Here is a 42,638-nt window from a genome sequence, read left to right on the forward strand (position 1 = left end):
GATCCGCGCATTGAAACGGTCGCCATAAATGGCGACCCTACGTTGTAGGGGGCGCATTTATGCGCACCGGATGCACCTCACCCCTGCAAATTATCCAGCGCCATATTGAGTCGCAGCACGTTCACTGTCTCTTCGCCGATAAACGGCAGCAGCGGACGCACGGTGTTGCGCGCAATCAGCGCCTCAACGTCTTTCAGCGTCATGTTGCGCGCTGCCGCAATGCGCGGCGCCTGCCAGCGCGCTGCCGCAGGTGAGATATCGGGGTCGAGCCCGCTGCCTGAAGCGGTGACCAGCTCAACCGGCACTGCCGCCGGCGCCTGCGGATTCGCCGCCCGCAGCGCGGCCACGCGCGCAGCGACGGCGCTGTCCAGCGCCGGGTTACTCCCGGCCAGGTTGCTGCCGCCGGAGGCCTGTGCGTTATAAGGCCGCTCCGCCGTGGCCGATGGCCGACCCTGAAAATAGCCAGGCTGAGTGAACAGCTGCCCAATCAGCGCCGAGCCGCGCACGCTGCCCGCCTGCCCCAGCAGCGAACCGCTCGCCTGCTGCGGAAACCACCACTGTGCCAGCCCGGTGGTCAGCAGCGGATAGAGAGCACCGGTAAACAGCATCAGCACTATAAACAATACAACAGCCGGACGTAACTGACTCATCTCTCTTCTCCTTAGACCAGGCCTGACAGCGTGAGCAGCAGGTCAATCGCTTTAATACCGATAAAAGGCACCACCAGCCCGCCCGCACCGTAAATCCACAGATTGCGCCGCAGCAGCGCTGCCGCGCTCACCGGCCGGTAGCTCACCCCTTTCAGCGCCAGCGGAATAAGAAACACAATTACCAGTGCGTTGAAGATCACCGCCGACAGGATCGCCGAGGCGGGAGAGTGCAGCGCCATGATATTAAGCATGCTGAGCTGCGGGTAGGTCACGGCAAACGCCGCCGGAATGATGGCAAAATATTTCGCCACGTCGTTGGCGATGCTGAAGGTGGTCAGCGACCCCCGCGTCATCAGCATCTGTTTACCGATATGCACCACCTCCAGCAGCTTGGTCGGATTTGAGTCGAGATCGACCATGTTCCCCGCCTCTTTCGCCGCCTGGGTGCCGGAATTCATCGCCACCGCGACATCCGCCTGCGCCAGCGCAGGCGCATCGTTGGTGCCGTCGCCGGTCATCGCGACCAGCCGGCCTTCTGACTGATACTGACGGATCAGCGCCAGCTTAGCCTCCGGCGTCGCCTCTGACAGAAAGTCATCCACGCCCGCCTCCGCGGCGATAGCCGCCGCGGTCAGCGGGTTGTCGCCGGTGATCATCACGGTTTTAATGCCCATCCGGCGCAGTTCAGCAAAACGCTCTTTGATGCCGCCTTTGACAATATCTTTCAGCGCCACCACGCCCAGAACCTGCGCGCCTTCCGCCACCACCAGCGGCGTGCCGCCCGCGCGCGCGACCTCTTCAACCCGGGCGTTGACCTCCGCCGGAAAGCGTCCATTGCCGGCGTCGATATAGCGGCGTACGGCGTCCACGGCGCCTTTGCGGATCAGCCGATCCTGTACGTTCACGCCGCTCATGCGGGTCTGAGCGGAAAAAGGGATAAAGCTGGCGCCCATTGCGCTGAGATCGCGTTCGCGCAGGTTAAACCGCTGCTTCGCCAGCACCACAATACTGCGTCCTTCCGGTGTTTCATCTGCCAGTGACGCGAGCTGTGCCGCATCCGCCAGCTGCTCTTCGCTGACGCCCGGCGCGGGCAGAAACTGCGTCGCCTGGCGATTGCCAAGCGTGATGGTGCCGGTTTTATCCAGCAGCAGCACGTCAACGTCCCCTGCCGCCTCCACCGCGCGTCCGCTGGTGGCGATTACGTTTGCTCCCAGCATGCGGCTCATGCCCGCCACGCCAATGGCCGACAGCAGGCCACCAATCGTGGTGGGAATGAGGCAGACCAGCAGCGCCACCAGCACCGTAACGCTCACCGGCGTACCGCCGTACGCGGAAAATGGCCACAGCGTGGCGGTCGCCAGCAGAAATACGATGGTCAGTGAAACCAGCAGAATGGTCAGCGCGACCTCATTCGGGGTTTTACGACGTTTTGCGCCCTCCACCATAGCGATCATCCGATCGAGAAAGGTTTCGCCTGGATTGACGCTGCACCGGATCACCAGCCAGTCAGAGAGAATGCGCGTGCCGCCGGTAACAGAAGCAAAATCGCCGCCGGACTCGCGTATTACCGGCGCCGATTCGCCGGTAATGGCGCTCTCATCCACCGACGCGCCGCCCTCCATTACATCGCCGTCGCACGGGATCACATCGCCCGCCTCAACCAGGACCACGTCACCTCTGCGCAGCGTATCCGCAGAGACTGGCTGCCATGCAGCACCATAGTGCGGCGCCGCAAGCTTCTTCGCCTCGCTGGTTTTCTTAATACCTTTCAGGCTGTTGGCCTGCGCCTTGCTGCGCCCTTCCGCCAGCGCTTCCGCAAAGCTGGCGAACAGCACGGTTATCCAGAGCCAGAAAGCAATGGCACCGGTAAAGCCGGCGCTGCCGCTCAGCCAGCCCGCCAGCATGCCACCGGCCAGCAGCGACGTCAGCACGCTGCCCAGCCATACCAGAAACATCACCGGGTTGCGAAACTGCACGCGCGGATCGAGTTTTTTAACCGCATCCAGCAGCGCGGTGCGGGTCAGCTGCGCATCAAACAGCGCCAGTTGTTGACGACTCATGATTGCGTTATTCCTGAATCAGTTGCAGATGTTCCGCGACCGGCCCAAGCGCCAGTGCGGGAATAAAGGTCAGCGCACCCACCAGCAGCACGGTGCCTGTAAGCAGGCCGATAAACAGCGGGCCGTGCGTCGGCAGCGTACCGTTACCCGCGGGCTGAACGTTTTTCGCCGCCAGCGATCCGGCAATCGCCATCACCGGAATAATGATGCCGAAGCGGCCAGCCAGCATGCAGACGCCGAGCAGCAGGTTCCAGAACGGCGTGCTGGCGCTGAGTCCGGCAAAAGCGCTGCCGTTGTTATTTGCCGCAGATGAGACCGCATAGAGTATTTCGCTGAATCCGTGAATGCCGGGGTTGGCCATCGCCGCGCGACCGGCATCGGTCATCAGCGCCAGTGCGGTACCCAGCAGCACCAGCGCGGGCGTGACCAGAATCGCCAGCGCGGTCATTTTCATCTCCCATACGTCGATTTTTTTACCGCGATACTCCGGCGTGCGTCCGATCATCAGCCCGGCGATAAACACCGCCAGCAGAACGAACAGCAGCATGCCGTACAGCCCTGCGCCCACGCCGCCGAATACCACTTCGCCCAGCTGCATCAGCCACATCGGCACCATGCCGCCCAGCGCGGTAAAGGAGTCATGCATCGCATTGACCGCGCCGCAGGAGGCTGCCGTGGTAATTACCGCGAACAGGCCCGAGTTGAGTATGCCGAAGCGCGTCTCCTTGCCCTCCATGTTGAGCGCGCTGTCAGCGCCCAGCGCCAGGAAATGCGGGTTGCCCCGTACCTCTGCCCATATCACCGCCGAGGCCGCGAGGACAAACAGAATGCTCATGCTCCACAGCAGCATATGGCCCTGCCGGCGATCGTTCAGGTGCTGCCCGAACGTAAAGCAGAGCGCCGCCGGGATCAGGAAAATGCTCAGCATCTGAACAAAGTTGGTCAGGGCGGTCGGATTCTCAAACGGGTGGGCAGAGTTCGCGTTAAAGAACCCGCCGCCGTTGGTGCCGAGCATCTTGATAGCTTCCTGCGAGGCTACCGGACCGAGCGGCAGCGTCTGCTGTGCGCCCTCCAGCGTGGTGAGGGTGTGATACGCCGCAAAGCTCTGGATGGTGCCCTGGCTGACATAAAACAGCGCAATCACCAGGCTGAGCGGCAGCAGAACATAGAGCGTGATGCGCGTCAGGTCACGCCAGGCGTTGCCGAGCGTCGCCAGCGAACGGTTAGCAAACCCGCGCATCAGGGCAAACGCCACGGCGATCCCGGTTGCCGCAGAGAGAAAGTTTTGTACCGTCAGCCCCGCCATCTGGCTGAAGTAGCTCAGGCTGCTCTCACCGCCATACGCCTGCCAGTTGGTATTGGTGACAAAGCTTACCGCGGTGTTAAACGCCAGATCCCAGCTCAGGCCCGGCATCTGCTGCGGATTAAGCGGCAGCGCCCCCTGCAGCATCAGTATCGCCAGCAGCACCACGAAGCCCACGGCGTTAAACAGCAGCAGCGCCAGCAGATAGTGCTGCCAGCGCATCGCCGCTGCGCCGCTGCCCGTCAGCTGCCACAGCAGACGTTCGGTGCGCGGCAGCAGCGGTTTATCCGCCACCAGCCGCGCCAGAAACCGACCCAGCGGCTGCGCCAGCGCCATCAGCACCAGCAGAAACAGCGCGATCAGTAAGAATGCATTCGCCGCCATTAGAATGCCTCCGCATTAAGCAGGGCATAAACCAGATAGCCCAGCAACAAAATCAGCAGCACAATGCCCGCTATTACGCCCACGCTCACAGCAACCTCCGGAGTAGTCAGTAGTGCGACAAGCATGCGCGGCGCGGCATAAAGAAGAGATAAAAAGGCGGAGGGCGGGCGTAAAGAAAGTATAAATATGGCGTAAATTTAAGCGCTTTCCAGCGCCCAGACGCGGTTAAGATCGATGTTCTGCCACAGCGAACCCTCTTCAGCACCGGTAATGCTGTCGGTACAGAAGCTGTCGCCTAAATCGACAATTTCCGGTTTGACTTCGCGCCGGGCATGCAGCGACCAGAAGACGTGCAGTTTAGGCTTCAGCAGCGATTTTTCGCCTGCCTGCACCACCAGCGCGACCCGCCCCGACGCCAGACGCACCAGCGATCCGACCGGATAGATGCCAATCGACCGTACAAAACTGTGCAGCAGCGCAGGATCGAAATGGCCGCGCCAGCTCAGCATGTTGTGCATCGCTTCTGCAGGCGTCCAGCCTTTACGGTAGGGACGATGTGAGGTGAGTGCGTCATAGACATCGCAGACGGAGGCCATGCGGGCATAGAGCGTGATCTCCTCGCCGCGCAGGCCGTGCGGATAGCCGCTGCCGTCAAATTTTTCGTGATGGTGCAGCGCCACATCCAGCAGATCGTAGCCGGCGTCCGCCTCCATCAGCATCTGCGCGCCAACAATCGGATGTTCACGCATGACCGCGAACTCATCGTCGCTCAGCTTGCCGGGCTTATTGAGGATCGCCAGCGGCACGGCCGCTTTGCCGACGTCGTGCAGCAGGCCAGCCATGCCTGCGCGACGCAGCTGGTCGGCCTCCAGGCCCAGTTTCTTACCGAGCGAGATCATCAGCCCGCACACCGCCATGGAGTGCAGATAGGTGTAGTCATCGTGATTTTTCAGGCGCGCCACGCTGAGCAGCGCTGAAGGCTCACGCGCAATCGATCCTGCTATCTGATCAACCAGATCGAGCGTGAAGCTGAGATCGAGGCGCTGCCCCATACGAGCCTCATTAAACATCGCCAGCACGCGCGGCTTGCCCTGGGCGAAAATCTGCTGCGCCTGATCCAGCTCGCGGAAAAAGGCACTCTCCGCAACCGGCGCTCTGACGGGCTGGCTGCGCGGGATCGGCACCGACTTATCAAGATCGATCCAGACCTGGCGGATCCCTTCACTGCGGATCATGGCGATCTGGCGGCGATCGGTGATCAGCATAAGGTTGCGAATGCGCCGATCTTTCAGCCACCAGACCTCAAGTTTGTGGATAAACATGCCCTCTTGCAGTTCGTCCACGGAAATCAGCTTTATCACACATACTCTCCTGACTCGCTGTGGATGGTCAGGAGGGATATCGGCAGCTGATCAAAAAATCTTCAGAGGCGTTTTGTGCGGCTGTGAGCCCGCCGGTAAAGCGCACATTTTCCCGCTGGTGCCCTTTACCGGTGGCGGTGAACAGACTACCGGCTCAGAGCACCTTCGCCCTGCTCACGGTGCGGCGTGCGCGTCTGGCTCGCAGGCGTCTGGCTCTCTGCGCGCTGAATCGGTCCCATTACCAGCAGAAACAGCAGGGCCGCGATAATACAGTGCGCGCCAACAAACAGCAGGCCGACGCTGTAGCTGCCGGTCAGGCCAACGATAATGCCAAACAGCAGCGGCGTAATGAAGCCAGCCATATTACCGATACCGTTGAAGATAGCACCCGCCAGCCCCACCGCCTCTTTTGGCGCGGTGTCGCTGACAATGGTCCAGGTGCCCGCCCCCGCCGCCACGCCCTTGCCGAAGAACGCGAAAGACATGATAGCGATAATACCGGCGTTGCTCGGGATCACCGCGGCCAGCGTCAGCGAAGCCGCCATCACCATACCGGCGATAAACGGCCCCTTACGTGCCCAGGAGAGGCTCCAGCCGCGCGCCAGCAGCTTGTCAGAGAGAAAACCGCCGCTGATGCCGCCGAGAAATCCAAACAGCGCCGGCGCAATGGTGGCAAAACCGGCATCCATGATATTCATGCCGCGCGCCTGAACCAGATAGATAGGGAACCAGGTAATGAAGAAGTAGCTGAGTGCAATCGTACAGTACTGCCCCAGATAGGCGCACCACAGCATGCGGCTGCTGAGCAGAAGTTTAAACATGCGTTTATCGACCGGAGGACGGGCTTTCAGCGTCTCTGCGGCGTCTATATCCACCAGCGCACCGCCCTGCTCAATGTACTCCAGCTCGCTTTTTGTCACGCGCGGATGCTGACGCGGCGTGTGCATCCACGCCATCCAGCCAAACACGGCCAGAATGCCGATGGTGCCCAGTACAAAGAACGGCCACTCCCAGCCAAACCGCATGACCAGCCAGCCTGAGATGGGCGAAAAAATGGCGACGGCAAAATATTGCGCCGAAGCAAACAGCGATGAGGCACGGCCGCGTTCGGCTCCGGGAAACCACATAATGACCGCGCGGGCGTTAGCGGGAAAGCTTGGTGCTTCGATCAGCCCCAGCGCAAAACGCAGCGCGAACATCAGCGTCAGCGTCATGGTGACGCCGGTGGAGAACTCACCGACAAAGCCCATCAGCAGCGTGGAGACCGACCAGAGCACCAGTGTCGCGCCATAAACTTTTTTGGTGCCGAAGCGGTCGAGCAGCAGGCCGCCGGGGATCTGACCAATCACGTAAGCCCAGCTGAAGGCGGAGAGGATCAGGCCAAGCTGGATCGCCGAAAGGCCAAACTCCTCTTTGATCGCGGAACCGGAGATCGACAGGATCGAACGGTCAGCATAGGCCACCACCGACAGAAACAGGATCAGGCACAGGATCCAGAGGCGCACACGGCTGGTTTCACTGCGGGTTTGACGTTGCAACATAGGCTCAGTTCCTTGAAAGGGGAAGCGTCCTGTCGCGATGCGACAGGGATCAGCAATACCGCGCAATCTTTACTGTTCAGCAACTATAGAAAGCGGGCTGGTGCGCGGTCATTGTGCGGTTGCAGGGATCGGCAGGTTAAAAACGCCCCCGCTTTCAGCGTTTGGCACAATGCAGCGTGCTGTGCCGCACAGATTGCCGATCTTTCTCCGGTGACCGCCGCAGAGTGTGCGCCAGGCGAAAGAAAAGGCGGCTGGCGCTGGCTATGTGGGAGCCGATCTGTGCTCCCGGCAGCAAAACGCGCACCGGCAGATTGTCAGGCTGATGCGTCGATCGTAGTCTCAAATGGTTATAAATGGTCATTTTTATCGATAATGGAATTTTTGTTCCACACCCTCTTCTCTTATGCTCTGGAGTATGTGATGAAAACAGTAAAAGCGGTGCTGCTGGTGGGATTGCTTTCGGTTTCTGCGTCGTCGCTGGCGGATAAAATCGGCGTGTCGATGGCCTACTTTGATCAGAACTTTTTAACCATTATCCGCCAGTCGATCGATAAAGAGGCGAAAGCGCGCGGGCTGGCGGTGCAGTTTGAAGATGCACGCGGCGATGTCGGCCGCCAGACCGATCAGGTACAGAGTTTTATCGGCGCAGGTGTGGATGCCATCATTGTCGATCCGGTGGACNTTATCCGCCAGTCGATCGATAAAGAGGCGAAAGCGCGCGGGCTGGCGGTGCAGTTTGAAGATGCACGCGGCGATGTCGGCCGCCAGACCGATCAGGTACAGAGTTTTATCGGCGCAGGTGTGGATGCCATCATTGTCGATCCGGTGGACTCGGCCAGCACGCCGCAGCTGACCCGTCTGGCGCAGCAGGCAAAGATTCCGCTGGTGTATGTAAACCGTACGCCGGGCGACAAAACGCTGCCGCCGGGAGTGGTGTTTGTTGGCTCGGATGAGCGTGAGTCAGGCACGCTGCAGATGGAAGCGCTGGCTAAAATGGCTAATTACAAAGGCAATGTGGCGATTATGATCGGCAATCTCACTGATGCCGGCGCCCTGCAGCGTACGAAAGATGTGGAGCAGGTGGTAGCGAAATATCCCGGCATGAAAGTGGTGCAGAAACAGCCGGCTAATTATGCGCGCAACGAAGGCATGGATTTAATGCTTAACTGGCTTGGCAACGGCGAGGCGATTGATATTGTCGCGGCGAACAACGATGAGATGGCGATTGGCGCGGCCATGGCGCTGGCAAAAAGCAACAAAAAGCTGCTGATTGGCGGCATTGACGCCACGCCGGATGGTCTGCAGGCGCTGGCGCAGGATAAAATTCAGGTCACCGTATTTCAGGACGCCATCGGCCAGGGCAAAACGTCCGTTGAGGTCGCGCAAAAGCTGATTGCCGGTGAGAAAGTCGCTTCTCACGTCTGGATCCCGTTCGAACTGGTTACCAAAGAGAATATGCAGAACTACGTTAAAAAGAGCCAGTAGCCCCGCCTGAGAACGCAGCAGAGCCGCACGGTGCGGCGGCTCTGCTGTCAGCTCTTATTTTCGCGCATTTCAGAAAGCGCGCGCAGCGTCACTGACGGTCGCGCAGTTTCGCCATCACCACAATATCGTGATAGTCGCCATCGCGCAGGCACGCTTTACGCTTGACGCCCTCATGCTCAAAGCCCAGACGCGTATAGAGGCGCAGCGCGCGCGCGTTGTCATGAAACGCTTCCAGCTCCACGCGGATAATCCCCATCCAGTTAAAGGCGTAGTCGAGCCCGGTGCGGATTAGCTGCTCGCCGATGCCGCGTCCGGCAAACGCCGGATCAACGCTGATGCCAAAGCTCAGGCTGTGGCGGGTGCGCAGCCGCTGTTCGGTAAACAGCGTCAGTTCGCCCACCAGCTGCCCATCGAGCTCAGCGACAAACGCGATATAGCCCTCAGCGTCCATGCGCTCAAATTTTTTCTCCCACGTCGCCACGCTGGGAAAGGGCAGCTGCGTGGTCCAGCGATATACCTCTGGCTGACTGTAGAGACGCTGGTAAGCCGCGGCGTCACGCGGTTCGCGGCCGCGAATCTTTATCTCCATATCCGTGATCTCCGTCTGATTGCACTAAGCTGTTAACTCTGACCTTCCGGAAAGAGTGACCCTATGTTGTTTCGCCGTTTTGAACGTTTTATCAATATTTTTCAGGATGCACCAACGGATTCTCCCCCCGCCACCCTCGGCGCGTTCTATCGCTACTATCTGCGTCAGGTATGGCCAGGTTTCGCCGCGCTGCTGGTGGTGGGCCTGGCGCAGGCGCTGATTGAAGTGGCGCTGTTCAGCTATCTCAGCCGTATTATCGACCTCGTCAACCATGCCACGCCCGCAACGCTGTTCAGTGAACACTGGCCGGTGCTGCTCTGGATGGCGGCGGTGGCGCTGATCCTGCGGCCGGTGGTGATCGCCCTGCACGACCTGCTGGTTCACCAGAGCATCAACCCCGGCATGACCAGCATGATCCGCTGGCAGCATCATAACTATGTGCTGCGCCAGAGCCTGAACTTCTTTCAGAACGATTTTGCCGGCCGCATCGCCCAGCGCATCATGCAGACCGGCAACGCGCTGCGCGATTCGGCGGTACAGCTGGTGGACGCCATCTGGCATGTGGTGATTTACGCCGGTACCTCGCTGGTGCTATTTGCAGAAGCGGACTGGCGGCTGATGATCCCGCTGGTGATCTGGCTGATCGCTTACAGCCTGTCACTGCGCTTTTTTGTCCCGCGCGTGAAGCAGCGGTCGGTGGTCTCTTCAGAGGCGCGATCGCGCCTGATGGGCACCATTGTGGATGGTTACACCAACATTGCCACCATCAAGCTGTTTGCGCATACCGATCTGGAGAAGCGCTACGCGCGCGAGGCGATTCAGGATCAGACCGATAAAACCCGCCACGCCAGCCGCATGGTGACCAGCATGGACATCACGCTCTCCACGCTGAATGGCCTGCTGATTGTCAGCACCTCCGGGCTGGCGCTGTGGCTCTGGAGTCAGTCGCTGATCAGCGTTGGCGCCATTGCGCTGGCGACCGGGCTGGTGATCCGGCTGGTGAATATGTCAGGCTGGATCATGTGGGTGGTGAACGGTATTTTTGAAAATATCGGCATGGTGCAGGATGGGCTGGGCACTATTGCGCAGCCGCTCAGCGTCCAGGATGCGCCGGCGGCACCACCGCTGCGGGTGACGCGCGGCCAGATCCGCTTTGAAGATGTGCGCTTTGATTATGGCACTCACCGTCAGGTGATTAACCGGCTGAACCTGACGATTAAACCGGGTGAAAAAATCGGCCTGATTGGCCCTTCCGGTGCCGGTAAATCCACGCTGGTGAATCTGCTGCTGCGTCTGTATGACCTCAACGGCGGCCGCATTACAATTGACGATCAAAATATTGCGGATGTAACGCAGGCGAGCCTGCGCGGGCAGATTGGTATGATCACGCAGGATACTTCACTGCTGCACCGTTCCATTCGCGACAATCTGCTCTATGGTCGTCCCGACGCCACGGAAGCGGAGCTGCAGGCGGCCATCACGCAGGCGCGTGCCGATGAGTTTATCCCGCTGCTCTCTGATTCTCAGGGACGTACCGGGCTGGAGGCGCACGTCGGCGAGCGCGGCGTCAAGCTCTCTGGCGGTCAGCGACAGCGTATCGCTATCGCCCGCGTGCTGCTCAAGGATGCGCCGATTCTGATTATGGATGAAGCTACCTCGGCGCTGGACTCTGAGGTGGAAGCGGCCATTCAGGAGAGTCTGGAGAGCCTGATGCAGGGCAAAACGGTGATCGCCATCGCCCATCGCCTCTCGACCATCGCGAAGATGGATCGGCTGGTGGTGCTGGAGCAGGGTGAGATCGTGGAGATGGGCAATCACCACGAGCTGCTGACGCAGAACGGCCTCTATGCCCGCCTGTGGCAGCATCAGACCGGCGGCTTTGTCGGCACCGATTAATCGCCGCGCCGGAACGGCAGGGCTGCGCGCGCTTCATCGGCCCAGTCGTGCACTCCTGCCCGTTCCTGCTGCAGAAAATCTTCCACCGCCGCGCGCAGTCCCGGATGCGCCAGATAGTGCCACGAGTGCGTTATCACCGGCTCAAACCCGCGCACCAGTTTGTGCTCACCCTGCGCTCCCGCATCAAAGCGCTGCAGCCCTTCTGCGATAGCAAACTCCATGCCCTGATAAAAACAGGTCTCAAAGTGCAGGCGGTCAAACTCTGCCAGACAGCCCCAGTAGCGGCCATAAAGCGTGGTGCTGTCGCACAGATAAAAGGCCATCGCGGCAGGCCGCTCATCCAGCGTGGCGATAACCACGCGAATCGCCTGCGGCATACGCTCTGCCAGCAGACTGAAAAACGCGCGCGTCAGGTAAGGACGCTGGCCGCGTACCGCATAGGTGCTGACGTAGCAGGTGTAGACAAAATCCCACTGATGCTCCCGCAGTTCATCACCGCGATACCAGCTAAAGACAAAGCCGCTCTGCTGCACCAGCTCCCGCTCTTTGCGCAGCTGCTTGCGTTTACGCGACATCAGCGTATCAAGAAAGTCGGCAAAGTCACGGTAGTGACGGTTATGCCAGTGATACTGCAGGCCGAGGCGCATCAGCCAGTCGGACTGCTCTGCGATCAGTGCATTGGCGGACGGTGTGGTGAAGTTGATATGCGCGCCGCTTATCTGCCGCGCCAGCAGCGCATCCGGCAGCGCGGCCAGCAGCTGACTGATGGCGGACGCTTCGCCCAGCAGACGCTGCCCCGTCACCGGGCTAAACGGAACGGCACCGAGCCATTTGGGGTAGTAGCGGATCCCCGCGCGCTGGCACGCCTCGGCCCAGGCCTGATCGAAGACATATTCTCCGCGCGAGTGGGATTTAACATAGCCCGGCAGCGCGGCGACGGTTTTGCCCTGCTCCCGCCAGAGCAGGTGTGCCGGCTGCCAGCCCGTTTCAGCGCGCACGCTGCCGCTCTCCTCAAGGGTAGTCAGAAAGGCGTGGCGTAAAAAGGGCTGATCGTCAGGCAGCAGCGCGTCCCATTCAGCAGCCGCGATCTCCGTCAGTGATGATAGAAAATGCAGTGACATGCAGCTCTCCCGGCCAGGGGCGCCCTTTATGACGCCCGGATGAATGCGTATACGATACGTCACAGCGCTCTTTCCCGCCATGATGCAATGCAGGGGTGGTGCGAGCTGCGGCCCCTACGATGCACCTGTAGGGGCGCCATTAATGGCGCCCGGGTTAATGCGCGTGCGGGACGTCGGTGCGGTGCGCGTTGTGACCAGGGGCGCATTAATGCGCCCCCTACGATGCCCCGCGTAGGGGCGCCATTTATGGCGCCCTGGTTTAATTCGCGTGCGGGACGTGATGACGTCGGCGCGGTGCGCGTTGCGGCCAGGGGCGCATTAATGCGCCCCCTACAATGCCCCCGTAGGGGCGCCATTTATGGCGCCCTGGTTTAATTCGCGTGCGGGACGTAATGACGTCGGCGCGGTGCGCGTTGTGATCAGGGGCGCATTAATGCGCCCCCTACAATGCCCCGCGGTTAATTCGCGTGCGGGACGTAATGATGCCATCAATGCGCCCCCTTACAGGCATACGGGTTGATGCGTATACTCTGGCTTTGGCCTGCCTGGAGAGAAGATGGATCGACTCGATTGTGACCGGATGTTTGTCGCTGTGCTGGAGACGGGCAGCTTTGCCGCTGCGGCGATGCGCCTTGGCGCCAGCAGCGGGCAGGCGTCAAAGCTGGTGTCGCGGCTTGAGCAGCTGCTGGGCGTTCAGCTGCTCAAGCGTACCACGCGGGCGCTCTCTCCGACCGATGCGGGCCGCGCTTACTATGAACGCATTAAAACACTGCTGGATGCGTTTGATGCGCTGGATGACGCTATGCGGGAAAATGCCAGCCTGCCCTCTGGCCGGCTGCGCATCAGCGCGCCAGGCACGTTTGGGACGGCGGTACTGGCACCGGTGCTGGTCGCGTTTGCCCGTCACTATCCGCTAATCGAACTGGACGTCAGTTTTTCCGATCGCGCTGTCAATATCGTGGATGAAGGGTTCGATCTGGCGGTGCGCATCGGGCGCCTCGATGACAGCAGCCTGATCGCCCGGCGACTGGGTGATGTACCGGTGCATATCGCCGCATCCCCGGCCTACCTGCACCAGCATGGCGCGCCGCAGCACTGGCGCGATCTCGCCCGACACCAGTGCATCAGCGATACCAACTTTCGCGATCCGTGGAACTGGCCTTTTGTCACGGCTGCAGGCGACAGCGCTACGGTACCGATCCGCGGCCGCCTCTGTTTTTCCAATACCGAAGCGTGCCTGCACGCTGCCGTCGCCGGGCTCGGTATCGCCCGCCTGCCCGGCTTTATCGCTACGCCCGCCCTGCAGCGTCAGGAGATTGTTACGCTGCTGGCGGAGTTTGCGCCGCCGCCCCTGGGGCTGTTTGCACTTTACCCCTCTGCCCGTTTTCTGGCGCAAAAAACCCGGCTGCTGATCGACTTTCTGGCCAGCCACTTCCTTCATCAGCCGCCCGCCTGATTACTTCCATTTCGGAAAGAATGAAAGCCGTTTTGCCTGGATTATCACCAGGCCCGCGGCGCGCTACTCTCTGCGCCCTGATTACACAGGAGCAGCGTTATGTTAGTGAATGGCAAATGGAGTGAAGCCTGGCATCCGGTACAGGCCACCGATCGGCAGGGTGGATTTGTACGACAGACCTCGCAGTTTCGTCACTGGATCAGTGCTGATGGCACAACCGAATTTGCCGCAGAGCCGGATCGCTACCATCTCTACGTGGCGCTAATCTGCCCGTGGGCATCGCGTACGCTGATTGCGCGCAGCCTGAAAGGTCTGGAACAGGTGATTACTGTTTCCGTAGTCGAACCGCAACTGGGCAGCGCAGGCTGGCGCTTTGGCGATTATCCGGGGGCGCAGCGCGACACGCTGAACCAGGCTGAGTATCTGCATGAACTCTATACCCGCGCCGATGCCGCTTTTACCGGACGCGCCACCGTCCCGGTGCTATGGGATAAAAAGACGCAGACTATCGTCAATAACGAGTCGGCCGATATTCTGCGCATGCTGAACAGCGGCTTTGGCGATCTGGCTGACGATCGTCTGGATCTCTATCCTGCCGATCTGCGCACGGAGATCGATGCGCTGAATGAAACGATCTACACCCGGTTAAACAACGGTGTCTACCGCACCGGCTTTGCCACCACCCAGGTAAGTTATCAGCAGGCCTTCAGCGATGTTTTTACGCAGCTGGATGAGCTGGAAGCGCTGCTGAAAGATGGCCGTACCTTTGTGCTGGGCGAACGCCTGACGGAAACCGACATCCGGCTGTTCGTCACGCTGATTCGTTTTGACGCCGCCTACTATGGCCTGTTCAAATGCAACCTGCGCCGTCTGTGCGACTATCCGCTGCTGGATCGCTATCTGAAAAGCGTTCTGGCGGTCTCAGGCATACGACAGACGGTGAACATGGACCATATCAAACAGGGCTACTATTCGATTAAAGCGCTGAACCCCAACGGCATCGTGCCCGCCGGGCCGGATATGGCAGCGTACGGTTTTTAAGGAGCAGGCATGGCGAAAGCACTGGTTATTTTTCTGCATGGCGTTGGCAGCAGCGGTGACGATCTGGCGGTGCTCGGTGAGCACTGGAGCGGGCTGCTGCCCGACGTGGCGTTTGCTTCCCCCGACGCGCCCTGGCCATTTGAGCATGCGATGGGCTATCAGTGGTTCAGCCTGACCGGCGTTACGCCGGAGAATCGTCCGGCGCGCGTGCGTGCGGCGCGCAATGCATTTGACGATACGCTGCAGCGCCTGATGGCGCAGCACGGTATGCCGGATGCCTGGGAAAACGTTATTCTGGTCGGCTTCTCGCAGGGATCGATCATGGCGCTGGATGCACTGGCTTCAGGACGCTACCCGCTGGCGGGCGTGGTGGCATTTTCCGGCCGGCTGGCATTCGACGAACCGCTAACCCCGCAGCCCTGCGCTTCCGCGCTACTGATCCACGGCAAAGCAGATGAGGTGATCCCCTTCGGTGAAACAGCGTCCGCCGTCAGCCGGTTACAGGCGGCAGGCGTTAACGTAACGGCCGCGTTTGAAGCCACCACCGGCCACACCATCTCGCCGCAGGGCGCAAGAGAAGCAGTAACCTATATTGCGCAGTGCCTGCAGGATTAGCGCCAGCAGCGATTCAGCGCCTGCCAGGCGCGCCGTGCGCTCTCTGCCGCCGGCTGCGCTTTCAGCTGGTCATTGAATACTTCAATGCCAACCGGACCAGCATAACCGGCTCGCTGCAGGCGACTGACAAAGCTGTCCACATCAATAATGCCGTCGCCCGGCAGCAGCCGCTGGTGACGCGCATAGTCGCTCAGCGCCTGATTATTCTGCGGCGGCCGTTCAGCCATATCGCACAGCTGGACTTCATAGATACGACTGGCCGGGATGCCCTCAAGGTGCGACGCGTCACCACCCAGCGCGCAGATATGAAACAGATCTACTACCAGGCCAACATTAGGCAGGTCAAGACGCTGCAGGCGCTGCCAGGCAAGCGGCAGCGTGTTGTCCACGCTGCTCCACGCCATTGGCTCATACATGATGCGCATCTCATGGCGCGCCGCTTCCGCCGCCAGCCAGCGCAGATCGTCATCAATGCGTTCCGGGATGCAATCCTGTCGCGTGGTGGCAGGCGCCTGGATGGTGTCGCAGCCAATCGCGCGCGCCAGCCGGATAAACTGCTGCAGCTCCTCACGCTTTTGCTGGCGCTCGCTGTCCGGCACGCCGGTAAAGTCGCGCAGCACCTGCAGATTAGTGAAACGGATCGCGGAGTGCGCTAAGTGCGCCGTCTCCATCTTTTCCACATCTTCGCGCCAGATTTCAGCCTGATCAAAACCTGCATCCTGCGCCGCGCGCAGCTTTGCTGCAGGCTCGCCCTGCAGCAGGACCAGATTAAGAAAAAGTGGATTGCCCGGCATGGTTACGCTCCTTTGCGTCTGAACAGAATCCTCCCTGACGGGCCGCTGACGGGCGCTCAGCCGAGCAGGTTAACCACTGCAAAGCCCGCAAAGGTCATCAGCAGCGAACCCACGACATGCACCATCACGCTCGACATTGCCCACAGGTATTTACCTGATTGTAGCAGGCTGACAATCTCTGCTGAGAAGGTAGAAAACGTGGTCAGTCCGCCGCACAGCCCGGTGACGATCAGCAGTTTCCATGCCGGATCGAGCTGTGGGTAGCGCATAAACCACGCCAGAGCGGCGCCAATGATGAAACCGCCCGCCAGGTTTACAATCAGCGTGCCTGGCGGCAAATCAGGAAACAGCGCGTTAAAACGCAGCGAGATAAGCCAGCGCAGGGTGCAGCCAGCAGCTCCGCCGACGATGACGGCGCACAGCGACTTCAGCATAATTTGATCTCCGGAATGAAGCGCGCGTAACGGCAGCAGGAAACGAAAAACGCCTGACCCGCCGCCCTCTCCGCGCAGGGATAAGCGTATAGTCAGGCGTCATCAGCCGTCTGAAAACAGCGGCGGTTGGATCGGGTGGTACGCCATCACCCGTGCTGAGATAATACGCTATCGCCGGTAAACGATCACCCTGCCGGCAGCAGCGCCGGGTTACGGTCAGACACCCGGTGACGCAGACGACCGATTTTTTCAATCTCCACTTCAATCTCATCACCCGGGAACATAAACAGCGGTGGCGTACGCTTTTTGCCGACGCCGCCGGGCGATCCGGTAATAATGACGTCTCCCGGGGAGAGCGGGCTGAACGCAGAGATATACTCGATAATTTTCGCCACCGGATGCACCATGCTGGCCGTGGTGTCGTTCTGCACTTCGCGCTGGTTAAGCCAGGTTTTGATCGCCAGCTGCTGCGGATCCGGGATCTCATCAGCCGTGGTCATCCACGGGCCAAAGCCGCCGGTCTGCTGCCAGTTTTTTCCGGCGGTAAACCAGGTAAACTGCATATCGCGGACAGTGGCATCCATAAAGCAGCTATAGCCCGCCACATACGTCAGCGCGTCGCTTGCCGGCACCTGCGAGGCGGCTTTGCCGATAATCACGGCCAGCTCGCCCTCATAATCGAATTCTGCGGTGGTCGCGGGCTTCAGCAGCGGCTGTTCATGCGCCGCCAGTGAGTCAGCGAAACGGACAAACAGCGTGGGCGCCTCCAGCGTTTCCGCAAACTCTTTACGTTTATCGGCATAGTTCATGCCGACGCAGAACACTTTTCCCGGCTGCTCAATGACCGGCAGAAAACGAATGGCACTAAACGCATGATCCGCTGGCAGATGCTCAAATGCGGCCAGATCGCTGATACCGCCGCGCGCCAGCAGGGTTTTCAGGTCGGGACAGGCGTCACCCAGGCGCAGCCCAAGATCAACAACACCCTCTTTCTGCACGATGCCATAGCTTTTGCGTGCACAATCAATCAGATAAAAACTGCAAAGCTGCATAACCGCCTCGTTATAATAAGAAATGGCGCGCAGCGTATCAAAAGCCAGCCAGAAATGCGGTATGACCTGCAAAGAAAGTGGTGAAGGTTTGTGTCAGTCTGCGTGCGGGAAAGGACAAAGAAGAGAGGTGATAATCATCCTTCAATCCCTGAAGGCGATTATCGAGGGTAACTCTGGACGCTTAAGAAAGCGCGCCCGGCGGTACGTGTTTAAAGGTTGCGACATAGGCGCGAAACACATAACGGAAAAAAGCTTTCATGAAACACCTGACTCAAATATTGTTGAAAAATTACGCGCAAATTATAGCGGCAGCGCGTTTTTCATGCAATTTTATTTGAGCCAGATCACAAAATTAACGTTCAGTTCATCAATCCCAGATGCTCAATCAGAATTGTGCTGCCGATACAGATCAGCACCACGCCCCCCAGCACTTCTGCCCACTTACCCAGTACAGGGCCGATAAAGCGTCCCACCAGCACACCGGTTGTCGCCATCAGCGTGGTTGCAGCACCAATGGTCAGCGCGGTGAACAGGATATTAACCTGCAGGAAAGCGAGACCGACGCCGACGGCCAGCGCATCAAGGCTGGTGGCAACCGCCGTCAGCGCCAGCACCATAAAGCCGTGCTGCTGCGGCGCTTCACAGGGCTCATCTGCTGTCTGGCGGAAACCTTCCATAATCATACGGCCGCCCAGGACGCTAAGCAGACCAAAGGCCACCCAGTGATCCCACGCCATAATATAATGACTGGCCGCCAGGCCGATTGCCCAGCCGATGAGCGGCGTCAGCATTTCGATGGCACCAAAAATCAGGCCAGTGCGTAAGGCTTCTTTAATTCCCGGACGGTGCAACGACGCACCTTTACCCAGTGCAGCGGCAAAGGCGTCCATTGACATGCCAAAAGCCAGGATCAGGGTTGCGATGAATGTCATGGGTTTTTAGCCAGTTAGCGAACAAATGCGTAAATCCTCTGCTTTGTTCGTCTTAATATGTCAGTCATAAAAAAGTGCGCGCAGTCTAGCATGCAAATACCCCAAAAAAAAGACAACAAAATCAGGGGTTTAAGTATAGCAAAGGCTATAACTCTTAACTGCCGCTATTTTTAACGCTAAGTTGATGGAATCGAAGAAATTTCCTAGCATCGTCTGATTCACAGATTGCACTGCCCGCCCCTTTTATGCGCTAATGCCCGCGCAATATTGACAGGAAAAGAGCGATGAAAAACCCTTTCGAAACACTGATTATTCCAGGCGGGATCCTGCTGCTGGGCTTTCTTTCGGCGCTTCTGCTGCCCGCCCCCTCTTTTGGTCTGATATGGGCGCAGCGACTGCAGCAGAGCTTACACCTCCAGGATCTCAACCAGCTCTATACGCTGGTGTTTTGCCTGTGGTTCCTGCTGCTTGGCACGCTGGAGTTTTTTGTTATTCGTTTTATCTGGCGTCGCTGGTTTCAGATGCGCTGACCTCTCTCTTAAACGCTTCGCCCGTTAAAATCAGAATCACAGAAATGTAACACTATTTTTACACAGACGGGCGACATATCACGCAACAAAAAATCCCCGTTTCCAGCTCGCCATAAATATTTCTTATTATTCAGAGTGTTATTTTGTGATGCGTGTCACCGTTCATCTTTTAACCTCTGTAATCTCATCACAATTACATAACATTGATATCTGCATAACCTGCTGATTAGCGGATAAAAATATCTTATAAGCCGCCGCTCAGGCTGATTAATTCTTATGCTGAATCATTTCGGCATTTAAAAAATAAACAAACGTTTAATTCCAATACGAGAATGTTATATTCAGAAGCATATGCATAACGTGTAGTTAACCGTTATCGCCCCATTGGCTTAACCTGAGTCTTAACCCTTTGAGATAGCGCAGCGCGCGTAAACCGCGCGGCTATTTTGCCTGCCAACCTGTTGAGCTTCAGGTCAACAGAAGAGGAGATGTCGCCTCATGAGCAACACTGCGGTAAACCTGGCGCTGAGCAGCGCTGCAATGGATGGTGCAAAACGTCAGGAACGGAAAGAAGTTGATGTCCTGCTGATTGGCGCAGGCGTAATGAGCGCTACGCTCGGCACCTGGCTGCAGGAGCTGGAGCCAGACTGGTCCATTGAAATGGTTGAGCGTCTGAATGACGTCGCAGTGGAATCCTCTAACGGCTGGAATAATGCCGGTACCGGTCACGCCGCGCTGGCCGAGCTTAACTACACGCCGCAAAAGGCGGATGGTTCGATCGATATCACTAAAGCGGTAGCCATTAATGAATCTTTCCAGATGTCGCGTCAGTTCTGGGCGCATCACGTGCAGAAAGGCAACCTGCAGGATCCCAAAAGCTTTATCCATACCACACCACACATGAGCTTTGTGTGGGGTGACGCTAACGTCGACTTCCTGCGCAAGCGTTTCCAGGCGCTGCAGAAGAGCACGCTGTTCCGCGGCATGCACTATTCAGAAGATCGCGAGCAGATTGCGCAGTGGATCCCGCTGGTCATGAAAGGACGCGATCCGCAGCAGAAGGTCGCCGCCACCTGGACCGATATGGGTACAGACGTCAACTTTGGTGAAGTGACGCGTCAGCTGATCGCCGCCCTGGAGAAAAAACCGCATTTCCGCCTGCGTATGCGGCAGGAAGTGCGTGACCTGGTACGTCTGAACGATGGCCGCTGGCAGGTTACGTTGATGAACCTGGATACCAGTGAACAGCGTACCCTGATTACCCGCCAGCTGTTTATCGGTGCCGGCGGTGCGGCGCTGCCGCTGCTGCAGAAATCAGGCATTCCTGAGGTTAAAGGTTACGCCGGCTTCCCGGTGGGCGGCTCTTTCCTTGTGACCGAAAATCCGGATGTGGTCGCGCAGCATATGGCCAAGGTCTACGGCAAAGCCAGCGTCGGCGCACCGCCAATGTCAGTGCCGCACGTGGATACGCGCGTGCTGGATGGCAAACAGGTGCTGCTGTTTGGCCCGTTCGCCACCTTCTCCACTAAGTTCCTGAAACAGGGTTCGCTGCTGGATATGTTTGGCGCGATGAACACCAGCAACCTGCTGCCGATGATGCAGGTCGGCCTGAAGAGTTTTGACCTGGTGAAATATCTGGTTGATCAGGTGCTGCAGAGCGATGCCGATCGCATGGAGGCGCTGCGTGCCTATGTGCCGCAGGCGAAACAGGAAGACTGGCGCCTGGTCACGGCGGGCCAGCGCGTGCAGATTATCAAAAATGATGAGCTGGAAGGCGGCGTGCTGCGCCTCGGCACTGAAGTGGTAACGTCTGCTGATGGCTCTATTTCTGCGCTGCTGGGCGCCTCGCCTGGCGCATCGACCGCGCCACCGATTATGCTGGAGCTGATGGCAAAAGCTTTCCCTGAGCAGATGCGCTCACCGGAGTGGCAGACTAAAATCCGGGCCGTTATTCCGTCATGGGGCCGCAAGCTTAATGGTGACGTGGCGCTGACTGAGAAAGTACTGGCCGATACCAGTCGCATACTGCAGCTGGAATATGAGCCGGTGATCACCTCGCACGCGGCAAACGACGAAGCGCGGATCACCGCTCACGTGGTCGGCAAATAGCTGACTGCTCAGGTGCGCCGCCCGGCGCACCTGCTCTACAGTGCGCTCAGCGCGTCATACCCCATCCAGCCGGTCGTTGCCACCAGCGATAGCGCCATCAGCGTGTTAAACAGGCGCCGCTTCCAGTGCGTCTGCAGATACGTCCGCAGCCGATCGCCCAGCGCTGCCCAGAGCAGAATGCAGGGCAGATTGAGCGCGGCAAAACCGATCAGCACCAGCCAGACGTTGCTGCTGCTGGCGTAAAGCAGCGCAACGTTAGTGACCATCAGCCAGGCCTTGGGATTAACCGCCTGAAAAGCCACGCCGCCCAGCAGCGTCATGGGACGCGGACGGACGCTGGCCTGCGGCGCACCGGCGTGAAAAATTTTCCATGACAGCCATAGCAGATAGCCGCAGCCCGCCAGCGTCAGCGGCAGGCGCACGACTGCCATCCACGTCAGCAGCAGCTCCAGCGCCACGCTCGCCAGCAGCATCTGCAGCGCGCAGCCAAGCAGTATACCGCCCAGCACAGGCAGCGTGCGACGAAAGCCGAAATTGACCCCTGATGTGGCCAGCAGCAGATTGTTCGGGCCGGGCGTAATAGACATGATGGTGACATAACTGAAAAAGGCGGGATCGAGCATAAGAGTTCTCCGGGCTGAATAAGCTGACTCCATCGTAATGCCGCTGCCGCAATGGCGACAGAGACAGCAATTCAGTATTGTAATGGGTACAGTTCCAGTTTCTCTGTTTTGTACCTGTCGCTTTCGGAGGCCATTGTGTCCCTCGCGTTTACTGACGATCAACCGCGCTACCAGCAGCTGGCAGCAAAATTTGCCGACGCTATTCATCAGGGTTCGCTGCGACCGGGTGCCCGCCTGCCCGCCATCCGGCGAGTGGCGCAGTCGCATCAGCTCAGCGTAAATACCGTGCTCAGCGCCTGGCAACTGCTGGAGGATCGCGGCCTGATTGAGGCGCGGCCGCAGTCAGGTTATTACGTTCGCGGCGTATTGCCTGCCGTTACGCTACAGCCGCAGCCGCCCGCCGCAGAGAGTGGCGATCCGGATGCACAGAAGCTGGCGCTGATTGAGCAGGTTTTTGCCGCGCAGAATAATCCCGGCTACACCAATATTTCGCTGGCCTGTCCGCAGGACAGTGAGCTTTTTCCTTCAGCGAAGCTGGGCCGGATCACCGCCGCGCTGATCCGGCGCCAGGGCGACATTATCGGTCGTTATGCGCTGCCGCCCGGCAGCGAGCGGCTGCGCGAGGAGATCGCCCGGCGCAGCGTGCATACCGGACTGAACCTTACCGCTCAGGCGATTACCCTGACCCACGGCTGCATGGAGGCGCTGCAGCTGGCGCTGCGCGCTGTCACGCAGCCCGGCGACTGTATCGGGCTGGAGTCCCCCACCTATTTTTTCCTGTTTCCGCTGCTCGCCTCGCTCGGACTGAAAGCGCTGGAGATCCCTACCGACCCGCAGCGCGGTCTTTCACTGGACGCGCTGGAGATGCTGCTGCAGGAGCAGCGCATTCAGGCGCTGATCGCTATGCCGGGCGCGCAAAACCCGCTGGGCTACGTGATGCCGCTGGAGAACAAAAAACGGCTCGCCGCGCTGATAAATCACTATCGCATTCCGCTGATTGAGGACGGGCTCTACGATGAACTGCAGTTTGACTGGCCGCTGTCACCGCCGGTTAAAGCGTTCGATCGCGATGGCTGGGTGATTTACTGCACCAGCTTTACCAAAACCGTGGCGCCTGATTTTCGCATCGGCTGGACCGCCGCGGGCCGGTTTCACGCCAGCATTGCGCGGCTGAAAGCGGTCTCGTCGATGACTGAATCGCAGCTGCTGAGCGAGACGCTGGCAGAGTTCCTTGCCAGCGGGGGCTACGATCACCATCTGCGCTCGCTGCGCCGACGCTACGCGGCAAATCTGGATGCGGCGCGGGGCATTCTGGCGCGCCATTTTCCGCAGGGAACGCGCGCCACGCTGCCGCGCGGTGGCTTTGTCTTCTGGGTCGAGCTGCCGGGTGAGATTGATACCGTGCTGCTGTTTAATCGTCTGCTGCAGGAGCAGATCTGCGTCACGCCAGGCGCGCTCTATACGCTAAGCGAACGCTACCGGCATGCGCTGCGCCTCTCCTGCTGTTATCCGTTCGACGCGCGTTATACCCGTGCCTTAGCGCGCACGGGTGCTCTGGCATGCGAGATGAGCGGCATTGCCCCTGCTGCGCCTTAAGGCGTGCCGTTGCGCCCCCAGGTGGTAAACCCGGGGCGCTCCGTCAGCCGCTCATAGTAGGTCTGTATTGCCGGAAAATCGGGGTGATCCAGCGGCGTCTCAAACCAGCGGTTCACCGCCAGTCCGATGGGAATATCCGCCAGGCTGAAGTGACGCCCGGCCACATAGCGGCCCGATTTTTCCAGCTGCTGATTGAGTATTCCCATGGTGTGCGTCCAGCCTTTTACCGCTGCCGCGAGCAGACGGGGATCCTGATGCGCCGGTGAGTTTCGTACCAGCGACATAAAGGCGTAGCGCCAGGAGGTGTTAAGCTCGGTAGCCTGCCAGTCGATCCACTGATCCACCGGCGCGCGTAAGCGCGGCTCCTCCGGATAGAGCCATGCACCACCGTAACTGTTGGCCAGGTAGCGCAGAATAGCGTTGGATTCCCATATCACCAGCCCGTCGTCGATGATGACCGGTACCAGGGCGTTAGGATTTAGCGCCATAAACTGCGGTGCATGCAGTGAAAGCCCGTCGTCGCCCCAGGATTCATGCTTATAGGTGATATTCAGCTCAGCGCAGAGCCACAGCACCTTGCGCACGTTGATTGACGTTTTACGACCTAAAATTTTTAACATCGCGGACTCCGCCTGCAGAATTATTAATCTATTCATAGTCCTGTTAGCGCGCTTTTACCATGCGCAGGGTATCATTCCACACATTGGCTGACTGAAAAGGAACTGTTATGAGAGTGGCGTTTAAACAGGTGGATGTCTTTACCACTATGGCATTTCGGGGAAATCCGCTGGCCGTGATCATGGATGCAGAGGGATTAACTGACGATCAGATGGCAGCGATTGCGCGCTGGACCAATCTGTCAGAGACCACGTTTGTTTTGCCGCCAGAGAGCAGCGCGGCGGACTATCGCATCCGCATTTTTACCCCTTCAGGTGAGCTGCCGTTTGCCGGTCACCCGACGCTGGGTACAGCCCATACGCTGCTGGAAGCGGGCTGGCCGCGGAAAAACGCCGGCTGTATTGTTCAGGAGTGCGGCGTCGGACTGGTTGAGGTGCGTATCGCCGCCGATGGCGCGCTGGCATTCGCTGCCCCGACGGCAACCCTGACGCCGTTCAGCGATGCGCTGATGAGCCGCGCGCTTAACAGCGAGGCCTTTGATCTGACGCAGTCGCCCGCCGTAGCGGATATGGGTATTCGCTGGCTGCTGATCCCGCTCAGCAGCGCGCAGGCAGTCATCGACGTCACGGCTTCCGTGGCCGATCTGCAGCAGCTGCAGCAGCGGGCGGGCGTCAGCGGCGCGCTGATTTTCGGCGCGCTGCCGCCGGGGGAACCGGAGCAGTATGAGGTCCGCGCGCTGTTTGTGGAGAATGGCAGCCTGACTGAAGATCCGGTCACCGGCAGCGCCAACGCCTGTCTGGCACGCTACCTGGCGGCCCAGGGCCAGACGCGCAGCTACCGGGCGCGTCAGGGCAGCGCGATTCAGCGCAACGGCCGTATCGACGTTACCTATACGGAAGAGGCGATCTGGATTGGTGGCCAGACGGTAACGGTAATCGACGGTACCATCGCGCTCTGACGCGCCGCTCTGACGTCAGCAGGCGATCACAACGCCTGACCGCCTGATGCTTCAATGCGCTGGGCGGTGATCCAGCCGCTCTCCTCGCTCAGCAGCATGCAAATAGCGTCGCCGATGTCGTCCGGCAGCCCGACCCGCCCCAGCGCGGTGACGGACGCAATCTGCGCGTTCAGTTCACGCGTATCGCGTACCCGTCCGCCGCCAAAGTCAGTCTCAATGGCGCCGGGTGCCAGAATATTGACGCGAATGCGGCGTGCGCCCAGCTCCTTCGCCTGATAGCGCGTCAGCACCTCCATGGCGCCTTTCATTGCGGCATAGGTCCCGGAGCCGGGCTGCGTGATGCGGGTCAGTCCGCTGGAGATATTCAGAATACGCCCGCCGTCGTTCAGCAGCGGCAGCAGCGTCTGGGTCAGAAAAAACGGGCCTTTCAGATGTACGTTAACCAGCGCATCAAACTCCGCCTCGGTGGTATCGGTCAGCAGCTGATAGTGACCATGGCCGGCGTTATTCACCAGAAAATCGAACCGGTCGCGCTGCCAGACGCGCTGCAGCGTCTGCGTAAGCTGTTGTGCAAAAGCAGCGAACTGGCGGCTGTCGCCAACGTCCAGCAGCAGCGCAGCCGCCCGTACGCCCAGCGCTTCGATCTCCTCTGCCACCCTCTGCGCTTCATCAGCGTGATTTCGGTAAGTAAACACAATATGTGTGCCGCGTGCGGCCAGTTTCAGGGCTGCATTACGTCCCAGACCACGGTTTCCGCCGGTAATCAGCGCTATTTTGTGACTCATAACTCTCTCCTGCTGAAAAAGTGAACTCCTGATAAAGATATTCAAACCGAAGTGATCTATAAACGCAGATAACTGCGCAGCACTGTTTCAATAACAACAACAATCGGTGAACAACATGGATAAAATTCATGCAATGCAGGTTTTTGTACGCGTCGCGGAGATGGGCAGCTTTACCCGTGCTGCTGAAAGTCTGGGTTTACCAAAAGGCAGCGTGTCGCGTCAGCTGCAGGCGCTGGAGAACCAGATGGGCACGCGCCTGCTGCATCGTACCACCCGGCGCGTGCACCTCACCCAGGATGGACTGGTCTATTACGATCGCTGCCTCGATCTGCTGTCGATGATGGAGGATATGGACAGTCTGTTTCAGCATGACCCGGCGACGCTGAGCGGCAAGCTGCGGGTCGATATGTCGGTGGCGATGGCCACCAGCTTTATTTTGCCGCGCCTGCCGGAGTTTCTGCAGCACTATCCCGGCATTGAGATTGAGCTGAGCAGCAGCGATCGCCAGGTGGATGTGATTCGGGAGGGGTTTGACTGCGTGGTGCGCGTGGGCGAGCTGAAAGATTCCGGTCTGATTGCGCGAAAAATTGGCACCTATGCCTTGATCAACTGCGCCAGTCCCGACTACCTTTCCCGCTTTGGCCGTCCGATACGGCTGGAAGAGCTGTCGCAGCACGCCATGGTGCACTATACCCAGCAGCTGGGTCAGCCTGCGCCGGGATTTGAATATTTCGATGGCCGCCAGTGTCACTATGTGCAGACCGGCGGCGTGGTGACGGTCAACAGTACTGAAACCTACCGTGCCGCCTGTCTCGCCGGGCTGGGGATTATTCAGGTGCCGGCAATGGGCGTTCAGCCGCTGCTGGAGTCGGGTCAGCTGGTGGAAGTGCTGCACGCTTTTCCGGCAAAGCCGATGCCGATTACGCTGCTCTATCCGCACCGCCGCAACGTGGCGCGCCGCGTGCGGGTGTTTATGGAGTGGCTGAGTCAGGTGCTGCAGGAGTATGTCACCTGACACATCCGCCGCCGCCCTTATTTACGGTATATAATTTCAGTTTCGCAGTGAACAGGATGCCTATCGTCTATGACAGACAAAACAACCCAGGAGTCAGCCGCCGATCCAAAGCCGCTGATCGATATCCACACCGGTAATAAAACCGTGGATGGCTCAATTCGTCGCGTGTCGCGTTTTGCCGCGTGGTTTCAGTCTATTCCGGCCGTCGCGCACTTTATCCGGGCGCTGGATCGCTTTAATGACCGGCTGGGCAGCCAGTTTGGCGCGGCGATCACCTACTTCTCCTTTTTATCGCTGATCCCGATTCTGATGGTGTCGTTTGCCGCCGTGGGATTTGTGCTGGCCTCCAATCAGGATCTGCTGTCGGAGCTGATTAACAAAATTGTCAGCAGCATCAGCGATCCCACGCTCGCCACCACGTTAAAAAATACCGTGAACACTGCGATTCAGCAGCGCGCTACCGTGGGTCTGACCGGTCTGCTGCTGGCACTCTATTCCGGTATCAACTGGATGGGCAACCTGCGCGAAGCGGTCCGCGCGCAGTCGCGCGATGTCTGGGAGCGGACGCCGGATGATAAAGAGGTGTTCTGGAAGAAATATCTGCGCGACCTTTTTTCACTCCTGGGGTTGATGCTGGCGCTGGTGATCACCCTTTCGCTGACGTCGATTGCCGGTGCGGCTCAGGCAGCGATTGTCAGCGCGCTGGGGCTGGATGGCATCGACTGGCTGCGTCCGGTGATGACAATTATTGCCCTCTCCATCTCGGTGCTGGCGAATTATCTGCTGTTCCTGTGGATTTTCTGGATCCTGCCGCGCCATAAGCCGCGTAAAAAAGCGCTGCTGCGCGGCACGCTGCTGGCAGCTATCGGCTTTGAGGTGATTAAATTTGTTATGACGCTGACGCTGCCGAAGCTGGCGACCTCTCCTTCAGGCGCGGCCTTTGGTTCAGTACTCGGCCTGATGGCATTTTTCTACTTCTTTGCCCGCCTGACGCTGTTCTGCGCCGCGTGGATCGCCACGGCGAAATATAAAGGCGATACGGAGATGCCGCAGCCGCGCCAGCCCTCCTGACAACGGGCACAGGGCAACTCCCTGAACAGTAAAACCTGTTTCCTGCTGGCGAATTTTAGCGCACCCGCCAGCAGGAAACGCCAGCCAGTCACTTTTATTTAGCGGTTTAGCAGCGATTCACGCCAGAAAAACGTTTCCTGCCGCTGCCATTCGCCACCATTCCGGTTAACTCAGACATTATCCTCTTTTTCGCCGAAAATCGTCGTTTTGCGACGCTTTTTGCTCATTGAATGCCGCATACCAGGTGCGTAATATTTCTGGTTTACATTTACAATTAAGAAACATTTATGCAAGCCTCCATCACAGAAACACCTGACGCGCTGCACGACGAGGCGCCGGTCAATTCACGCGGTAAAGTTGTCGTAGCTTCCCTGGTCGGTACGGCTATCGAGTTCTTCGATTTCTATATTTACGCCACCGCAGCGGTTATCGTCTTCCCGCATATTTTCTTTCCTCAGGGGGACGCCACGGTTGCGACGCTGCAGTCGCTGGCAACCTTTGCCATCGCCTTTGTCGCGCGGCCAATCGGCTCGGCGGTGTTTGGTCACTTCGGCGACCGCGTTGGTCGTAAAGCGACGCTGGTCGCTTCGCTGCTGACGATGGGCGTCTCAACAGTGCTGATTGGTCTGCTGCCTGGCTATGAAACCATTGGCGTTGCCGCGCCGCTGCTGCTGGCACTGGCGCGCTTCGGTCAGGGGCTGGGACTGGGCGGCGAATGGGGCGGTGCCGCGCTGCTGGCAACCGAGAATGCACCGGCGAAAAAGCGCGCGCTTTACGGATCGTTCCCCCAGCTGGGCGCACCGATCGGCTTTTTCTTTGCCAACGGTACGTTCCTGCTGCTCTCCTGGCTGCTGACCGACGAGCAGTTTATGCAGTGGGGCTGGCGCGTGCCGTTTATCCTTTCTGCGGTACTGGTGCTGATCGGCCTCTACGTGCGCGTCTCGCTGCATGAGAGTCCGGTTTTTGCCAAAGTGCAGAAGGAGCAGAAGCAGGTGCGTATGCCTATCGGCACGCTGCTGAGCAAACATATGACGGCGACCATACTCGGCACCTTTATCATGCTGGCTACCTACACGCTGTTCTACATCATGACCGTCTACTCAATGAGCTACGGCACCGCGCCGGCGCCGGTCGGACTGGGCTACTCGCGCAACAGTTTCCTCTGGATGCTGATGGTGGCGGTAATCGGATTTGGCGTAATGGTGCCGATTGCTGGTCTGCTGGCCGATCGCTTTGGTCGCCGCAGAACGATGATCACTATTACGCTGATGATTATCGCGTTTGCGCTGATGTTCCCGCTGCTGCTCGGCTCCGGCTCGCAGATTCTGGTGATGGGCTTTCTGCTGCTGGGCCTGAGCATTATGGGCCTGACGTTTGGCCCGATGGGTGCGCTGCTGCCGGAGCTGTTCCCGACCGAAGTGCGCTATACCGGTGCCTCTTTCTCTTATAATTTGTCATCTATTCTGGGGGCGTCCGTAGCGCCCTATATCGCCACCTGGCTCAATGCAAACTATGGCCTGCAGGCAGTAGGTTTCTATCTGGCCGCCATGGCGGTGCTGACGCTGATTGCCCTGATCGCCTGCAAAGAGACGCGGCACCAGACGCTGTATGATGCGGCATAAACGCGTATCCTGATGCAGGATGTATCGCGGCAGGGGCCGCATTTATGCGGCCCTTTGTACCAGGGCGCCATTAATGGCGCCCCTACAGAGGTGTATCACGTAGGGGCCGCATTTATGCGGCCCATTATGCCGGGACGGTGCGGCGTTGAGCCAGGGCGCCATTAATGGCGCCCCTACGGGGGGTGTGGCGCCCGTGCGGGGATATATCACGTAGGGGCCGCATTTATGCGGCCCGTTATGTCGGGATGGTGCGGCGTTGTGCCAGGGCGCCATTAATGACGCCCCTACAGAGGTGTATCACGTAGGGGCCGCATTTATGCGGCCCGTTAGGCCGGGACGGTGCGGCGCAATAAAAAACCCCGGCAGGCCGGGGTTTGATAAGGCTGAAAATTGTCGGATGGGGCTTAGCCAGCTACCGCGATACGTTTCATATCGGTCATGTAGCCACGCAGTTTACGACCAACGGTTTCAATCGGATGCTGGCGAATCGCTTCGTTAACGTCACGCAGCTGTGCGTTATCAACCTGAGTGCCTTCTGTCGCTTTGCCCAGATCGCCCGGCTGCAGCGTGGTCATAAACTCCTCCAGCAGCGGTACCGCGGCGAATGAGAACAGGTAGTTGCCATACTCAGCGGTATCAGAGATCACCACGTTCATCTCATACAGGCGCTTACGTGCGATGGTGTTAGCAATCAGCGGCAGCTCATGCAGCGACTCATAGTATGCAGACTCTTCAATGATGCCGGCGTCTACCATGGTTTCAAACGCCAGCTCAACGCCCGCTTTTACCATCGCGACCATCACCACGCCTTTGTCGTAATACTCCTGCTCTTCAATTTTGCCCTCAAACTGCGGCGCGTTTTCAAACGCCGTTTTACCGGTCTCTTCACGCCAGGTCAGCAGGTTTTTATCATCGTTCGCCCAGTCAGCCATCATACCGGAGGAGAATTCACCCGAAATGATGTCATCCATATGCTTCTGGAACAGCGGAGCCATGATCGTTTTCAGCTGCTCAGAAAGCGCATACGCACGGATTTTTGCCGGATTAGACAGGCGATCCATCATCAGCGTAATACCGCCAAACTTCAGTGATTCAGTGATGGTTTCCCAGCCGAACTGGATCAGTTTTTCGGTGTAGGCGACATCGTGCCCTTCAGCCACCAGCTTATCGAAGCAGAGCAGCGAACCCGCCTGCAGCATGCCGCACAGAATGGTCTGCTCACCCATCAGATCCGATTTTACTTCCGCTACAAAGGAGGACTCCAGCACGCCTGCGCGGTCACCGCCGGTAGCCGCAGCCCAGGCTTTCGCGATAGCCATGCCTTCGCCTTTCGGATCGTTTTCCGGGTGCACGGCGATAAGCGTCGGAACACCAAAACCACGTTTATACTCTTCGCGCACTTCTGTACCCGGACACTTCGGTGCCACCATTACCACGGTGATATCTTTGCGGATAGTTTCGCCCACCTCAACAATGTTAAAGCCGTGCGAGTAGCCCAGCGCAGCGCCATCTTTCATCAGGGGCTGAACCGCTTTCACAACAGAGGAGTGCTGTTTGTCTGGCGTCAGGTTAACCACCAGATCCGCCTGCGGGATCAGCTCTTCATAGGTACCGACTTTAAAACCATTTTCTGTTGCTTTGCGGAACGAGGCGCGCTTCTCTGCAATCGCTTCTGCACGCAGCGCATAGGCTACATCCAGCCCGGAGTCACGCATATTCAGGCCCTGGTTCAGGCCCTGTGCGCCGCAGCCCACGATCACTACTTTTTTACCTTTCAGGAAGCTGGCGCCATCGGCGAACTCATCGCGCGCCATAAAGCGACATTTGCCCAGCTGCGCTAACTGATTGCGCAGGTTTAATGTGTTGAAGTAGTTAGCCATGGGGTACTCCGCATCAATGTTGTGTTTGCATTATTGTCTGATAGCGGCGCCTGCTTCAGCGCTGCGAATGACCCCATCATATGACAGGAAATCCATTGCTTAAATTGATATATTAACAACGTCACGTTGCAATTTTTGCAATACAAAATGTCAGGAGATCCCGGATGGATTTACGCGATTTAAAACTCTTTCTGCATCTGGCAGAAAGCTGCCATTTTGGCCGTACGGCACGCGCCATGCACGTCAGCCCTTCTACGCTGTCGCGCCAGATCCAGCGGCTGGAAGAGGATGTCGGCCATGCGCTGTTTCTGCGGGATAACCGCACCGTGACGCTGACGGAAGCGGGTGAGCGGCTGCGCCAGTTTGCCCAGCAGACGCTGCTGCAGTATCAGCAGCTGCGTCACGTCATGGATCTCAACGGCCCCTCGCTAAGCGGTGAGCTGCGTCTGTTCTGCTCGGTGACTGCCGCTTACAGCCACCTGCCGCCGATTCTCGATCGCTTTCGTGCTGAACATCCGCAGGTGGAGATCAAGCTCACGACCGGCGACGCGGCGGACGCCATTGAGATGGTGCAGTCGGGTGAGGCGGATCTGGCTATCGCCGGCCGGCCGGAGTCGCTGCCCGCCAGCATCGGCTTTACGCCGCTGGGGCTGATCCCGCTGGTGCTGATTGCGCCGGCGCTGCCCTGCCCGGTACGCAGCCAGGCCACGCAGACGCAGCCCGACTGGTCGCAGATTCCGTTTATTATTCCGGATCAGGGGCCGGCGCGGCGCGGCATTGATCTCTGGTTCCGGCGCTATCGTCTCGCTAATCCGCAGATCTACGCTACGGTGGCGGGCCATGAGGCGATTATCTCTATGGTAGCGCTGGGCTGCGGGATTGCGCTGGTGCCGGATGTGGTGCTGGAGAACAGCCCTGAGCCAGTGCGAAACCGGGTGATGACGCTGGAGAACGTGGAGTCAGTTGCGCCGCTGCAGCTGGGCGTTTGCGTACAAAAAAAGCGGCTCGGGGAGCCGCTGATTCATGCATTCTGGCATCTGCTCTGATTACTGGCCAGCCAGGAAGAAACGAAACGCCGGATTATTCGCCTCATCGTGCCACTCGTAACCCAGTGCCGTCAGGTGAGTTTCAAAATCGGGTTCTTTGTCATTCACTTCAAATGCCGCCAGCACGCGACCAAAATCGGTGCCGTGGCTGCGGTAGTGGAACAGTGAGATATTCCAGTGCGCGCCCAGCGTCTGCAGAAACTTCAGCAGCGCGCCCGGCGCCTCCGGGAACTCAAAGCTGAACAGCCGCTCGCGCAGCGGTTTTGACGGACGCCCGCCGACCATATAACGCACATGCAGCTTGGCCATCTCATCATCAGAGAGATCCACCACCTGGTAGCCCCCTTCAGTCAGCTGACTGATGATCTCGCCGCGTTCTTCAAGACCGCGCGTCAGACGCACGCCGACAAAGATGCAGGCGCTGTCCGCATCCGCATAGCGGTAGTTAAATTCTGTGACCGATCGGCCGCCCAGCGTCTGACAGAACGTCAGAAAGCTGCCCTGCTGTTCAGGAATGGTTACTGCCAGCAGCGCTTCCCGCTGCTCTCCCAGCTCGCAGCGTTCGGAAACATAGCGCAGGCCGTGGAAGTTGACGTTGGCGCCCGACAGCACGTGTGCCAGGCGCTCGCCTTTGATGTCATGCTGCTGGATATACTTTTTCATTCCCGCCAGCGCCAGCGCACCTGAGGGTTCCGCCACGGCCCGCACATCCTCAAACAGATCTTTCATCGCCGCACAGATGGCATCGCTGTCAACGGTGATAATGTCGTCGAGATACTCCTGACAGAGCCGAAAGGTTTCGCTGCCGATACGTTTCACCGCCACGCCCTCGGCAAACAGCCCGACGCGCGGCAGATCCACCGGCTCGCCCGCCGTCAGCGCAGCTTTCAGGCAGGCGGAGTCCTCAGACTCCACCGCGATGACTTTGATCTGCGGCATCAGCTGTTTAATCAGCACCGCCACGCCGGCCGCCAGCCCGCCGCCGCCAACCGGAACAAATACGCGATCAAGATGCGCATCCTGCTGCAGCAGCTCCATCGCCAGCGTGCCCTGTCCGGCAATCACTGCCGGATGGTCAAACGGCGGCACAAAGGTGTACCCCTGCTGCTGCGCCAGCTCAATCGCTTTGGCCTTCGCCTCATCGAAATTTGCGCCAAACAGAAAGGCTTCACCGCCAAACGCCCGTACCGCATCGACTTTGATATCCGCGGTGGTGAGCGGCATGACAATCAGCGATTTAATTCCCAGCGTGCTGGCTGAGAGTGCAACCCCCTGCGCGTGGTTCCCGGCAGAAGCGGTCACCACGCCGCGCGCTTTCTGCTCTTCGCTTAATCCGGCGATCATCGCATAGGCACCGCGCAGCTTGAAGCTGTGCACCGGCTGCCGATCTTCACGTTTCACCAGAACGGTGTTGCCGAGCCTTGATGAGAGTTTCTCCATCTTCTGCAGCGGCGTTACCTGCGCAATTTCATAAACCGGCGCACGCAGAATGGCACGCAGGTATTCCGCGCCGCCAGGCGACGCAGAGAGGGGTTGAGACTCAGCCATACCATCAGCCTCCCAGCTTCGACTTGTCGCGCACTGCGCCTTTATCCGCGCTGGTCGCCAGTGAGGCGTAAGCACGCAGCGCAAAAGAGACCTGACGTTCGCGATTATGCGGCGTCCAGGCGGCTTCTCCGCGCGCAGCTTCTTCTTCACGACGGGCGTGCAGCTCATTATCCGGTACCGCCAGCTTAATGCCGCGATTCGGGATATCGATCTCAATCAGATCGCCATCTTTTACCAGCGCAATGGTGCCGCCGCTCGCCGCTTCCGGCGAGGCGTGGCCGATAGAGAGGCCGGAGGTGCCGCCAGAGAAGCGCCCGTCGGTGATCAGCGCGCAGCTTTTGCCAAGGCCCATCGACTTCAGATAGGTCGTCGGATAAAGCATCTCCTGCATGCCCGGACCCCCTTTTGGCCCTTCGTAGCGAATGACGACGACATCACCGGCCACCACTTTACCGCCCAGGATCGCTTCAACGGCATCATCCTGGCTTTCATAAACTTTTGCCGGGCCTTTAAAGGTCAGGATCTCTTTATCGACGCCCGCCGTTTTAACGATACAGCCATCTTCTGCCAGGTTACCGTACAGGACCGCCAGGCCGCCATCCTGTGAGTAGGCGTGTTCGCGCGTACGGATACAGCCCTCAGCGCGATCGTCATCCAGCGTGTCCCAGCGACAGCTTTGCGAGAAAGCCTGCGTGGTGCGGATGCCCGCCGGGCCGGCGCGGAACATATCTTTTACGGCCTGGTCCTGTGTCAGCATGATGTCGTACTGATCCAGCGTTTCACGCATCGTCTGCTGCAGAATATTGCGTGCGCTGGTGTCAATCAGGCCAGCCCGATCCAGCTCGCCAAGAATACCGATTACGCCGCCGGCGCGGTGCACATCTTCCATATGATATTTCGGGGTGCTGGGCGCCACTTTACACAGCTGCGGTACTTTACGTGACAGGCGGTCGATATCGGAAATATTGAAGTCGATCTCGCCCTCCTGCGCCGCCGCCAGCAGATGCAGTACGGTATTGGTGGATCCGCCCATGGCGATATCCAGCGTCATGGCGTTCTCAAACGCTGCTTTGGTCGCGATATTACGCGGCAGCATGTTGGCGTCATCCTGCTCGTAGTAGCGTTTGGTCAGGCTCACAATGCGCTTACCGGCATTGATGAACAGCGCTTTACGATCGGCGTGGGTGGCCAGCAGCGAGCCGTTGCCCGGCTGTGACAGGCCCAGCACTTCTGTCAGGCAGTTCATGGAGTTCGCGGTAAACATCCCGGAGCAGGAGCCGCAGGTCGGGCAGGCTGAGCGCTCAATCTGCTCACTGTCGGCGTCGCTGACGTTGGGGTTCGCCCCCTGAATCATCGCATCCACCAGATCCAGCTTGATGATCTGGTCGGAGAGTTTGGTTTTTCCCGCTTCCATCGGGCCGCCGGAGACAAAGATCACCGGAATGTTGAGGCGCAGTGCCGCCATCAGCATGCCCGGGGTGATTTTGTCGCAGTTGGAGATGCAGACCATCGCATCCGCGCAGTGGGCGTTGACCATATACTCTACGGAGTCGGCGATCAGCTCACGTGACGGAAGTGAATACAGCATGCCGCCATGTCCCATGGCGATACCATCATCTACCGCGATGGTGTTGAACTCTTTTGCCACGCCGCCCGCTGCTTCAATCTGCTCTGCAACCAGCTTGCCGAGGTCGCGCAGGTGCACGTGCCCTGGTACAAACTGTGTGAATGAGTTCACTACCGCAATAATCGGCTTGCCGAAATCATCATCGGTCATTCCGGTGGCGCGCCACAGGGCACGGGCACCCGCCATATTACGGCCGTGGGTGGTGGTGGCTGAACGGTACTTAGGCATGCTCTATTTACTCCAGTCTGAAAAATGACGCGGGCGCTGCTGCCCCCGCGCTGATCTCTTGTTACGGATTAACCTGATCCAGCCAGCCATATTTATCTTCGGTTTCGCCGGTAAACAGGCCAAAGAACGCTTTCTGGATTCGGGTGGTCACCGGACCACGCTTACCTTCGCCGACCTGAATGCCATCAACGCTGCGCACCGGGGTGATTTCAGCAGCGGTGCCTGACATGAAAATCTCATCGGCCAGATAGAGCGACTCGCGCGACAGCACCTGCTCGCGTACTTCAATACCGAGATCGTGCGCCAGCTTGATAATCGCATCACGGGTGATGCCTGGCAGAGCGGAAGAGGTAAATGGCGGCGTAAACAGGATGCCATCTTTGACTTCAAACAGGTTTTCGCCCGCACCTTCAGAGATGTAGCCCTGCGTATCCAGCGCGATCCCTTCCTGATAGCCGTGGCGGCGCGCTTCGCTGCCCACCAGCAAAGAGGAGAGATAGTTACCGCCCGCTTTGGCTGCGGTAGGCAGCGTGTTAGGCGCCACGCGGTTCCACGAGGAGACCATGGCGTTGATACCCTGCTCCAGCGCTTCCGGACCGAGGTACGCTCCCCACGGGAAAGCAGCAATAATTACGTCAGTGGTAAAGCCGTCCGGCGGGTTAACGCCCAGACCCACATCACCGACAAACGCCAGCGGGCGGATATAGGCACTCTTCAGATTGTTAACGCGGATCACTTCGCGGCAGGCTTCCATCAGCTCGTCGACGCTGGCTTTGATGGGAAAACGATAAATTTTTGCGGAGTCGTGCAGACGCTGCATATGTTCGCGGTGACGGAACACTATCGGGCCTTTGTGCGAGTCGTAGCAGCGTACGCCTTCAAACACGGAAGTACCGTAATGCAGTGCGTGAGACATAACGCTGACCTTGGCGTCTTCCCACTTAACCATCTCTCCGTTGAACCAAATAAAGTCTGCTTTCTTCGTACTCATCGTTATGTCCTTTGGCGACTAAGCGCGGATTTGTTGTGTTGTCTGCTGCTGGATCTCGACACAGGCGACATCCAAAAGTTTGCGTAACTGGGAAGACAGTAAATCGACTGAGCGCTGGCTGGCAACGGTCATTTCGATATTAATGTTGTCTGCGTTGCTGGCGGAGCCCATATTCATCGCGCAGACCTGAAAGCCGCGGTGGCGAACAACGCGTAAAATGCGCTCCAGCACTTCCGGGCGAAAACGGGCTTCAATTGATAACTGATGCTGATTCATATGCTCTTCTCCATCATGTTTGCGTTGCTGGCACCCGGCGGGACCAGTGGCCAGACGTTTTCATGCTCATCAATCGAAACATGCAGGAAATAAGGTCCTTCGCTGTTCAGCAGAGCATCAATCGCGGCGTCAACTTCATCTTTACGGCTGATACGCTGGCCTGGAATATCAAACGCGCGGGCCAGCATCAGAAAATCGGGATTATCGGTCAGGATGGTCTCGCTATAGCGGCCATCGAAAAACAGCTGCTGCCACTGGCGCACCATTCCCAGCCGCTGGTTATCCAGCAGCAGAATTTTTACCGGCAGCTGTTTGCGTTTAATCGTGCCCAGCTCCTGAATGTTCATCATGATGGAACCGTCACCGGAGACGCAGATGACCGTATCATCAGGGCGGGCAATCTGCGCCCCCACGGCTGCCGGCAGGCCAAATCCCATGGTGCCGAGACCGCTGGAGGTGATGAAATTTTCCGGCGCGCTGAACTGCATATGCTGCGCGGTCCACATCTGATGCTGACCCACATCGGTGGTCACAACCGTACTGTCCGGTTTGCGATCGGAAACCTGCTTCAGCAGCAGCGGTGCGTAAATAGCGTCGCCGGGATGATCGTAGCGCCAGCTAAACTCCGCTTTCATCGCGCGGACTTCGTGACGCCATGCATCGATCTGCAGAGGCATACTCAGCGCGGGCAGTATCTGCCGGAGGTCGCCCGGCAGCGAAACGTGAGCACGGCGCAGTTTGTTCAGCTCCGCCGGATCGATATCGATATGAATAACGCTGGCATGCGGGGCGAAGGTATCCAGCTTGCCGGTCACGCGGTCATCAAAGCGGGCGCCTACTGCAATCAGCAAATCGCACGACTGTACGGCAAGGTTGGCCGCTTTAGTGCCGTGCATGCCCAGCATCCCGAGATAAAGCTCGCTGCTGCTCTCTGCACAGCCAAGCCCTTTCAGGGTTGAGACAACCGGGATGCCGCTTTCTTTTGCCAGCGCACGCAGTGCCGGCACCGCCTGCGCCATACCCACGCCACCCCCTACATAGAGGATGGGCTTTGCCGCACGTGCCATTAAGGCGCGCGCCTCATCAATATGCTGCGGCGAATGGGAAAGCGTCTCCTCAACCGGCAGCAGATGGGGCGTCAGTTCCGCGCTGGCAAGCTGGATATCTTTTGGAATATCAACCAGTACCGGCCCCGGGCGCCCCGACTGCGCGATAGCAAAGGCTTCGGCCATCACTGAAGGCAGATCGTCGAGCGATTCCACCAGAAAACTGTGTTTGGTGCAGGCCAGCGACAGCCCGAGGACATCAATCTCCTGAAAAGCGTCGGTTCCCATCACAGTGGATGAAACCTGTCCGGTGATGGCGACTACGGGAACAGAATCCATCATCGCATCCGCCAGGCCGGTGATCAGGTTAGTGGCTCCCGGACCAGAGGTTGCGATGCAGACGCCGGTTTTACCCGTAGCACGCGCATAGCCGATAGCCGCTATCACCGCGCCCTGCTCATGACGGCACAACAGATGTTCTACGCCGCCATCATATAGCGCATCGTACACGGGCATGATAGCGCCGCCAGGATAACCGAACACGGTATCAACGCCCTGTGCGCGTAATGCCTGAACTACCCATTGTGCACCTGTCATGGTTATTCTCCTGTAATCCTGTGAGAACAACAGAATTTTATGCTACTGCTCATAATCTGCTCCTCGCTAATCAGCTGATAGTTTGTCTGGTCAAAAAAAAACCCCCGGACCTTTCGGTGCGGGGGTTTTTGAGATTTCAGACTTGATTTTTAAGCCTTTCTTTCTCCAGACGCAGCCCCGCACGGTGGGTTAATAATCACCACCACGCTAATCACGACTAGGCTAATCACGGATAGAAGGGCTTTCATACGTTGTCTTTTTTTCACTTGTTCGAAGTAATGCCTACAGAGTTATCATAGTTACCGGGTCATTTACAATAATTTTCATCAGCCAATTTTTTGCGATTCCGATGTAATCTTCGTTATCACCTTGTAAAAACTAGGTTATTCAGATTTGTGATAAATATTCATTACGCCCGGCGCGTAATTGCACAATGCTTAGCGGAAGAGAGCGCGCATTTTTGGCGAAAACAGTGAAACAAGAGAAAAAAACAGGGGATAAAGCGGGCAAAATGGCACAACCGGGATCGCAGATAGCGCGCTGAGGAGCAAGGATAGAGGCAACAAGGAGGGGTGATGTCTTTATCTAAAGTTCTGACCCGTGCGGCACTGGGAATCGAAGCGCCGCTGGTGACCGTCGAGGTTCATATCAGTAATGGATTGCCTGCGCTGACGCTGGTCGGCCTGCCTGAAACCACGGTTAAGGAAGCTCGCGAACGGGTACGCAGCGCCATCATTAATAGCGGATTTAGCTTTCCGGCCAAACGTATCACTATCAATCTGGCGCCTGCTGACCTGCCTAAAGAGGGCGGTCGCTACGATCTGCCCATTGCTATCGCGCTTCTCGCAGCCTCAGAACAGCTGCCAGGGGAAAAACTTACGCGCTATGAGTTTCTGGGTGAGCTGGCGCTTAACGGCGCGCTCTGTGGCGTGCAGGCCGCAATTCCGGCCGCTATGGCAGCGCTCAGAGCCGGCCGCCAGATGATTGTTGCTGAACAGAATCAGCAGGATGTGGGATTAATCCAGCAGGGCGAAACGCTGACCGGCGTGCATCTTAGTGAAATATGCGCTTTTCTGCACAATCAGACCACGCTCAGAGTGGCGCAGACCGTTACCGAAGAGGCCGCAGACTCACCGCAGGATCTGCGTGACGTTATTGGTCAGCAGCAGGGACGCCGCGCGCTGGAGATTGCAGCAGCAGGCGGACATAATCTGCTGCTGCTCGGGCCACCCGGTACAGGCAAAACGATGCTGGCCACACGTCTGCCGGGCATTATGCCACCGCTGGACGACAGTGAAGCGCTGGAGTGTGCGGCAATTGCCAGCCTGGTCAGTACTGGCGAACAGCGTGCTCAGTGGCGCAAGCGCCCTTTCAGGGCGCCTCATCACAGCGCCTCACTCTATGCGCTGGTTGGCGGAGGCTCTATACCCCGCCCGGGTGAAATCTCACTGGCGCACAATGGCGTACTGTTTCTGGATGAGTTACCGGAGTTTGATCGCCGCGTCCTTGATGCGCTGCGCGAACCTATCGAGTCAGGCGAAATTGCACTCTCCCGTACGCGCGCTAAAGTGACTTATCCTGCGCGCTTCCAGCTGATAGGCGCAATGAATCCCAGTCCCACCGGGCATTACCAGGGCAATCACAACCGCTGTTCACCACAGCAGGTACTGCGCTATCTCAGCCGGTTGTCAGGACCCTTTCTGGACCGCTTCGATTTATCGCTTGAGATCCCGCTGCTGCCAGGCGGCACCCTTAGTCAGCAGGCTGTCACCGGCGAGAGCACTGCGGAGGTCAGGGAACGGGTACTGGCAGCCAGAGCACGACAGCAGGCGCGCGCCGGCAAAATTAATGCCCATCTTACTAATGCGGAGATCGCACGTGACTGTGCGTTGTTACAGGCTGATGCAGAGTGGCTGGAAGAGATACTGAATACGCTGGGTTTGTCGGTGCGTGCGTGGCAGCGCATCCTGAAAGTGGCCAGAACCATCACCGATCTTGCCGGGGAAACACAGATAGCACGGCCGCATCTGCAGGAAGCGGTGAGCTACCGCAGTATCGATCGTTTGATGATTTATTTGCATAAGACGCTGGAATAAAAACGGGGCTATTCCGAGCCCCGTTTTATCAGTCATCGCTGTCGCTGAAATCTTCAACCGTATCCATCTGCGGCTTGCCACCCGAGAGGGTGTGAAAGCGCTTGGGACGCTTGATGCGGGCGATATACTTAGACCAGACGCGCTCTGCTTCAGTCATCGGCTCACGTTGTCCGCGGCACACTTCAAGAAACGACCGCTCCTCTTCTGTTACCGGTTCGCGTTTTGCCAGATCAAGCTCATTAAAGGCGTATCCGTGACGCTCCAGAAGCTGGGCTTCTTTAATAGTGAAATCACCATGACGTGAAAATCCACGTGGATAATGTTTGTTATCGAAGAAACGATTTGTTGTTGCGAAGCTTTCCGCCATTTTACACGCTCCTGATTCTCATATGGCCGTGCTATTTATGGCGCGGAGTATTAGATAGGCTTGACAGAGTGTAAAACAAAACATTTAAATCAGTACGACAAACAAATTTTGGGAGAATAGTGTGGATACGGAATTACTGAAAACTTTTCTGGAGGTGAGCAGAACGCGTCATTTTGGACGTGCTGCGGAGGCGCTGTACCTTACGCAATCTGCTGTCAGTTTTCGCATCCGTCAATTGGAAAATCAGCTGGGCGTAAATCTCTTTACCCGCCATCGTAATAATATCCGCCTGACTTCAGCAGGTGAGCGGTTATTGCCTTATGCGGAAAGCCTGATGAGTACCTGGCTGATGGCAAAGAAAGAGGTTTCGCATACGCAGCAGCATCATGAGCTCTCAATTGGTGCCAGCGCTTCCCTGTGGGAGGCTTATCTCACGCCCTGGCTTCAGACGCTCTATGAGAACCGTGAAAGTCTGCATATGGAAGCCCGCATTGCCCAGCGTCATCTGCTGGTTAAACAGCTGCATGAGCGGCAGCTTGATCTGCTAATCACAACGGAAGCGCCAAAAATGGATGAGCTGACCAGCCAGCAGATTGGTCATATTTCACTTGCTCTGTTCCGGGCGCGTAAAACGGAAAAACGCGAGAAGTATGATTATATCAAGCTGGAATGGGGCGCGGATTTTCATCAGCATGAGAGCTATTTGTCCAGTGATGATGTTCCGGTGTTAACCACGACATCAGCACATGTAACGCGGGAACTGTTACACACTACCGGGGCCTGTGCTTTCTTACCCGATTCCTGGCAGGGCATATATAACGATATTGTGCCGATCCCCGATACACCGGTAGCGGTGCGTCCGCTATATGCGGTCTGGCTGCAGAATAGCGATCAGCAAACGCATATCCGTCAGCTGCTTAAATTTCCGGTTCTGACGCATTGAGATAGCAGATTGAGAAGGGTCTGAAGCTGTGAAAGCGGGCGCAGACTCTTTATTTTTTGAAAGGATGCCAAAATATCCTGAATTTCAGGCAAAAAAAATCCTTTGCCGAAGCAAAGGATTGTTTTCTGGCAGGGGCGGAGGGACTCGAACCCCCAACACCCGGTTTTGGAGACCGGTGCTCTACCAATTGAACTACGCCCCTAAATAGGGTGGCGGAACGGACGGGGCTCGAACCCGCGACCCCCTGCGTGACAGGCAGGTATTCTAACCAACTGAACTACCGCTCCACCGATTCTTTACTGCCCTCAGGACCGCGCCTGAAGCCAGGTGTTTCGCCCTCTCCGCGTCACCG

The 42,638-nt window shown here is 58.2% G+C and carries 38 protein-coding genes, 2 tRNA genes and 1 riboswitch; of the genes, 15 read left to right on the forward strand and 25 right to left on the reverse strand.

The window, feature by feature from the left end; all coding sequences use genetic code 11:
* Positions 1-77: 77 nt before the first annotated feature.
* The 6 genes from kdpC to F3I15_RS16710 all read right to left on the reverse strand — a co-directional run bounded on the left by kdpC (position 78) and on the right by F3I15_RS16710 (position 7,299).
* Complete coding sequence (kdpC, locus tag F3I15_RS16685) at positions 78-650, reverse strand: potassium-transporting ATPase subunit KdpC (protein WP_150018674.1); 573 nt, start codon at positions 648-650, stop codon at positions 78-80.
* A gap of 11 nt (positions 651-661) precedes the next feature.
* Entirely contained in the window at positions 662-2,710 is a 2,049-nt protein-coding gene (gene kdpB / locus F3I15_RS16690; protein ID WP_150018675.1) for a potassium-transporting ATPase subunit KdpB, read from the reverse strand.
* Between the two features lie 7 nt (positions 2,711-2,717).
* Positions 2,718-4,397: a potassium-transporting ATPase subunit KdpA gene (kdpA, locus tag F3I15_RS16695; RefSeq protein WP_150018676.1), complete on the reverse strand. Its 1,680-nt coding sequence runs from the start codon at positions 4,395-4,397 to the stop codon at positions 2,718-2,720.
* Positions 4,397-4,486, reverse strand: a complete 90-nt coding sequence (kdpF, locus tag F3I15_RS16700) for a K(+)-transporting ATPase subunit F (RefSeq protein ID WP_071669265.1) — start codon at positions 4,484-4,486, stop codon at positions 4,397-4,399. Before kdpF ends, kdpA begins: the two co-directional genes overlap by 1 nt.
* 108 nt (positions 4,487-4,594) lie before the next feature.
* Positions 4,595-5,758, reverse strand: a complete 1,164-nt coding sequence (locus F3I15_RS16705; protein ID WP_150018677.1) for an HD-GYP domain-containing protein — start codon at positions 5,756-5,758, stop codon at positions 4,595-4,597.
* Positions 5,759-5,904: 146 nt separating this feature from the next.
* Positions 5,905-7,299: an MFS transporter gene (locus F3I15_RS16710; protein WP_150018678.1), complete on the reverse strand. Its 1,395-nt coding sequence runs from the start codon at positions 7,297-7,299 to the stop codon at positions 5,905-5,907.
* 420 nt (positions 7,300-7,719) lie between these two features.
* On the opposite strand from F3I15_RS16710, the gene F3I15_RS16720 reads away from it, so the two are divergent.
* Entirely contained in the window at positions 7,720-8,784 is a 1,065-nt protein-coding gene (locus F3I15_RS16720) for a sugar ABC transporter substrate-binding protein (protein WP_223810729.1), read from the forward strand.
* A gap of 88 nt (positions 8,785-8,872) precedes the next feature.
* Here the strand turns inward: F3I15_RS16720 and F3I15_RS16725 are convergent, their stop codons facing one another.
* Positions 8,873-9,373, reverse strand: coding sequence for a GNAT family N-acetyltransferase (locus F3I15_RS16725; protein ID WP_039381066.1), 501 nt, complete (start codon positions 9,371-9,373; stop codon positions 8,873-8,875).
* 63 nt (positions 9,374-9,436) lie between these two features.
* On the opposite strand from F3I15_RS16725, the gene F3I15_RS16730 reads away from it, so the two are divergent.
* Complete coding sequence (locus F3I15_RS16730; protein WP_150018679.1) at positions 9,437-11,269, forward strand: ABC transporter ATP-binding protein; 1,833 nt, start codon at positions 9,437-9,439, stop codon at positions 11,267-11,269.
* Here the strand turns inward: F3I15_RS16730 and F3I15_RS16735 are convergent.
* The gene (locus F3I15_RS16735; RefSeq protein WP_150018680.1) at positions 11,266-12,390 is read right to left on the reverse strand and encodes a GNAT family N-acetyltransferase; all 1,125 of its coding nucleotides are present in this window, start codon (positions 12,388-12,390) and stop codon (positions 11,266-11,268) included. The genes F3I15_RS16730 and F3I15_RS16735 overlap by 4 nt on opposite strands.
* A 556-nt stretch (positions 12,391-12,946) precedes the next feature.
* Between F3I15_RS16735 and F3I15_RS16740 the strand changes: the two genes are divergently transcribed.
* The 3 genes from F3I15_RS16740 to F3I15_RS16750 all read left to right on the forward strand — a co-directional run bounded on the left by F3I15_RS16740 (position 12,947) and on the right by F3I15_RS16750 (position 15,502).
* Positions 12,947-13,846, forward strand: coding sequence for a LysR family transcriptional regulator (locus tag F3I15_RS16740; protein WP_150018681.1), 900 nt, complete (start codon positions 12,947-12,949; stop codon positions 13,844-13,846).
* 99 nt (positions 13,847-13,945) lie between these two features.
* Entirely contained in the window at positions 13,946-14,887 is a 942-nt protein-coding gene (locus F3I15_RS16745; protein ID WP_150018682.1) for a glutathione S-transferase family protein, read from the forward strand.
* 9 nt (positions 14,888-14,896) lie between these two features.
* Complete coding sequence (locus F3I15_RS16750) at positions 14,897-15,502, forward strand: alpha/beta hydrolase (RefSeq protein ID WP_150018683.1); 606 nt, start codon at positions 14,897-14,899, stop codon at positions 15,500-15,502.
* Here the strand turns inward: F3I15_RS16750 and F3I15_RS16755 are convergent.
* The 4 genes from F3I15_RS16755 to mntP form a co-directional block, all read right to left on the reverse strand.
* The gene (locus tag F3I15_RS16755) at positions 15,499-16,296 is read right to left on the reverse strand and encodes a sugar phosphate isomerase/epimerase (protein ID WP_150018684.1); all 798 of its coding nucleotides are present in this window, start codon (positions 16,294-16,296) and stop codon (positions 15,499-15,501) included. The genes F3I15_RS16750 and F3I15_RS16755 overlap by 4 nt on opposite strands.
* Before the next feature lie 56 nt (positions 16,297-16,352).
* Positions 16,353-16,730, reverse strand: a complete 378-nt coding sequence (gene crcB, locus F3I15_RS16760) for a fluoride efflux transporter CrcB (protein WP_150018685.1) — start codon at positions 16,728-16,730, stop codon at positions 16,353-16,355.
* 86 nt (positions 16,731-16,816) lie between these two features.
* Positions 16,817-16,890: riboswitch (Fluoride riboswitch) on the reverse strand.
* A 25-nt stretch (positions 16,891-16,915) separates the two neighbouring features.
* Complete coding sequence (locus F3I15_RS16765) at positions 16,916-17,782, reverse strand: fumarylacetoacetate hydrolase family protein (protein ID WP_150018686.1); 867 nt, start codon at positions 17,780-17,782, stop codon at positions 16,916-16,918.
* Between the two features lie 359 nt (positions 17,783-18,141).
* Positions 18,142-18,714, reverse strand: a complete 573-nt coding sequence (gene mntP, locus F3I15_RS16770; protein ID WP_150018687.1) for a manganese efflux pump MntP — start codon at positions 18,712-18,714, stop codon at positions 18,142-18,144.
* A gap of 284 nt (positions 18,715-18,998) precedes the next feature.
* On the opposite strand from mntP, the gene F3I15_RS16775 reads away from it, so the two are divergent.
* Positions 18,999-19,244, forward strand: coding sequence for a DUF1158 domain-containing protein (locus tag F3I15_RS16775; protein ID WP_039381087.1), 246 nt, complete (start codon positions 18,999-19,001; stop codon positions 19,242-19,244).
* A gap of 498 nt (positions 19,245-19,742) precedes the next feature.
* Positions 19,743-21,353 carry a malate dehydrogenase (quinone) gene (gene mqo / locus F3I15_RS16780; protein WP_150018688.1) on the forward strand — a complete coding sequence of 537 codons (1,611 nt, stop codon included), beginning with the start codon at positions 19,743-19,745 and terminating at the stop codon, positions 21,351-21,353.
* Between the two features lie 35 nt (positions 21,354-21,388).
* On the opposite strand, the gene F3I15_RS16785 is transcribed toward mqo, so the two are convergent.
* Positions 21,389-21,976, reverse strand: coding sequence for a LysE family translocator (locus F3I15_RS16785; protein WP_150018689.1), 588 nt, complete (start codon positions 21,974-21,976; stop codon positions 21,389-21,391).
* A 135-nt stretch (positions 21,977-22,111) separates the two neighbouring features.
* On the opposite strand from F3I15_RS16785, the gene F3I15_RS16790 reads away from it, so the two are divergent.
* The gene (locus F3I15_RS16790) at positions 22,112-23,572 is read left to right on the forward strand and encodes a PLP-dependent aminotransferase family protein (RefSeq protein ID WP_223810730.1); all 1,461 of its coding nucleotides are present in this window, start codon (positions 22,112-22,114) and stop codon (positions 23,570-23,572) included.
* Here F3I15_RS16790 and F3I15_RS16795 read toward each other — a convergent pair.
* Positions 23,569-24,192 (reverse strand): glutathione S-transferase family protein, encoded by a 624-nt coding sequence (locus F3I15_RS16795; RefSeq protein WP_150018691.1) that lies wholly within the window; start codon positions 24,190-24,192, stop codon positions 23,569-23,571. The genes F3I15_RS16790 and F3I15_RS16795 overlap by 4 nt on opposite strands.
* A 107-nt stretch (positions 24,193-24,299) precedes the next feature.
* On the opposite strand from F3I15_RS16795, the gene F3I15_RS16800 reads away from it, so the two are divergent.
* Entirely contained in the window at positions 24,300-25,148 is an 849-nt protein-coding gene (locus F3I15_RS16800) for a PhzF family phenazine biosynthesis protein (RefSeq protein ID WP_150018692.1), read from the forward strand.
* 26 nt (positions 25,149-25,174) lie between these two features.
* On the opposite strand, the gene F3I15_RS16805 is transcribed toward F3I15_RS16800, so the two are convergent.
* The gene (locus F3I15_RS16805; RefSeq protein ID WP_150018693.1) at positions 25,175-25,933 is read right to left on the reverse strand and encodes an SDR family NAD(P)-dependent oxidoreductase; all 759 of its coding nucleotides are present in this window, start codon (positions 25,931-25,933) and stop codon (positions 25,175-25,177) included.
* 115 nt (positions 25,934-26,048) lie between these two features.
* On the opposite strand from F3I15_RS16805, the gene F3I15_RS16810 reads away from it, so the two are divergent.
* From F3I15_RS16810 to F3I15_RS16820, 3 genes are all read left to right on the forward strand, one after another.
* Positions 26,049-26,948: a LysR family transcriptional regulator gene (locus tag F3I15_RS16810; protein ID WP_071669257.1), complete on the forward strand. Its 900-nt coding sequence runs from the start codon at positions 26,049-26,051 to the stop codon at positions 26,946-26,948.
* A gap of 69 nt (positions 26,949-27,017) precedes the next feature.
* Complete coding sequence (gene yhjD / locus F3I15_RS16815) at positions 27,018-28,019, forward strand: inner membrane protein YhjD (protein WP_150018694.1); 1,002 nt, start codon at positions 27,018-27,020, stop codon at positions 28,017-28,019.
* Positions 28,020-28,306: 287 nt separating this feature from the next.
* Positions 28,307-29,641 (forward strand): MFS transporter, encoded by a 1,335-nt coding sequence (locus F3I15_RS16820; protein ID WP_039381113.1) that lies wholly within the window; start codon positions 28,307-28,309, stop codon positions 29,639-29,641.
* Between the two features lie 404 nt (positions 29,642-30,045).
* Here F3I15_RS16820 and ilvC read toward each other — a convergent pair whose 3' ends face one another.
* Positions 30,046-31,521 carry a ketol-acid reductoisomerase gene (gene ilvC / locus F3I15_RS16825; protein WP_094112051.1) on the reverse strand — a complete coding sequence of 492 codons (1,476 nt, stop codon included), beginning with the start codon at positions 31,519-31,521 and terminating at the stop codon, positions 30,046-30,048.
* A gap of 164 nt (positions 31,522-31,685) precedes the next feature.
* On the opposite strand from ilvC, the gene ilvY reads away from it, so the two are divergent.
* Positions 31,686-32,567 (forward strand): HTH-type transcriptional activator IlvY, encoded by an 882-nt coding sequence (gene ilvY / locus F3I15_RS16830; protein WP_150018695.1) that lies wholly within the window; start codon positions 31,686-31,688, stop codon positions 32,565-32,567.
* Here ilvY and ilvA read toward each other — a convergent pair whose 3' ends face one another.
* From ilvA to ilvL, 6 genes are all read right to left on the reverse strand, one after another.
* Positions 32,568-34,115, reverse strand: coding sequence for a threonine ammonia-lyase, biosynthetic (gene ilvA / locus F3I15_RS16835; RefSeq protein WP_150018696.1), 1,548 nt, complete (start codon positions 34,113-34,115; stop codon positions 32,568-32,570). It lies immediately after the preceding gene.
* 4 nt (positions 34,116-34,119) lie between these two features.
* Entirely contained in the window at positions 34,120-35,970 is a 1,851-nt protein-coding gene (ilvD, locus tag F3I15_RS16840) for a dihydroxy-acid dehydratase (RefSeq protein WP_150018697.1), read from the reverse strand.
* A gap of 61 nt (positions 35,971-36,031) precedes the next feature.
* Positions 36,032-36,961: a branched-chain amino acid transaminase gene (locus F3I15_RS16845; protein ID WP_150018698.1), complete on the reverse strand. Its 930-nt coding sequence runs from the start codon at positions 36,959-36,961 to the stop codon at positions 36,032-36,034.
* Positions 36,962-36,979: 18 nt separating this feature from the next.
* Positions 36,980-37,237, reverse strand: a complete 258-nt coding sequence (gene ilvM, locus F3I15_RS16850; protein WP_039381130.1) for an acetolactate synthase 2 small subunit — start codon at positions 37,235-37,237, stop codon at positions 36,980-36,982.
* Entirely contained in the window at positions 37,234-38,880 is a 1,647-nt protein-coding gene (ilvG, locus tag F3I15_RS16855; RefSeq protein WP_150018699.1) for an acetolactate synthase 2 catalytic subunit, read from the reverse strand. The genes ilvM and ilvG overlap by 4 nt, the downstream gene beginning before the upstream one ends.
* 149 nt (positions 38,881-39,029) lie before the next feature.
* The gene (ilvL, locus tag F3I15_RS16860) at positions 39,030-39,128 is read right to left on the reverse strand and encodes an ilv operon leader peptide (RefSeq protein ID WP_071669254.1); all 99 of its coding nucleotides are present in this window, start codon (positions 39,126-39,128) and stop codon (positions 39,030-39,032) included.
* 327 nt (positions 39,129-39,455) lie between these two features.
* Here ilvL and F3I15_RS16865 point away from each other — a divergent pair, with 327 nt between their 5' ends.
* Positions 39,456-40,976: a YifB family Mg chelatase-like AAA ATPase gene (locus F3I15_RS16865; RefSeq protein WP_150018700.1), complete on the forward strand. Its 1,521-nt coding sequence runs from the start codon at positions 39,456-39,458 to the stop codon at positions 40,974-40,976.
* Positions 40,977-41,004: 28 nt separating this feature from the next.
* On the opposite strand, the gene F3I15_RS16870 is transcribed toward F3I15_RS16865, so the two are convergent.
* Positions 41,005-41,343 carry a DUF413 domain-containing protein gene (locus F3I15_RS16870; protein WP_150018701.1) on the reverse strand — a complete coding sequence of 113 codons (339 nt, stop codon included), beginning with the start codon at positions 41,341-41,343 and terminating at the stop codon, positions 41,005-41,007.
* A 121-nt stretch (positions 41,344-41,464) separates the two neighbouring features.
* On the opposite strand from F3I15_RS16870, the gene hdfR reads away from it, so the two are divergent.
* Positions 41,465-42,286, forward strand: a complete 822-nt coding sequence (hdfR, locus tag F3I15_RS16875) for an HTH-type transcriptional regulator HdfR (protein WP_039381140.1) — start codon at positions 41,465-41,467, stop codon at positions 42,284-42,286.
* 126 nt (positions 42,287-42,412) lie between these two features.
* On the opposite strand, the gene F3I15_RS16880 is transcribed toward hdfR, so the two are convergent.
* Positions 42,413-42,488: transfer RNA gene (locus tag F3I15_RS16880), tRNA-Trp, on the reverse strand.
* An 8-nt stretch (positions 42,489-42,496) separates the two neighbouring features.
* A tRNA-Asp gene (locus tag F3I15_RS16885) sits at positions 42,497-42,573 on the reverse strand.
* Between the last annotated feature and the right edge of the window lie 65 nt (positions 42,574-42,638).

It is taken from the genome of Pantoea sp. M_9, assembly GCF_008631385.1.
GTDB classification, from domain to species: domain Bacteria; phylum Pseudomonadota; class Gammaproteobacteria; order Enterobacterales; family Enterobacteriaceae; genus Pantoea; species Pantoea eucrina.

Bases quoted from the DNA above. Each gene is read 5' to 3' on its own strand.
- kdpC (WP_150018674.1), bottom strand. From the start codon at position 650: ATGAGTCAGTTACGTCCGGCTGTTGTATTGTTTATAGTGCTGATGCTG.
- kdpB (WP_150018675.1), bottom strand. From the start codon at position 2,710: ATGAGTCGTCAACAACTGGCGCTGTTTGATGCGCAGCTGACCCGCACC.
- kdpA (WP_150018676.1), bottom strand. From the start codon at position 4,397: ATGGCGGCGAATGCATTCTTACTGATCGCGCTGTTTCTGCTGGTGCTG.
- F3I15_RS16710 (WP_150018678.1), bottom strand. From the start codon at position 7,299: ATGTTGCAACGTCAAACCCGCAGTGAAACCAGCCGTGTGCGCCTCTGG.
- F3I15_RS16725 (WP_039381066.1), bottom strand. From the start codon at position 9,373: ATGGAGATAAAGATTCGCGGCCGCGAACCGCGTGACGCCGCGGCTTAC.
- F3I15_RS16730 (WP_150018679.1), top strand. From the start codon at position 9,437: ATGTTGTTTCGCCGTTTTGAACGTTTTATCAATATTTTTCAGGATGCA.
- F3I15_RS16735 (WP_150018680.1), bottom strand. From the start codon at position 12,390: ATGTCACTGCATTTTCTATCATCACTGACGGAGATCGCGGCTGCTGAA.
- F3I15_RS16740 (WP_150018681.1), top strand. From the start codon at position 12,947: ATGGATCGACTCGATTGTGACCGGATGTTTGTCGCTGTGCTGGAGACG.
- F3I15_RS16745 (WP_150018682.1), top strand. From the start codon at position 13,946: ATGTTAGTGAATGGCAAATGGAGTGAAGCCTGGCATCCGGTACAGGCC.
- F3I15_RS16750 (WP_150018683.1), top strand. From the start codon at position 14,897: ATGGCGAAAGCACTGGTTATTTTTCTGCATGGCGTTGGCAGCAGCGGT.
- F3I15_RS16755 (WP_150018684.1), bottom strand. From the start codon at position 16,296: ATGCCGGGCAATCCACTTTTTCTTAATCTGGTCCTGCTGCAGGGCGAG.
- crcB (WP_150018685.1), bottom strand. From the start codon at position 16,730: ATGCTGAAGTCGCTGTGCGCCGTCATCGTCGGCGGAGCTGCTGGCTGC.
- F3I15_RS16765 (WP_150018686.1), bottom strand. From the start codon at position 17,782: ATGCAGCTTTGCAGTTTTTATCTGATTGATTGTGCACGCAAAAGCTAT.
- mntP (WP_150018687.1), bottom strand. From the start codon at position 18,714: ATGACATTCATCGCAACCCTGATCCTGGCTTTTGGCATGTCAATGGAC.
- F3I15_RS16775 (WP_039381087.1), top strand. From the start codon at position 18,999: ATGAAAAACCCTTTCGAAACACTGATTATTCCAGGCGGGATCCTGCTG.
- mqo (WP_150018688.1), top strand. From the start codon at position 19,743: ATGAGCAACACTGCGGTAAACCTGGCGCTGAGCAGCGCTGCAATGGAT.
- F3I15_RS16785 (WP_150018689.1), bottom strand. From the start codon at position 21,976: ATGCTCGATCCCGCCTTTTTCAGTTATGTCACCATCATGTCTATTACG.
- F3I15_RS16795 (WP_150018691.1), bottom strand. From the start codon at position 24,192: ATGTTAAAAATTTTAGGTCGTAAAACGTCAATCAACGTGCGCAAGGTG.
- F3I15_RS16800 (WP_150018692.1), top strand. From the start codon at position 24,300: ATGAGAGTGGCGTTTAAACAGGTGGATGTCTTTACCACTATGGCATTT.
- F3I15_RS16805 (WP_150018693.1), bottom strand. From the start codon at position 25,933: ATGAGTCACAAAATAGCGCTGATTACCGGCGGAAACCGTGGTCTGGGA.
- F3I15_RS16810 (WP_071669257.1), top strand. From the start codon at position 26,049: ATGGATAAAATTCATGCAATGCAGGTTTTTGTACGCGTCGCGGAGATG.
- yhjD (WP_150018694.1), top strand. From the start codon at position 27,018: ATGACAGACAAAACAACCCAGGAGTCAGCCGCCGATCCAAAGCCGCTG.
- F3I15_RS16820 (WP_039381113.1), top strand. From the start codon at position 28,307: ATGCAAGCCTCCATCACAGAAACACCTGACGCGCTGCACGACGAGGCG.
- ilvC (WP_094112051.1), bottom strand. From the start codon at position 31,521: ATGGCTAACTACTTCAACACATTAAACCTGCGCAATCAGTTAGCGCAG.
- ilvY (WP_150018695.1), top strand. From the start codon at position 31,686: ATGGATTTACGCGATTTAAAACTCTTTCTGCATCTGGCAGAAAGCTGC.
- ilvA (WP_150018696.1), bottom strand. From the start codon at position 34,115: ATGGCTGAGTCTCAACCCCTCTCTGCGTCGCCTGGCGGCGCGGAATAC.
- ilvD (WP_150018697.1), bottom strand. From the start codon at position 35,970: ATGCCTAAGTACCGTTCAGCCACCACCACCCACGGCCGTAATATGGCG.
- F3I15_RS16845 (WP_150018698.1), bottom strand. From the start codon at position 36,961: ATGAGTACGAAGAAAGCAGACTTTATTTGGTTCAACGGAGAGATGGTT.
- ilvM (WP_039381130.1), bottom strand. From the start codon at position 37,237: ATGAATCAGCATCAGTTATCAATTGAAGCCCGTTTTCGCCCGGAAGTG.
- ilvG (WP_150018699.1), bottom strand. From the start codon at position 38,880: ATGACAGGTGCACAATGGGTAGTTCAGGCATTACGCGCACAGGGCGTT.
- ilvL (WP_071669254.1), bottom strand. From the start codon at position 39,128: ATGAAAGCCCTTCTATCCGTGATTAGCCTAGTCGTGATTAGCGTGGTG.
- F3I15_RS16865 (WP_150018700.1), top strand. From the start codon at position 39,456: ATGTCTTTATCTAAAGTTCTGACCCGTGCGGCACTGGGAATCGAAGCG.
- F3I15_RS16870 (WP_150018701.1), bottom strand. From the start codon at position 41,343: ATGGCGGAAAGCTTCGCAACAACAAATCGTTTCTTCGATAACAAACAT.